Annotated in this window: 52 protein-coding genes (2 of these 52 running past the window's edge); 28 read left to right on the plus strand and 24 right to left on the minus strand. The window is 37.3% G+C overall.

Annotated elements, in window-relative coordinates; translation table 11 throughout:
• Nucleotides 1-519 carry the 5' end (the start) of a hypothetical protein gene (locus ABMA79_RS11290; RefSeq protein WP_393092621.1) on the minus strand. The gene continues 573 nt to the left of window position 1, outside the view, so the window shows 519 of its 1092 coding nt (coding positions 1-519); its start codon is at nt 517-519; the stop codon falls past the left edge of the window.
• 155 nt (nt 520-674) lie between these two features.
• Here ABMA79_RS11290 and ABMA79_RS11295 point away from each other — a divergent pair, with 155 nt between their 5' ends.
• The 7 genes from ABMA79_RS11295 (at nt 675) to ABMA79_RS11325 (ending at nt 7814) form a co-directional block, all read left to right on the plus strand.
• Nucleotides 675-1292, plus strand: a complete 618-nt coding sequence (locus tag ABMA79_RS11295) for a hypothetical protein (protein WP_393092624.1) — start codon at nt 675-677, stop codon at nt 1290-1292.
• Nucleotides 1293-1425: 133 nt separating this feature from the next.
• The gene (locus ABMA79_RS11300) at nt 1426-1941 is read left to right on the plus strand and encodes a hypothetical protein (RefSeq protein WP_392860457.1); all 516 of its coding nucleotides are present in this window, start codon (nt 1426-1428) and stop codon (nt 1939-1941) included.
• Nucleotides 1942-2026: 85 nt separating this feature from the next.
• Nucleotides 2027-2926, plus strand: coding sequence for a LysR family transcriptional regulator (locus ABMA79_RS11305; protein WP_392860459.1), 900 nt, complete (start codon nt 2027-2029; stop codon nt 2924-2926).
• 5 nt (nt 2927-2931) lie between these two features.
• Nucleotides 2932-4029, plus strand: a complete 1098-nt coding sequence (locus tag ABMA79_RS11310; RefSeq protein ID WP_393092627.1) for a hypothetical protein — start codon at nt 2932-2934, stop codon at nt 4027-4029.
• A 65-nt stretch (nt 4030-4094) separates the two neighbouring features.
• Nucleotides 4095-4514 (plus strand): hypothetical protein, encoded by a 420-nt coding sequence (locus ABMA79_RS11315; RefSeq protein ID WP_392860463.1) that lies wholly within the window; start codon nt 4095-4097, stop codon nt 4512-4514.
• 102 nt (nt 4515-4616) lie between these two features.
• Entirely contained in the window at nt 4617-6482 is a 1866-nt protein-coding gene (locus tag ABMA79_RS11320) for a hypothetical protein (protein WP_393092629.1), read from the plus strand.
• 111 nt (nt 6483-6593) lie between these two features.
• A complete protein-coding gene (locus ABMA79_RS11325) occupies nt 6594-7814 on the plus strand; it encodes a hypothetical protein (protein ID WP_393092631.1) in 1221 nt (406 codons plus the stop codon).
• A gap of 30 nt (nt 7815-7844) precedes the next feature.
• Here ABMA79_RS11325 and ABMA79_RS11330 read toward each other — a convergent pair whose 3' ends face one another.
• The 3 genes from ABMA79_RS11330 to ABMA79_RS11340 form a co-directional block, all read right to left on the minus strand.
• The gene (locus tag ABMA79_RS11330) at nt 7845-9356 is read right to left on the minus strand and encodes a cytochrome c biogenesis protein (RefSeq protein ID WP_392860468.1); all 1512 of its coding nucleotides are present in this window, start codon (nt 9354-9356) and stop codon (nt 7845-7847) included.
• A complete protein-coding gene (locus ABMA79_RS11335) occupies nt 9353-11020 on the minus strand; it encodes a cytochrome c biogenesis protein ResB (protein WP_392860470.1) in 1668 nt (555 codons plus the stop codon). Before ABMA79_RS11335 ends, ABMA79_RS11330 begins: the two co-directional genes overlap by 4 nt.
• An 84-nt stretch (nt 11021-11104) precedes the next feature.
• A complete protein-coding gene (locus ABMA79_RS11340) occupies nt 11105-11809 on the minus strand; it encodes a heparan-alpha-glucosaminide N-acetyltransferase (RefSeq protein WP_393092634.1) in 705 nt (234 codons plus the stop codon).
• 78 nt (nt 11810-11887) lie between these two features.
• On the opposite strand from ABMA79_RS11340, the gene ABMA79_RS11345 reads away from it, so the two are divergent.
• The 3 genes from ABMA79_RS11345 to ABMA79_RS11355 all read left to right on the plus strand — a co-directional run bounded on the left by ABMA79_RS11345 (nt 11888) and on the right by ABMA79_RS11355 (nt 13403).
• Entirely contained in the window at nt 11888-12505 is a 618-nt protein-coding gene (locus ABMA79_RS11345; RefSeq protein WP_392860472.1) for a hypothetical protein, read from the plus strand.
• Between the two features lie 78 nt (nt 12506-12583).
• Nucleotides 12584-12886: a cytochrome c gene (locus ABMA79_RS11350; protein ID WP_021267353.1), complete on the plus strand. Its 303-nt coding sequence runs from the start codon at nt 12584-12586 to the stop codon at nt 12884-12886.
• A gap of 49 nt (nt 12887-12935) precedes the next feature.
• Complete coding sequence (locus ABMA79_RS11355) at nt 12936-13403, plus strand: hypothetical protein (protein ID WP_392860474.1); 468 nt, start codon at nt 12936-12938, stop codon at nt 13401-13403.
• Here ABMA79_RS11355 and ABMA79_RS11360 read toward each other — a convergent pair.
• Genes ABMA79_RS11360 through ABMA79_RS11370 form a run of 3 tightly spaced genes read right to left on the minus strand, consistent with a single transcriptional unit; the run spans nt 13393 to nt 19501 of the window.
• Complete coding sequence (locus ABMA79_RS11360) at nt 13393-13902, minus strand: hypothetical protein (protein WP_393092637.1); 510 nt, start codon at nt 13900-13902, stop codon at nt 13393-13395. The genes ABMA79_RS11355 and ABMA79_RS11360 overlap by 11 nt on opposite strands.
• Before the next feature lie 22 nt (nt 13903-13924).
• The gene (locus ABMA79_RS11365) at nt 13925-16273 is read right to left on the minus strand and encodes a hypothetical protein (protein ID WP_392860478.1); all 2349 of its coding nucleotides are present in this window, start codon (nt 16271-16273) and stop codon (nt 13925-13927) included.
• 45 nt (nt 16274-16318) lie between these two features.
• A complete protein-coding gene (locus ABMA79_RS11370) occupies nt 16319-19501 on the minus strand; it encodes a hypothetical protein (protein WP_393092640.1) in 3183 nt (1060 codons plus the stop codon).
• A 235-nt stretch (nt 19502-19736) separates the two neighbouring features.
• Here ABMA79_RS11370 and ABMA79_RS11375 point away from each other — a divergent pair, with 235 nt between their 5' ends.
• Both ABMA79_RS11375 and ABMA79_RS11380 read left to right on the plus strand, forming a co-directional pair.
• Nucleotides 19737-21395, plus strand: coding sequence for a hypothetical protein (locus ABMA79_RS11375; RefSeq protein WP_393092643.1), 1659 nt, complete (start codon nt 19737-19739; stop codon nt 21393-21395).
• A 22-nt stretch (nt 21396-21417) separates the two neighbouring features.
• Nucleotides 21418-22215, plus strand: a complete 798-nt coding sequence (locus tag ABMA79_RS11380; protein WP_392911749.1) for an undecaprenyl-diphosphate phosphatase — start codon at nt 21418-21420, stop codon at nt 22213-22215.
• Here ABMA79_RS11380 and ABMA79_RS11385 read toward each other — a convergent pair.
• Genes ABMA79_RS11385 through ABMA79_RS11420 form a run of 8 tightly spaced genes read right to left on the minus strand, consistent with a single transcriptional unit; the run spans nt 22192 to nt 30342 of the window.
• A complete protein-coding gene (locus tag ABMA79_RS11385) occupies nt 22192-23178 on the minus strand; it encodes an NAD-dependent epimerase/dehydratase family protein (protein ID WP_393092646.1) in 987 nt (328 codons plus the stop codon). The genes ABMA79_RS11380 and ABMA79_RS11385 overlap by 24 nt on opposite strands.
• 4 nt (nt 23179-23182) lie before the next feature.
• Entirely contained in the window at nt 23183-24814 is a 1632-nt protein-coding gene (locus tag ABMA79_RS11390; RefSeq protein ID WP_393092649.1) for a fatty acid CoA ligase family protein, read from the minus strand.
• Complete coding sequence (locus tag ABMA79_RS11395) at nt 24798-25691, minus strand: alpha/beta fold hydrolase (RefSeq protein ID WP_393092651.1); 894 nt, start codon at nt 25689-25691, stop codon at nt 24798-24800. The genes ABMA79_RS11390 and ABMA79_RS11395 overlap by 17 nt, the downstream gene beginning before the upstream one ends.
• Nucleotides 25691-26719, minus strand: coding sequence for a 3-oxoacyl-ACP synthase III (locus ABMA79_RS11400; RefSeq protein ID WP_393092654.1), 1029 nt, complete (start codon nt 26717-26719; stop codon nt 25691-25693). Before ABMA79_RS11400 ends, ABMA79_RS11395 begins: the two co-directional genes overlap by 1 nt.
• 15 nt (nt 26720-26734) lie before the next feature.
• Nucleotides 26735-28129 carry a phytoene desaturase family protein gene (locus ABMA79_RS11405; protein ID WP_393092656.1) on the minus strand — a complete coding sequence of 465 codons (1395 nt, stop codon included), beginning with the start codon at nt 28127-28129 and terminating at the stop codon, nt 26735-26737.
• Nucleotides 28130-28175: 46 nt separating this feature from the next.
• On the minus strand, nt 28176-28421 hold the full coding sequence (locus tag ABMA79_RS11410; protein WP_103217109.1) for an acyl carrier protein: 246 nt from the start codon (nt 28419-28421) through the stop codon (nt 28176-28178).
• 20 nt (nt 28422-28441) lie between these two features.
• Nucleotides 28442-29686 (minus strand): beta-ketoacyl-[acyl-carrier-protein] synthase family protein, encoded by a 1245-nt coding sequence (locus ABMA79_RS11415; RefSeq protein ID WP_392860492.1) that lies wholly within the window; start codon nt 29684-29686, stop codon nt 28442-28444.
• Nucleotides 29683-30342, minus strand: a complete 660-nt coding sequence (locus tag ABMA79_RS11420; protein ID WP_393092659.1) for a GbsR/MarR family transcriptional regulator — start codon at nt 30340-30342, stop codon at nt 29683-29685. Before ABMA79_RS11420 ends, ABMA79_RS11415 begins: the two co-directional genes overlap by 4 nt.
• Before the next feature lie 336 nt (nt 30343-30678).
• On the opposite strand from ABMA79_RS11420, the gene ABMA79_RS11425 reads away from it, so the two are divergent.
• The 3 genes from ABMA79_RS11425 to ABMA79_RS11435 all read left to right on the plus strand — a co-directional run bounded on the left by ABMA79_RS11425 (nt 30679) and on the right by ABMA79_RS11435 (nt 37635).
• Nucleotides 30679-31524, plus strand: coding sequence for a hypothetical protein (locus tag ABMA79_RS11425; protein WP_392860496.1), 846 nt, complete (start codon nt 30679-30681; stop codon nt 31522-31524).
• Between the two features lie 145 nt (nt 31525-31669).
• Nucleotides 31670-34798: a hypothetical protein gene (locus ABMA79_RS11430; protein WP_393092661.1), complete on the plus strand. Its 3129-nt coding sequence runs from the start codon at nt 31670-31672 to the stop codon at nt 34796-34798.
• Nucleotides 34795-37635: a S8 family serine peptidase gene (locus tag ABMA79_RS11435; protein WP_393092663.1), complete on the plus strand. Its 2841-nt coding sequence runs from the start codon at nt 34795-34797 to the stop codon at nt 37633-37635. The genes ABMA79_RS11430 and ABMA79_RS11435 overlap by 4 nt, the downstream gene beginning before the upstream one ends.
• Here ABMA79_RS11435 and ABMA79_RS11440 read toward each other — a convergent pair.
• Nucleotides 37625-38431, minus strand: a complete 807-nt coding sequence (locus ABMA79_RS11440) for a TIGR02147 family protein (protein WP_392860502.1) — start codon at nt 38429-38431, stop codon at nt 37625-37627. The two genes, ABMA79_RS11435 and ABMA79_RS11440, sit on opposite strands and share 11 nt — an antisense overlap.
• A gap of 118 nt (nt 38432-38549) precedes the next feature.
• Between ABMA79_RS11440 and ABMA79_RS11445 the strand changes: the two genes are divergently transcribed.
• On the plus strand, nt 38550-39011 hold the full coding sequence (locus tag ABMA79_RS11445; RefSeq protein WP_392860503.1) for a hypothetical protein: 462 nt from the start codon (nt 38550-38552) through the stop codon (nt 39009-39011).
• Nucleotides 39012-39020: 9 nt separating this feature from the next.
• Here ABMA79_RS11445 and ABMA79_RS11450 read toward each other — a convergent pair whose 3' ends face one another.
• Nucleotides 39021-39866 carry a hypothetical protein gene (locus ABMA79_RS11450; RefSeq protein WP_393092666.1) on the minus strand — a complete coding sequence of 282 codons (846 nt, stop codon included), beginning with the start codon at nt 39864-39866 and terminating at the stop codon, nt 39021-39023.
• A gap of 53 nt (nt 39867-39919) precedes the next feature.
• On the opposite strand from ABMA79_RS11450, the gene ABMA79_RS11455 reads away from it, so the two are divergent.
• Nucleotides 39920-41218, plus strand: coding sequence for an inosine/guanosine kinase (locus ABMA79_RS11455; protein WP_392860506.1), 1299 nt, complete (start codon nt 39920-39922; stop codon nt 41216-41218).
• Between the two features lie 12 nt (nt 41219-41230).
• Here ABMA79_RS11455 and pyrF read toward each other — a convergent pair whose 3' ends face one another.
• From pyrF to ABMA79_RS11470, 3 genes are read right to left on the minus strand one after another with little or no spacing between them, the layout of a single operon-like run.
• On the minus strand, nt 41231-41905 hold the full coding sequence (gene pyrF, locus ABMA79_RS11460) for an orotidine-5'-phosphate decarboxylase (RefSeq protein WP_393092669.1): 675 nt from the start codon (nt 41903-41905) through the stop codon (nt 41231-41233).
• Nucleotides 41898-46346: a carbamoyl-phosphate synthase large subunit gene (gene carB / locus ABMA79_RS11465; RefSeq protein ID WP_393092672.1), complete on the minus strand. Its 4449-nt coding sequence runs from the start codon at nt 46344-46346 to the stop codon at nt 41898-41900. Before carB ends, pyrF begins: the two co-directional genes overlap by 8 nt.
• A complete protein-coding gene (locus tag ABMA79_RS11470) occupies nt 46324-47325 on the minus strand; it encodes an aspartate carbamoyltransferase catalytic subunit (RefSeq protein ID WP_392990111.1) in 1002 nt (333 codons plus the stop codon). Before ABMA79_RS11470 ends, carB begins: the two co-directional genes overlap by 23 nt.
• Nucleotides 47326-47438: 113 nt before the next feature.
• Between ABMA79_RS11470 and ABMA79_RS11475 the strand changes: the two genes are divergently transcribed.
• The 6 genes from ABMA79_RS11475 to ABMA79_RS11500 are packed head-to-tail and all read left to right on the plus strand — an operon-like array spanning nt 47439 to nt 51588.
• On the plus strand, nt 47439-48476 hold the full coding sequence (locus tag ABMA79_RS11475) for a hypothetical protein (RefSeq protein ID WP_392860512.1): 1038 nt from the start codon (nt 47439-47441) through the stop codon (nt 48474-48476).
• A 1-nt stretch (nt 48477) separates the two neighbouring features.
• Nucleotides 48478-49431 carry an HAD-IIIA family hydrolase gene (locus tag ABMA79_RS11480; RefSeq protein WP_393092675.1) on the plus strand — a complete coding sequence of 318 codons (954 nt, stop codon included), beginning with the start codon at nt 48478-48480 and terminating at the stop codon, nt 49429-49431.
• A gap of 33 nt (nt 49432-49464) precedes the next feature.
• A complete protein-coding gene (locus ABMA79_RS11485; RefSeq protein ID WP_393092678.1) occupies nt 49465-49881 on the plus strand; it encodes a hypothetical protein in 417 nt (138 codons plus the stop codon).
• A gap of 12 nt (nt 49882-49893) precedes the next feature.
• Nucleotides 49894-50850 (plus strand): lipoate--protein ligase, encoded by a 957-nt coding sequence (locus ABMA79_RS11490; protein WP_393092681.1) that lies wholly within the window; start codon nt 49894-49896, stop codon nt 50848-50850.
• Nucleotides 50851-50865: 15 nt separating this feature from the next.
• Nucleotides 50866-51213 (plus strand): Crp/Fnr family transcriptional regulator, encoded by a 348-nt coding sequence (locus tag ABMA79_RS11495; RefSeq protein WP_392860519.1) that lies wholly within the window; start codon nt 50866-50868, stop codon nt 51211-51213.
• Nucleotides 51214-51228: 15 nt separating this feature from the next.
• A complete protein-coding gene (locus tag ABMA79_RS11500) occupies nt 51229-51588 on the plus strand; it encodes a Crp/Fnr family transcriptional regulator (protein ID WP_392860521.1) in 360 nt (119 codons plus the stop codon).
• On the opposite strand, the gene ABMA79_RS11505 is transcribed toward ABMA79_RS11500, so the two are convergent.
• From ABMA79_RS11505 to pgsA, 4 genes are all read right to left on the minus strand, one after another.
• Nucleotides 51585-52145 carry a leucine-rich repeat domain-containing protein gene (locus ABMA79_RS11505; RefSeq protein WP_393092684.1) on the minus strand — a complete coding sequence of 187 codons (561 nt, stop codon included), beginning with the start codon at nt 52143-52145 and terminating at the stop codon, nt 51585-51587. The genes ABMA79_RS11500 and ABMA79_RS11505 overlap by 4 nt on opposite strands.
• 29 nt (nt 52146-52174) lie before the next feature.
• Complete coding sequence (gene panD, locus ABMA79_RS11510) at nt 52175-52519, minus strand: aspartate 1-decarboxylase (protein WP_021267374.1); 345 nt, start codon at nt 52517-52519, stop codon at nt 52175-52177.
• Nucleotides 52520-52612: 93 nt separating this feature from the next.
• Complete coding sequence (serB, locus tag ABMA79_RS11515; protein ID WP_393055501.1) at nt 52613-53806, minus strand: phosphoserine phosphatase SerB; 1194 nt, start codon at nt 53804-53806, stop codon at nt 52613-52615.
• A 13-nt stretch (nt 53807-53819) separates the two neighbouring features.
• Complete coding sequence (gene pgsA, locus ABMA79_RS11520) at nt 53820-54473, minus strand: CDP-diacylglycerol--glycerol-3-phosphate 3-phosphatidyltransferase (protein WP_392860525.1); 654 nt, start codon at nt 54471-54473, stop codon at nt 53820-53822.
• Between the two features lie 111 nt (nt 54474-54584).
• On the opposite strand from pgsA, the gene ABMA79_RS11525 reads away from it, so the two are divergent.
• From ABMA79_RS11525 to ABMA79_RS11545, 5 genes are all read left to right on the plus strand, one after another.
• A complete protein-coding gene (locus ABMA79_RS11525; RefSeq protein ID WP_392860526.1) occupies nt 54585-55304 on the plus strand; it encodes a PilZ domain-containing protein in 720 nt (239 codons plus the stop codon).
• A 115-nt stretch (nt 55305-55419) separates the two neighbouring features.
• Entirely contained in the window at nt 55420-56373 is a 954-nt protein-coding gene (gene glpX, locus ABMA79_RS11530) for a class II fructose-bisphosphatase (RefSeq protein ID WP_392860527.1), read from the plus strand.
• 29 nt (nt 56374-56402) lie between these two features.
• A complete protein-coding gene (locus tag ABMA79_RS11535) occupies nt 56403-56834 on the plus strand; it encodes a type II toxin-antitoxin system RatA family toxin (RefSeq protein ID WP_392860529.1) in 432 nt (143 codons plus the stop codon).
• Nucleotides 56835-56841: 7 nt separating this feature from the next.
• Complete coding sequence (locus tag ABMA79_RS11540) at nt 56842-57165, plus strand: hypothetical protein (RefSeq protein WP_021267294.1); 324 nt, start codon at nt 56842-56844, stop codon at nt 57163-57165.
• Nucleotides 57162-57671, plus strand: the 5' portion of a protein-coding gene (locus ABMA79_RS11545; protein ID WP_393092687.1) for a YggS family pyridoxal phosphate-dependent enzyme. It continues 123 nt past the right edge of the window; only the first 510 of its 633 coding nucleotides appear in the window; the start codon lies at nt 57162-57164; the stop codon falls past the right edge of the window. Before ABMA79_RS11540 ends, ABMA79_RS11545 begins: the two co-directional genes overlap by 4 nt.

Raw genomic sequence — 57671 nt, forward strand, 5'->3', positions numbered from 1 at the left:
TTCTTTTAGCGTTTTTACTTTTTCTTCTAGTGACTTATTTGAATAGAACTCGTAAACGAATGGTTCCCAGAAAGTATTTGGGTCCTTAATTCCAATTGAAGTCAGAAAGTTTTGATCACAACTAAAGCCCTGCTTTAACTGCTTAAAGAGTATATTGATTTGACCTACTCCTAGTCCAGAGCGGCCAGCGCCCCTCGATATATTGGAGAGTAAGTTGACTTTACTGCCATTTGCTCGCGTCGGAGATAGCTTTGTTTGTAGTGCTGTTGTTATTGCAGATGTAATGTGTCCCTTTGCTTTTAAATCATTTTGAATCACAGCATCGATAAATTGTGAGCCTGCAAAGGCATAGCACATTTGAGAATCTTTTTGCTTTCCATACATTTGATCATGAATAGGCAAATTCTTAAATGGCGCATTCTCGCCCTGATCGAGTCGAATATCTTGGCAGTCATTCGCATATATTGTTGTGGATAGAAGTGTCAGTGTAGTGATGAATAGTTTTTGAAGTTTGATCATTTGATAAATATACAATGGATTAGTTCTATTTCTTTATTGGATGTAGAAAATTCTTTGGTGTGTATTTTTAAGACAGCTCTAACTAATTTTCAAAATTTTAAATTGAGAAGTTATTATTTGTTATTGTGAATAAAAAAACTAACGAGGATATTTATATGAAATTAGCATCAGCTCTTGTACTTCTTACTTCATTAAACACATTTGCACTTAGTGGTGAAATTAGGAATATCAAGGCCGTCAATCAATTCGATGACAATGCAAAGAGATCTCTCGTTATTGAAGGAAGTTATGCAAATGCTAAGGTTTCTCTAGGAGTTAGTAACTTTGGCGTAAGAGATGATGAATCACTAAGTATACGTGTTATCGATATCACTGGTGTCGATGGATCAATTCCTGATGATTTCTATGTTCGAGTGGCCGTTGATGCTTATAGTGCTGAACATATTGGGAATGAGAGTATTGTCTATATGTTACCTGACTTTATTACTGAGCGTGGTGAAGTGAGTGAAGAGCTTGTAACAGGTGATGAGATCACTTTAGAAGGACGTGAGCTTAATAATATCGAAATAGATAAGGGATATGGAAATCGTGTTATTCGTCTAGAGCTTGGTAAGGAGCGTTTCACGAAAGATTCTGTCTTTGGAACTTATGCTCTAAATCCAGCACAACTTGAAATGGTTGAACGTGGAGAAACTCTTCGTCTGACTCTAGAAGATACGAGGAAACTTAAGAGAACGCTTACAACTGCGACGATTGAAATTTCTAAAAAGTAAGAGCATTCTTAATCGGCCGTCTTAAAAGTGACTAGAGTTTAAACTGATTTAAAAAAATTGTTCACTTTTTAGACGGCCTAAGTCTTTGAATCCCCTTAAAAAGATTGGCACTATCATTGCATTACATATTCATGTGAAGAAACTTATAATCGCACTATTCTTGATGGCCACAAACGCTCAGGCAATGAACCTTACATATATCTATGGAGGGATTACGCCGCATATTCAAAAGCCAACTGGCCCTAATGCAAGGCCACTTTGTAATGAGCTATCAGAGGGAAGCGGAGTTATTTATAATGAATTGCACTCAGTACGATTCAACTATGCTTATGACTGGTCCACTGGACTACTTGTAGGGGAGAATTCGTACTGTGAGCCTATTTGGGGTGTCACCCAAAGTTATAATTTTTATCGTAATAAGTATGTTGAGATTAATGGTACAGCAGGCTTCTATCATTTTGATGAGAATGGTTTTGACTTCAGTGAAGGTGCGTACTTTGCCAATATTGGTGACTTCTACTTTGTTCCAATCATTGGTGCAGAAGTAAATTTTAGCCTTTACAAAGATAAGGACTTTCAAATATCTTTCATGAATCTGCTTACTCCTGTTATTACAAACCATTCCTTTGGAGTAACGTTTTTCTTCTAATTTACAATTATTTGACAGAGTTGTTATTTACAAATGTTCATTTTTGGTATAAGGTATAACTTATACTTAAGATAAGGTTAAAATTATGTTAGAAACAAGCCAATTACAAACACTCGTGGCCGTGGCCCGTGCAGAAAGCTTCTCTCGTGCAGCTGAGGACCTAAATGTAACTCAATCTGCTATCTCTCAATCAGTTAAGAATTTAGAGACTAAAATAGGTGTTAAGGCCTTTAAGAGAACTGGTAAGAAGGTTGTTCTAACTCAAGAAGGTGAGAAGCTCTATGAGCTTGCAACGAATTTTCTTAACGATATGGATGAAACTCTTGTCCAAATTAAAGATAATAAAGATGAAATGAAGGGAAAGATACGCATCGGTACTCTTACTGGTGTTGGAAAGTCATGGCTTGCTAACGAGCTTTTAACTTTTGCTGAGAATGAAAAAGACCTATCAATTCATATCTCTCTAGGCTTTCAAGAAGATTTAATTAAAAGCTTTGAAGAGAATAAAATCGACTTTCTCGTGCTTCCTGAAGGAGCGCTACCTAAGGCCGGTGAAAAGCTTCTTCTAAGTGAAGAGGCGGTAACTCTTGTTTACCCTAAGGGCAACCCTTTTAATATTACAGAACAAACTTCTTTAGATGAGCTAACTAAGATGCCTACTGTGCTTTTTGAGCAAGGTGATCGTCTTTACTACAACTGGTGTGTGGCAAAGTATGGTAAGAAACCTAAGAAAGTAAATGTTCGCTACTCAATAAACTCTCACGGAAATATGTTACAGGCCGTAAAGAGTGGACTTGGAATCGCAGTTGTTCCAAATCACGTTCTAAAGCGCTGGTACTATAGTGATGAGATCGAAACTCTAGGAAAAGCATTTGAGGTTTCTAATGACCGTTTCTACATTGTCTACCATAAGGAATCGACAGAGTTAGTGCGTATTAGAAAAACAATTGAAATGCTTACTAAAGAGGCCAATCCATTTCTTTAACTCCCATGATGAAGAAATATGACCTTTCAAATATTCCAAACTCAATACAGCTATTCATTAGAAAGAGTTGGGAAAAAGGTTTTAGGCTTTGTCTTGTTGGAGGCAATGTTAGAGATTGGTATCTAGGAAAAAAATCAACAGACTTTGACTTTGAGATCAGACACCTTCAAGAAATTGATGGCGAGGCGTGGATTGATTATCTTGCAGAGAACTTCCCCGAGGCCAAGTATATTGGGATGGGAGTGTTTCGTATTAATCTTGGGGAGGCCGAGATTGAGTTTTCTTCAGCACGTCTTGAAGAGTTTAATGATGATATTGGCCATAAGAATTTTACACCCAAGTTTTCAAGTAGCCTATCTTACGAGCAATCATTCAAGCGAAGAGATATAAGAATTAATGCTATTGGTGCGCAGTTTAGTGTTGTCGACGATAAGATTGAAGTTGATATTATTGATCCTTTTGGTGGCCTAAAAGATATTGAAAAAAAAGAAATTAATTATATTAATGCGGACTTCTTTAACGATCCCGTAAGACTTCTTAGAACGATTCGCTTTAGTATCAATACGGGCTTTGCAATAATTGAAGACGAAAATTATGCAAAGTTTGATTTACGAAAAATTTCTCTTCATTACTTAAAGTATGAATCTTCAAAGTGTAAGGACTGTCAGTTATTTGTAGAAACCCTTGTTTCGCTAATTAAACGCCATCAAATTAAGTTACCTCAGGACTTAAGCGAAATTATACTTCTCGATGAGAATTATCTTATTAGTGATATGAATTCGATTGAAGAAGTTGTTCTCTATAATAATGCTGGCTTCAGTGAAGAACTCTATTCATTTTTTGCAATTAAGAAAAATCAATATAAGAAAATTTTAAATTTTATAAATGCTAGAAATGCTCTTCTTGAAAATGATTGTATCGATTTACGAATTGAATTAATCAATGCCATTGTCCGCTTAGAGGATGATAGTCGACTTAAAAACTATGACTTGTTCACAAAGATAAAAAATGAATTAGGTGAGCACCGTTCAAAAGGCTCTAGAAATAAGGCGATTAAGGCCTTGGCCGAAAATATGCTAGGCAAAAAACTCCTAAATAAATAACGCACTAGATTTATCCCCAAACTTTATGCCATAATGTAAGAAGGAAAATCCTTCTTGGAGGAATTATGGTTGACATACATTCAATAATTGCAACTCATAAAAAGAGAGAAGTTGATTCAAGTAAGATCGATGCGAACTCTTTTCCTGCTCCTACGTTCTCAGATATCCCTGATATATTCTTTGATGAGATTCTTGTTAATTATCGCTTAACAAGAGTTGAGATTGTTATTCTAATGTACCTTTATCGTCGTGTTTGGTCGAAGGCCAATCCATATCGTGAACATGGTATCTCTCAATTAATGTCGATGTCTGAAATTGTTGAAAAGCTTCAAATTTCACTCGAAGAAATTCACCAGTCAATTCTTAAGCTTGAAAACTTTGGATTCATTTCTACTATCAGAGTTGGCCAATATTTTGTCAGAAGATTCTTTACCAAAGAAAATGACGAGTATCATGGTCAATATTATGATGACTTTGATGTTTAGTTTTTGTGTCAAACTTAAAAGCCCTGTAAAACCAATATGTTGTATATTCCTTTTTTAAATCATGATATTATGTAGATAAGATTAATTGAATGGAGACAAATTGTGTCAAAGAAGATTGCTTATCTCGGTAAGGACCTTGGTTATTGGGATGACCTACAAAAAGTGTATATCAAAACATATCCAGCTGAAGAAAAAAGTTTTCATCAGATTTCTTATCATGCAAATAATATCAATGAATGTATTTTTGACCTCTTTGAATTGGCCCCTTCGATTATCTATATCGACATAAAAGAAGATGAGGCTCATGGCCACAACTTAGGAATGATTTTAAAAAGAATACACTTCTTTAGAAATACTCCAATAGTTGCAATTGTAAATAACCTCGATGATGTAAAAAAACTTATCTCAATTCATTTCGACTTTGTTTTTGTTAAAGGTATTGAGATTCACGATGTCGTTTATCATCCTTATAAACAACGCTTTCCTGCAGATGCTGTTTCCGCAGAGTTTGCTCTTGCAAAATTAGAGGCCGCTATTAAGCTTAAAGAAATTGCACGTGTAGGCTTCTACGGTTTGAGCACAATGCATATCGAGTGTAATAATAAGCTTGAAGAAGGTAGGCTTGTTGAAGTCGAGCATGCGCTTGATAAGAAGCAAATGGACACAAATTACTTTATCGCTCGTAAGCATGGCCTTGATAATATCTACTATGGCGCTAATGGTTGGTCAGAGTTAGAGTATCTCTTTGTTGATCCAGCAAAGCGCGAGGATGGAAGCTTTAGCCTAAATGTAGAAGACTTAAACGAGAATGAGTTAAATAGAAAGCTTAAGATTGGAAAGACCTTAAAGAGCTGGGTTAATGATAACTCTTCTTATGGATCACAAAAACTCACTAAGCTATTTATGGTTGATCCTCAAATGCATTATTTTAAAACAAATGAAAAACTCATTGATTCATATGACTTTGTTTTTAGAATTAATGAAAGATTTGAGGAAGATTACACATATATTTCACGCCTGAATCCAGACATTGTTATTTACTGCTATCCTGAATTTATTAGTGAGGAAGGCGAGCTTGATGAGGCAAAAGAGAATCAAGATGTTGATCAGATGGCCAATATCGCAAAAAGTATTGAAGAGTTTCATCAGAAGCAGGATGAAGTATTAAAGAGTGCTGTAAGTAATATAAAAAAGCTAGGGGATAATAGCCCTTATTTTATCGTTATTAATTGTGACAGATATACTTCTAAAGAGTTTCAGGAGAGGTTTAATTACCAATTCGCTCTTGTGAATCCGACAATGATTGGGATGAATGTACTTTCTCAAATGGTGCACCAATTACAAGAAAAACGTCTTACAAAAGAAGAACAAGAGTTAAATACAAAGATTGCAGCTCTAAGAAAGAAAGATCCGATGAAGTATGCAAAGCTTAATAAGAGCTATTTTAACCCTCCAAAGTACTTTGTCTCTAAGAAGTCGCCACTAAGTCATGCTTTAATTATTAGGGGTGCTAAATTAGTTGAAATTTCTGAATCGACTTGTTTCTTCTCTTTAGATGAAGAACTTGTTTTAGGGAATTACTACTTAACTCATCCTTTTAATTTTGCAGTAAAGATTATTCCTCAAGAAGGCAATATCTATAAAAAAGAAGGCAATACTTATAAGTACCAGGGCCTAATTCATGCCATTGGTGAAAAAGAGAAAATGCGTCTTCGCCAATTTGTGAATGATATTTATACTCAACATAAGAAAGAGATTCGAGATAAAGAGGCCGCGGAAATGAAAGAGGCCAATGAAAGATTCTTAGAAGAGCAAAGAGTTGCTGCTTTATCTGAAGAGGAAGCCGCTGCTGAGGCCGAAGCACAAGCACAGGCCCTTAAAGAAGAAAAGCTTAAGAATACAGCGCCTGAGAATATGGACCTTTTAAATGATCTTGATGCTGCTATAACTAAGAAATCAGGACAGTAGTCTGAGTAGTTTGTTCAACTAAGTTGCTAAACATTCTCTTCTTTTCTTACATCTTGTGATTTATTTTCCAACTGCCATTAAAATAAAAGGATATTTTCATGGAGGAAGATAATGAGAAATCTAATGCTAGCATTGATGCTATTAGTGTCGAGCAATGTTCTTGCTGCAAACTCAGATAGAATAAATGAGAAATTTAATAACAGATTTTCTTTTGAAAGAGATGATTCTGGAAAACTTATTGCTGTAAGAGATCGTACAATCCGTACAAAATTCAAGTTCAAGGACTATGTTGAGTATATTAAAAACTCAATCTTAAATGAACAGGCCTTGATGTCACAAAGTGGACTTACTGGAAATTATGAAGCTGAAGTAGAAGGACTTTTTGAAACAGGTCATAACTTTCTAGGTAATGATTTTCAAACACAAAAGAATGTTAAAAGAGTTGTGACTTCGATGCGTGCATTTGAAGGTGTTGATTTTGACGCTATTTTTGCTGATAAAGAGTTTAATAACTTAATTGAAGAGTTTGGTTCAAAGATTAAGGATACTTTCTATTATATTGACCCAACGATTATTGCAAAGCCAGATAATGCAACATTTTTCTATCGTAAGAATGTTACTTATAAGGTCGTTAACTGGGCCTTAAATCAAGCTCGTAAGCGTCTATCAACAGTTCCTGCTTTAAATACAGCTTTCTATGTTATTACAGAAACAGAGAAGCTTTTTAGAACGAGACGTTTTTATCACCAAAACCTACTACTGCACTATCTTGAGTTTGCAAGTCCTGTAGAACTTGGCCTGACAAAAGAAGAAGTGGATCTTGTTTATTCTTCAATCTATGAGTCAAGAATTGATTGGATTGCATTCTGGGAATCAAATAGTGCTAAGCTAAACTGGCCAAGATACGGTACAGCTAGCTTCTACTCAAAATTTAGAACGGCAACTAATCGTTTTAGATCATATAAGTCAAAGTATTCATCGGTTGGTGAGAGAATCAATTATGGTTTTCAAGAGGTAACTCTTGATGGTGAAAGAGTGATTGTTAACCTATTTGATGGAAATCACACTTTTGATAAGTCTCCTGCAATCGCTTACTCTTATGATCGTCCAAATCGCGTGAAGAGACTTAGAAGTGTTCTGACGTTAGCAAGTCTAGGTCTAAGCTTTGTTCCGCTTCCTGCAATTATTAAGGACAATGTTGATGGCTTTATTAAGTCTTACTACAAGCAACAACAAATTACTGAGGGAGCTCTAATTGGATTCTTCGAAATGAATGATGACGATTATATGCTTCGAGAAATACGATCACAATATATCAATCCATTTATGTAATAAAAAAGGGCCTCTAAGAGGCCCTTTTTTTTATGCAGCTTTATGATTTGATTTTATAACTGTTAAGATTAGGAAGATCGTTTGAATTGCAAAGAATGTTCCTAAGAAGTATGCTCCACCTTGAGAGAATCCGTATGAGTGAAGTCCAGTTGCAAGGATGTAGTTAACTCCAAACCATGCCATCATAACACTCATAAAGGCCCCTGCTACAAGGACAGAGAAGCTTTTGTTTGTGATCCAATTTGTATACTTTCCGTGAAGGATCGCCATATAGATACATAGAACAATTAGTGACCATGTCTCTTTAGGGTCCCAACCCCAAAATCTTCCCCAAGAGTAATCGGCCCAAACACCACCAAGGATAATCCCTGCCGCAAGCATGATGATTCCGTATTTTAGAGTCGTGTAGATTAGGTCATTGTAGTATGTCTCATCTTCTACTTTGAAGTCTGTAAATGCTCTTTTGAAAAGAATTGTATTTGCTAGAATCCAACTTAGGGCCAGGGCACCGTAAGACATAATGATTGTTGTTACGTGAGTACTTAGCCAGAAGTTATCTCTTAGTACTGGAACAAGAGGACTAATTGATGGCGAAACCATATTAGTCGCAAATGTAATCATCATAAGCGTACATAGGTTGTATGCAAGTCCCATGTAGAGATATGTCTTTTCTTTCTTAAAGTGTCCAATAATCATTGAAAGTAGAAGAGCACCGTATCCTGAGAAGATAACTGTTTCATACATATTTGTAATTGGTGCACGTCCTGAAATATAGACTCTTAAAGTGATATATACTGTTTGAACGATAATCGTTAGCGCTGAAAGACCAAGTGCGATTCCAAACTTCTTAAAAAGAACTAGAGCTGCTAGGCCAATAAGAGTTAGGGCAAAAGCAATTTTTGTCAGCTGTAATTTATCGAATAAGAACTCTGTTAAGTATTTATCACCACTTACTTCGATATAGTCTTTCTTGGCCTTAGCAAAAACATCCTTAAAAGGTGTTGATGAAACTTGTGCTAGTGCATCGACTTTTTCTTTTGTTAAAAAGCTTGTTACTGGCTCCCACGAGATTTCATTGCCCATTCTTACTGGAAGCTGCCAATTGCTTCCATTGATGATGTCTTGATAAAGAGCAATTTTATTAAGCAGCTTATTAAGCTCTTTCTTATAACCTGATTCAACCTTTTCTTTTTGATAGGCCATTCTAATTGTGACGTTCTCATCAATTAAGTCATCAAGTGCCATTGAGCTTTTTCCGCCAAGAAGAGCTTTCGTATTCTTGTGCTCAATTTTAGTTTCTAATTTAAAAGGTGCTTCTAGGCCAAATGCTTTTGAGCTTAGAAGACAAAAAGTACCTACTGATGAGTGACCTTTGGCCTTGTACTTTCCTGTCAGGTGATGAATAACTTCTTTTGAATGAACTGTAAGTGGCTTAATACGCCCATCTTGAAGAATAGGAAGTTTTCCTAACTCATCATTACAAAAGTTAACGTTAGCAAGTGTACTTGTTGCGATAAGTAGACTTAGTAGAATCTTAATCATTTCTTGTCTCCTAATTGGTCACCATCTGCTACTTCAAGACCTAAAAGGTCCTTCGTCTTTCTCTTAGGGCGATAATTTAGATAATAGTGCCATAGAGAACCTAAGACGAGTAGGAGTGAGCCTAGGTATTTAATCCAGCGTCCTTGATCTAGGTTTACTGATAGGGTTGAGCTATATTGTCCTGTTTCAGGATCTTGTGAGTATGAGGCCTGGTAGAATGTGAAGCCATCATACTTAAGAGGGTTGTTCATATAGACATGATATGGAGTTGTGTCACCATCTGTGAATAGATTCACAAAACTCTCATAACTTGCAGGACGATTCGTTCCAGGGTCTTTATCCATTTTAAAACGTGTTAGTGTGAATTCAAATGGTAGAAGAAATGATCTCTTCGTTAAGTAGACATTTGTCTTAACACCATCAATCAGTACTGAGACTGGCTTATCATCTGTTAGCCAATATTCTTTATCTCTTACATGAATTTTTGCTGCTCTTGTTATCCCTCTAACAAGTCCACCGTTTTGTTGAATTGGTAGAGTTGACTCAGGTACCATTGTTGGAACTAGGTTCTTTTCATTGCGAACTAATTTAAGTGTGAATCCCATCCAAGGAAGTGACATTAGACCTTGGTTATCAAAATTCTGGCTAACCCACTTGTCGGCATCTTTATCAAAGAAAGAAGCTGAGTCTCCAAAGAGAAATAGGTTTGGTTTTTCTTTAAAAAGATTCTTAGAAAATACTCTGATTGGAGCATTCATTGCAGGCTTTAGATTTTGGTCAAGGGCCCAAGGACTTAGGTCTGGTAGAAATGAGTAAACATTTTCTCCGTCTTTAATAACGAAGAATCGTTTATTCGTTGCTGTCTCTTCAACCTTGATATTCTTCTCTTCTGCAGTGTAACACTGTGACGTTCTCGAGTCCCAAAGGATTAGGCCACTGTCACTTGGTGTTGAAAAACATGGAGCAAGAGTTTTAGGTAGGTAAGTAATACTTAAAAGACCCATGCTTAGAGAAGCTTGAAAATCAAATGCTTCAGGATGGAGACTTAATGTGAAGTCTTGGGCCACGTTATCATTTGAAATGATATAGCTAGATGAGTGCATATTATCAGAATCATTAACACTATCTTTGGCCGGTAACCACTGCATGACCTTGTCTGCAAATGGAATATATTCTTTAATTTCAATTTCTTTGTAAGTAACGCCAATATTGCTATCAAATGCGCTATAAGGAAGAGGTAGAACAGCTCTTGTGTTTTCGTCTGGACGCGTGATCTCAATAACATCTTCGTTAAGGACAACTTGTCTTGTTGGAGTCATTGGCTGAAGGTGGATCGTTCCATCAATTCCTGCAATATATGTGACAAATGAACCAATACCAATAATGATAAGGCCTGCGTGAATTGTATAGAAACCGTAGAGTCTTTTCTTTAGTGGCAACCTTATAAGTGCTGCAAATAGAATACTTAATCCCATAAAGAATTGGATGGCCATGAACCACCACGTTTTATAGATAAGTCTTCCTACGAAGTCTGTTCCGTAATAACTTTCAACGAATGTTCCTACAATCATTGCAAGTGAGAATAGTGAAATAATAAAAACTGCGAATTTCATTGAGCCAATTGAACGCTCAAAGTACTTGTAATTGAACTTGTTACTTACCATTGCTTTTTAGCCTTTTTCCTTTGCTAAATTAAATAGCATAGTTGGTAAAGAGAGGCTATGGATTTCAAAAAGTTTTCAAAAACCTTACAAAAGTGGCGCACCTTTTATGATCTTGTACGCAATATAAACAATTGAGTAGAGAAATAGTTGGTGAGTGACATAGATAAGAAATGAATGCTTTCCTAGGAACTGCGTAAAGCGTATTAGACGCCACTGTGGGTAATCGATTTTATGCCAGCCTAGGTGAAAGAATGTTATTCCCAACATTGAAACAGCGGCCCATGGGAAGACTGCAATAAAGTCTAACGATGCGTGACTCATCTCTGGAAATGGGATGGCGTAAGGGGTCATTTCAAGTGCTAGAATGACTATGGCCAACGCCGCACTAGGCCATGGTTTCTTTCTTAGGGGAGTAATTAGTAATGTTGTAAAGAAGATACAATGTAGTGTTCCAAAGTAGATCCAATTTTTTGGAAACATAAAATATGTTGAGACACTTATGATAATGGCCGCAATCCCAATTTTTGCCTGGCGAATGAGGTATGGGCGTGGGTGAATCTTTCCAGGGTGGGCCATGCATATTGAAACACCTACTGAGAACATAAAAAGAGTTACAATAAGGCGTGGGAGGTAGTACCAAAAACCAGGCCTAAAGAATTCAACATCCACAAATCCGAAGACATCAAGATCATATGTAAAGTGAAAGATAATCATTAAAATGACTGCTATGCCTCTTGTGAGGTCGATTAGATGATATCTCTTTTTTACTGTCTGCGAATCTTGTGTCATCTCTAAATGATAGCATAATCTCTTAATTTATGGTCAAAAGTATTCAAAGCTGTTAATTTGATTCCTATAAAAAGGTGGATGATGACAATATCAAATAAAGCACAAGAGCTTCTTCGTGATCTCGATACTGCACAATATTCTCAATATATTTCAGCAAGCTTCTTTGATGCAAGTTTTATGGCAAATGAAGAAGATGCGCTAAGAAAGAAGGCCCTTATTTATAGTGCCTTGACGATCGTTAAGAAAGTTGGGCCTAGCGCCTTATTTGTAATGACTTTTAGAGAAGCGGAAAGTTTCTTAAGAGATAGTGCTGCCCAACATAGTTGGCCAGGAGTTTTAGACTTAAAAAAGTGGTTTGAAACGATCTTACAAGAAATTCAGAAAGAGTTTTTTGAAAATGCCCTTATGAATAATAAAATAGAAGTTCTCAATTGGGAAAAATTGGACCTAAAAGAACGTCTTTTGAAAATGGCCTCACTTATTGAAAATGTGAATGCGACTCTGGAGAGTTATAATTTAGGTCAAATTCAATTATTTAGCATAGAAGAAAATGAGGTCTGTGTTGATAATGGCCTAGCTTTTGGTGGACTGCGTCAGCTACAGGCCGATAGCTTAAAAGAGATGATCTATGATTGTATTGCTAAGTATATGAACTTTAGCTTTCAATCTCAGCGTATAAAATTAGTTGCGCAGTGATGTATAAGCAGTTAATATTAGATAGCTATACGGTAAAGAAAATTAACAAAAAATAGATTTTATAAAAGAGGAACTAGAATGAAGTTAACGGCCCTTGCACTTATCACACTAGGTATTTTTTCAATGAATACTGCTCACGCTCAAAGCGCGGCCAAAGGTAAGACTCTATACTCACGTTGTATTTCATGTCACGGTGATAATGGAGAAGGAAAGAAGTCGATGAACGCTCCTCGTATTGCGGGACAATACGACTGGTATATTTACTCATCACTTGTTCAGTTTAAAACTGGTGAAAGAAAGAACCCAGATATGTTACCATTTATTAAAGGTCTGAACGATTCAGACTTTAAAGATCTTGCTGCTTATATCTCTACGCTATAATTGTAGAAAGATCTCAGTTTTTTACAATATTATTTACTAGGAAGGAATCATGGTAAAGGCCATTCAATTAGGCGAACTAAGTTTTGAGTCAGTTACATCTCAAAAGAAAGTAAAAGACGTTTACGATTACAACGTTGAGGCATTCTCTGATAGTCCAGATTTTAAGTGGACATTAGATGATATTAAGAAAGAATTGTCAGATGGTTGGCAACTCTATTCAGTAAAACTATCTGAAGAAATTATCGCAGCGGCCTTCGTGAAGAAGGAAGGTGATAAGCTTCTTTGTAAGAATACATCAATCAAGATGCAACATAGTGGAAGTGGTTTTTCTCACAGAATCATGGACTTCTTTGAGCAAGCAGCTAAAGAGTTTGATGTGAAGGAAATTGTTCACTATTGTTCAATTGATAATTTCAGACAATACTCACTAAATGAGAGCCATGGTTATGAAAAGACGGCACGTCGTCTTGGAAATAACGGTCACACGACAGAGTGGATCAAGCCGGTTAGTAAGTAGTTGCAGGATAATGTCTTGTACTTAGGGGAGACTCGTAGCGAGTCTTTCCCCAGCTTTTTTCAATTCTTCCCGTTTTATTATCAATAATTGCTGTGAATGATTGCGGCATTCCATTCACGTCACGATTAACAATATAAATACTCTTATCAGTAATCTTAAGTCTTTTTACGATTTCAAATTCACTATTTGCTAGAATCGGTAGATTCTTTTTTACTTTTTTAATAACGGCGATATCCTCTTTCGTTAACTCCTGAGCAACATTGGCCAGGGAATTATTTGTGCTTGATTCATCTTTAGGAAGACCTGCTGTTGGTACAGAAGCAATCTTTCGAGAGTGGTGCTTATGTCCGTGATGATGCTTTCGTGCTTTGTAGCGCTTTTCGTTCTTACCACTTGTGGAAGAGTATTCTTTAGAATTAGATTTTCCTTCATTCTGATATGAAGAAATAATAAAAAGTGCTGCTAAAGAGATACTACAAAATAGTAAAAACTTTTTCATTAAGGCCTTCTTTTGATTAAGTTTATTGCTCAACCGTAAAGTTAATATTTAAAATGCTAAAAGGTTCTTCACCTGCAAATTCAAAGTCTTTAAAGTCATCATAATTAGTACTAGTTAGATCGTGGTAACAATCTTCACAGTTTGCAAATGTCATACGTAGACGACATGATACTTCTGTTCCTAGTGGGATATTTTTATTGATCTCAAAGAACATAATATTCGAGTCTGTAAATAGAGGAGCTCCTTGCTCTGCTTGCATTGTCTCTTGCCAATTAGACTTAGGTGCCATGAAAGGAATGTTTTGAACATTCGTACTTGGGATGGCCTTTACAAAGCAATTATTTAAATCGTCTTGTGTGCGATCTTCACCTTGTCCTAAGCAGTCTTTTTCTAGCAGTCCAATATCAGACTTCATTCTCTTTAAGAATTCATGCTGATTAAGAAGTTTCGTGCTCGTACCGTCATTATATGTAAGCATACAAACAGGCATGATTCTTCCAGTGTCGTTATAATTTGTTTCTGTTAATGGATCACAAGTCTTTCCACCTTGTGAAATCGAAGGGTAGCCATCACTTAAATTTGAACATGGTACACCGTCTTGCATATGCGCCCAGTCCGATGCTAGGACTCTTGTTCCTGCCATGATAGAGCTTGAGTTATTGTAGACGCTAACAAATAGACCGACGATCTCTCCTGGTGAAACCTTACCGTTTCCATTGTTATATCTTGCATCGACTGTTGTTACTTCACCTACATCCATTTGGTTTTGAATTGTTTGATATACTGACGAGCGGATATCAAATACACTTAATGATGAGTATGAAGAGCGTGTGTCTTTAACAAGAAGATTTTTGTTAATTAACTCTGTCTTCTTACGATTAAGTGGATTAACTGTGATATTTGTCGTTGAAATAGAATTCAAGTTATTATTATAAGTTCTAAAAAGTAGTAATCCGTATGAGTCGAATAATTGCTCTAAGTTATCCTTAGAAAAGTTTTGGTATGTACATAGGTTGTACTGGCTATTTGTAATATTGTAGACATTTCTTGCTAGTGATTGAGAAAAGCGTCTGAAGTTAATTGGGTTTACTGATTTTAGCCACTCTTTAGCAAAATCCTGATCAAGATTGATTTGTCCCGTCAGTCCATCTTTTGCTTGTGCTGATAAGTCTCCTAATTCTCCAAGTGACTCGACAAGAGCGTAGAAAACAAGTTTCTTAGCGCCGTCAATATTACCTGTACAGCGATTGCTAAGTTCTTTTGTTAGGGCAACTAGAAGGTGACTGATGATCTGTCCATCAACGTGGATATCGTCAACACGAGCTTCTGTACTATAAACATCGTATCCTAGGTATTCTGGATAACTGAGTCTTGAGTCTTCATCAGTTGAGATCCCTGCAATATGCATTGAATCGTCTTCTGAGATAGGGCGTGAAGCATTTGCGAATTTTCCTAATCCCCATTCTCCCATATGTTCTCTGTTGTTAGTGAAGTATGAGAAGTAATCGGCAATCCCTTCATTAATCGAGTATGCCTCATCGTGGCCAAAGTAACCAAGAGCTGACTCTTCAAGACAGACTGGGTTTTGAGTATTTAAACAAAATGCTGCATTAAAGGCCCTGTTTCTGTGGTTCATTAGACGATCAACAATAGCATGACCAAATTCGTGATAAATAACAGAAGGGTCTTGGGCCATCTTGATATTTTGATAACCAGGAATATAACCTAATTTGATTAGGAAGTTACTTGGATCAAAGCTGGCGTTCTTTCTAAGGCTTGCATCGGCATGAACGACAAGCTTGGCTTTGTTGGAAGCATTCCAATAGGCCTTGTGTAAATCTGTATTTGTTGGCACTGACGTGTCGTAAGAGACCTGATTAAGGCGATCAAAGACATATGTTGTAACGTCACCTAGGTATGTATCGATGACTTTTGCTGTATGATAAAAAGCATTGATTTGTAGGAACTCTGTCGTTGTAACAGGAAATGCCCACTTTCTTGATTCATTTTGAAATGCCGAAACTCCGGCATCTTCCGTTACTTCTAAGCAGTCACCAATTAGCGAGCAAGATTTTGTTAAGTACTCATTACTTGTAATATAAATAGGTGAGCGAGTGATGAGTGTTGAGAGGTCTGTATTCTCATCTGCTGCGTAATCGCTAAGAACGAGGGGATTGGCCGTTAAGACACGTCCGTAATTTGCTGATACTGTATCTTGAGTGTTACTTAAAGCTGATCCGCCAGAGCCCTCTCGTGATGAAGAGGCCTGATCGACCACACATGAAGTTGCAAGGATACTGATACACCCTAAAGTCCCTAGTGTATGAAGTAATTCTTTTTTATTTTTAACTATACGTACCGCAAATTTCAATTAGGCCTCCCATGCCCTTGAATCAATATATTCTATTCTATCGAGTTACTGAATCATTCCATCTGACGCTAAGTCACGATCGATCTTTTCAATAAGCCCTGGAATAAATCCTTTTTGGCCATATTGAGATCCATTAATGGCCGCACAAGCTGTTCCACTATATTTCTCACCAATACGGTTCCATTCACTTTGAAGTCCTGGAGAGCTAATTTGAGTAATGATTTTCGCCTCGTAAGCAACTCCTAAAGCAACTAGCTTATCTTTTTCAAAGTCTTTTCTTTCTCTTGTAATACACTCTTCTTTTGCTGTATCAGCTTTTCCATCACATAGTTTACCAACATACTTGTCACGTCCTGATGAAAGCATCTTACAAAGTCCTTTACCTTCATAATCTCCACTAATCTCAGAGGCCCTATTTTTTAGAGACTGAATTTGCTGAGCGATGATTAGGTTCTTGTCAGAGATTGCCTTAAGTGCATCATCTCCAATCTGAGTGTCATCGTTAATGAAGTTTTCAATATCTTCTTTATACTTACTTTCTTCTTCTGAAAGATTGTCCGTAAGTTTCGTCGTTAGAGAAGTGATTAGCTGATCATCATTTTGCCCACTGTTTGAACAAGCGCTTTGTAGTTGAGCAAGAGACTTACCACTATTTGTTGAATCTTTTGATTCACCATCTGATGGAATACTTCCTTCTGCCGATGCACTTGCACATAGTTTCTTATACTCAGAAATCTGTTCAAAGATTAGAGTACTTGAAGAACCACCATTCATTGCCATTTGAAGAGGTGATTGCCCTCCTGATTGTGCTTGAAGGATAGAAGCAATTTCTGTTGCATCTGAGTATAGGTCACTTGCATTATTGTCACCTGTACAACCAGGTCCTGGGCTTGAGTCTTGTAGACCTTTTAGCTTGTAGCAGAACTCAACTTGTTGTTGTGATGCTTCAGCTGCTTTTTCTGCACCTTCTTTCGCGGCCTTTTGTGCTGCTTGGTTTCTGTCATTAATAGCTGTCGCACAATTTGAAACGAATTCTTGCCATTTTCCTCTTTCTTCTTGAAGACTTTGGTTAATCTTTTCAACTTGTGAAGCTAGGTGAGTGTTCTGATTCTCAAACCACTTGTTAAGATCAGCTCTCATGCTTGCACTATTACCATTCATTCCTGCTAGTAGGTCACGCATAAAGGCTTCAGGATCTTTCTCTAGTAGGATACCTTTTGTTTCTGCTTCATCCATTGGTTGATCAAGGTCTTGAAGTTTACCAAATGTAAGACCTGAAGAAGCAGGAATACCATATGCTCTTGCCATTTCTGGAGTTAGGTTAGGGAACATATTCTTGTAAGCATGATCCGAAACCTTTTGCATATGAGCTTGCATTTGTGCCATTAGGGCCTTTGCTTTGTCTTCATATTGTTGCATTTGAGCATTATAAGTATCTGCTTTTTGCTTAAGTTCTGCTGTCTTTGCATTCACAAGTGTCTCTGTAAAAGTAGCACATGTGTTTACATTGTCAGAACAAGCTGCAGCTTGAGTTACACAAAATGATTTGCTTGATGTTTCATATACATCTGGCCCACACTTGCTAAGCTCAACTGCATTACCATTACAGTTGTAAATTAGCTCATCGATCTCGGCCATGATACTTCCGTCGCCTTCTGAGGCAAGAGTTCTCTTTGTTAGAGACTGAAGTTTCTTAGCTTCTGCTTTTAGAGCTTTTGCTTCTGCACGGTATGTTTCTAGTTTTGCCACATCACCAGCTGGCTTTAGATCTCCATTGAAGATGGCAACACATTCATTCTTAATATCGCTATAGTATTCCTTAGCTGATTTTGTCACACTATTTCCACTGCTGTTAGAAACAGTGATTCTAATATCATTATTGTTAAATGAGTTCGCAACACTATCTAGAGAAGAGAGAGATGTTGGATCAGAGAATGCATTAGATGCTGCTCTTTTAAACGATGAAAGCGTGTCACCTTGGTTTCCAAGCTTAACATTATCAAATGAGTTTACTGCCTGATTAATTGGAGTCGAGTAGGCAGCAGCATTCTTTCCAGTCATACAGTCAATAATAAATTTTTCTTTGTATGAATCTTCTGATTTTGAAGCTAGACGATCAACTTTAATTAAGAAACTTGGATCATCAAACTTTGGAAGGTCAGCATCACTAACACCTAGGCTTGAAAGCATTGTTTGTACTTTCTTAAGTTTAGCTGTTGTATTTTGAGCTGCAAAAGTTCTTGCTGATGAAAATAGGTTAGCAAATTGAGTTCCTTTAAAAAGGTCTTCTCTTAGAGCTTCATCGTAACCACCTGTCGCAAGTCTTTGAGCAACTTTTTTCTTATCAGATTCAATTTGATTTCTCATTGTGATAAGAGAGCTTCCTCTAAAACGTTTTGCCTTACGGTCATCACTACTCATTCTATCTTTTAGGCCAACAAGTCCACCTTGCTTCTTAATGATTTTATTTACATCATATGCTTCCACACATGAAGCTGGCATAATTTTATTAAAGTCAGTATTAATGAAATCCTGACTTACATTATTTCCACCACCATTAAGTAGAGCGTGAACTTCTTTGATCTTAATTCTATTTTTCTTTTGAATTTCTGCTACTTTCTTAAGTTCTGCTTCGAATTGCTCAATCATGCGATCATACTGAGAAGTCATTGAAGCAAAGTTATCTTGAATACTCTTCATTCCATCCTCAATACATTGAGAACCAACATATGGAGGAGTATTTCTTGGTTTTAGAAAGCTTGTGTATTCATTTAAAATATTTTGTCCAAACTCTAGTGCTTGCTCAGGAATCTTAAGATTCCCACCAATGCTACAGGCCCCATTTGGTGCAAGAATTGGCTCTGGTGCAAGAGGACAGTTAAAAGCAGGGTGCATTCTTCTTGACTGAAGTTTCTGTTGAGCATCGGCCTTTGATTTGTTGAAGGCCTGAAGTGCTTGGATCTCAGTGTTTGATAGACGTCCTTGGTTGTACATTTGTTGAGAGATATCCCCAATCATGTTTAGTCCACCAATAACAGTCTTCATTCCTGAACCAGATGTGAACTCTGACCAAGACTCACCATTTTTCTTAAAAGCGAATGCGCTCATCGGAATAGATGAGTGAATAAGTGTTAACGCCATTACGCTGACTTTAACTTTTTTGAAAGAGGAACCTGTTCCTTTCTTTCTTAAGTTATTTTGCTCTTTGGCCTTCGTTAATCTTTTCACTTTACTTCCCCTGTCAATTCAATGCTTTATACTTATCGACATTTTAGTAATTTTCTTTATTTTATTAATGAATTGATGCTTGACCTAATGAATTGGTTAAATAAATACTCAAGGGTGCAAATAAGTCGCTGATTTTATGTGATGGAACATGAGATTTCATGGTGTTAAAATACTTCTATAATTGAGAATATTTAAAATTTGAGTGCCAAAAATAGTGGCCGTTGGTTGATTATCTATGACGTTTTATACAAATCGCTACCTAAGAATTACTGCTACCATTATCGATTTATGCCTTTGCTTATTTATAAGTTATGGGCTTTTGGGTAGTGAGTTTATTTTATCTATTACAAATGCAATCTTTAATATTAAAAATCTTGGTGCTTCAATCCAACATCTTTATGTCTACTTGATTACATACTTTCTCTATGTATTCTATTGCTCATTATTCTTTAGTATCACACTCGGCCAATATGTTTGTGGTGTTAGACTTGCAGCGGGCTCGGCCATACAAAAAAGATTAGGTGCCATCATGCGCTTGATCTTATTACCAGTGCGACTCATTTTGGATATATTTGCAAGAGGGGTGGAGTCACCAATAAGTGTGAAGCTTACGGCCTCGAGAATTACTTATAAATCAAAAGTATTATCTTACTTAGTTGCTACAATAATTTGTGTTGTTTCGATTGGGCTCACGCCATTTAGTGCCCTCATGTATAAGCAGCAATTATTTAGTAATCAATTTGTGGATTTTGGTCTAAAGACTTTTGTGGAAGGAGAGATTACTGATTTTGAATCGTTCACCGAAATTGGTTCCACAAGTCTAGGTTTTTCAAGTTTTACCAATTTAGATAATTCAAGATTTACCATAAGGCCTAGCTTTGAAATTAGAAAGGTCGATTCAAAAACGATCTATCGTCCATTAATATCAATTTGGGATACGAAACTTAAAAATAAGGGTATCTTTAAAATTTCATCACGCTTTGATCTTTATTCACTTGTAAAGGTCGCTCGTGATAACTTATTTCTTTTTGATCTATATTATCCTGAGTTGAGTATGGTGCTAGAATTGTCAAAAAGGGGAGATGATGATCTTTATTACCTAAGTAGTAGAGCAAGTCTTGAGCTTTTTGAACTGATCTCAAATGCATTTCTCGTCAATTATAAGAGTATTCCTAGGCTCATTTTAAAAGGGCATTTTCAATTTCTTCCTTATCTACAGCTTAAAATTGAACTAGAGAAATTACTTGAAATTACCAATGATAACTATATCGACTTTATTAAAAGCGGTGAAAATATTCTCATAAGGAAGAAAGACTATTCAGGTGAAAATATTATTTACCGTGAAACTTTCTTTAGCCTCTCCCTTTTAAAGCCTGTTGTATATAAGAGCATTTGGGACCGAAATCTTGATAATGATAAGGCCCAAACAGCTTTCGCAAATACACTTTTCTTTAAAGCGAGATGGGGAGAAAAGGTAAATGAACGACTACAAACTTGGGTAAAGGATGGGATCTTTAATCCACTTGCCGGCTTTGATCTCATCTCAAATAAAACAGATATTAAGTTTACTCGCGACTATACAAGAGGACTGGAAAACTTTCTTGTTGAGTACTATAAGATGGATGCTAAGAAGGCATTGGAATCACAAAATGAAGACTATATCGCTAGTGTTCGTTCGGCCTTACAGCGCTTTAGTCTGGTTTTTCAATTGGCCATGGACAAAAATAAGAATTCTTATTCGAAGGCGACAATTAAAGGTTTTAATGACATCCTTCTTGCTCTAAAATTAAAAGATATTAAATTGCTTTCACAAGACAATGAAAAGAAGGCATTAAAGAAGTCTCCACGAAAGGGGACACGTTCTAAAAAGAGTAAGCGCAAACGCAAGCGTTAAAAGTAACAAAGGAAGTTGAGAGATGACATTATGGATGGCAGTCGTCTATGGAATAATTCAAGGGCTAACAGAGTTTTTACCGGTTTCTAGCTCAGGGCATCTCGCACTTCTACCATTTATCTACGATTTTAAAGATCCAGGTATCTTCTTTGATCTTGCCATGCACGTTGGTACGGCGTTGGCCGTAGGGATCTATTTCTTTAATGATGTGAAAAGAATTGTAAAAAATGCTGTGCTATTTCTGATTCCCGGTAAGAGCTGCGATAACTTCACTAAGAACTTTCTCATTGCAACATTCTTTACAGGATTCTTTGCACTAATTTTAAAATCAACTGCTGAAAATTATGGGCGTAACGAAGTCTTTATTGCTTTTAACTTGGCCTTTTTTGGAATTCTTCTCTTTATTTCAGATCGAATTGGAAAAACAAATAAGAATATGGAAGGTTTTAGGGCCTCTTCTTCAATTGTGATTGGCCTCTCGCAAGTTCTTGCTATTTTTCCAGGAGTTTCACGCTCAGGGATTACGATTACAGCAGCGAGGTTCTTAGGGCTATCAAAGGAAGATGCTTCTTCTTTCTCTTTCCTACTATCACTACCTTTAATTTTTGCGGCCTTTTTACTTAAAACATACAACCTTATGGGCAACCCGCAAGGAGCACAATTTGATATGCTAAGTTGTGTTGTGGGCGTTATCGTTTCATTTGTCGTAGGACTTGCCACAATTCACTTCTTTATGAAGTTAATTAAGCGTATCCAATTTGGCTATTTCTTAATCTACCGACTTGTTCTCAGTGCTTTAGTTTTTTATCTTCTCAATTGATTCTTCAATTGAAATTTTAGGAGAGTAGCCAAAGTCTTTTAGAGCATTGTCGTGCTTAAAGTAATGTGAGGTTCCCATTTGTAAGGCCACAAATCTTGTCATGGCCGGTTGTCCCTCATACTTGCCAATTAACTTGTAAATGAACTCACAAATGGCTCCAATAAGATAAACTAGCTTCAATGAAACTTTCTTCGTTAATGGTGCAACACCTTTTGCCATTAAGATTTCATTGATAAAGTGCCATAGGTTTACCGGGCGTTCTTGGCCAATGAAATAGGCCTTCCCTTGATTCTTTGCTTCTTGAATAAGTTCCTTAAAGGCCATAACGTGTGCTAGTGAAGCATTTTCAACATAGTTGATGTCCACAAGATTATTGCCTTGGCCTATAATCTTTAGGCGGCCACTCTTAGCTCTCTCGACTAATGTAGGAATGATATTCTTGTCTCTTTCACCGTAAATAAGGTGTGGACGAATTGCTGTGGTTAGTAGTTGTCTCGAGCTTGCTTCATTTGCTTCTAAGACAAGCCTTTCTGCCACTGACTTTGTTCTGGCATATTCGTTTAAATAGATCTCTGGGTATGCAAGGGATTCGTCACCATTTTTTATCTCTTCTTTTCCAAAGACAACACTAGGTGTACTTGTGTAGACCAGGTACTTAACGCCAGCTTCCTTCATTGCTCTTAGAAGGTTTTTTGTCCCGTCGATATTGATTCTTTCAAAATCTTCTTTCTTGCCCCACATACCGACTTTTCCAGCAACATGAAAAACAGCATCAATACCTGTAAGGGCATCTTTGATATCTTGAAAATTTGTTAAATCACCTTGATGTGTTCTGATTCCAAGTTCCTCGACCTCACTTGTGTGACGTCTTGAGAAATTGATAACCTCATGGCCTTCGCCTAGAAGGTCTTTCGCAATATGATGGCCAAGAAAGCCAGTTACACCAGTGACGAGAATTTTCATATTATTACCTAAGTTTTCCTTGCTGGGCCATTTGCGCTAGGGCCTTTCGATCAATTTTAATATTATGTCTAATATCGACTGGGAATTTAGAGCAAATAAAAATTTCATCGATATCTTTTGTGTGACTATACTTATTGGCCATAATTTTTAGCTCTTGCTTAAGCCTAGACTTATTCATCACTCTACCTGTTGGCTCTATCGTTAGCGCTGGACGAACACGGTTATTTCTAAGGATCCAAATAAGAGCAGATTTTTTAACTTGAGGATGCTTGTTAAAAATGGCCTCCGTTGAAATAGGGTAGTATGTCGTTGCATGGGCCTTTACTTGGTGGGCCTTTCGGCCAAAGAACCAAACACGCCCTTGAGCATCCATCTTTCCTAGATCACCCATACGATGCCAAAAAGTATCACCATCATAGATTTTGGCCTCTCGAGTTTTGTCAGGAAGCTCATGATAGGCAGCAGTTGCTGTTTTGGTGCGAACGATGATTTCACCAACCATACCCTTTGCAAGTTGCTTTGTGTCTTTAATATCTTTGATGACACCATCGACATCCTTAATAATTCTAATCTCTACACCTGGGCAAGGTTGACCAATACAAGTACCACCGCCTTGGGCCGTTTCAAATTGAGTGTTCGTTAAGACTTCACGTCCATTAAAGCAACTTACAGGTAAGCACTCTGTTGCCCCATATGGTGTATATGTGTCGGCATCTTCTCTTTCTAGGCGTGCTATTAATTTCTCATGGACTTCATTTCTAACTGGTGCACCAAACATGACAATATGCTTTACGCTCTTAAGAGTTTGGTTTGTCTTTTCTAGATAGGCACCAACACGCTCCCAGATCGCTGGAGAGCCAGCAATAAATGTTGCACCATTATCATTAATATTTTTAACAAGTGCTTCGGGGTTGCACTTTGCAGGTTTACTAGGGTTCATGTCAGGGATAACACTAGTCATACCCATGGACATTGTAAAAAATGAAAAGAGTGGAAAACCTGGTACATCAACATCTTCAGGTGTTAAGCTAAATAACTCTTGTAAGACATCTGTTTGACGATTAAAGATTTCATGAGTGTATTCAACGCCCTTTGGTCGCCCAGTTCCTCCTGAAGTAAAGAGGATGGCAGCAAGGTCGCTACTTTCTACTTTTTGCGTCTCAAAACTAAGTTGGTCTCTTTCTTTTAACGATTTGATTGTTGTTAGGTGTGGAAAGATCTTGCCTTCTGTTGTGAAGAACTTCTTAATTGTCTTAAAGCTGTCCTTTTTAAACATTCTAAGAATATGAACAATATTAACAGCAATTAAATAGTCAGGTTTTGCGTCTTTAATCGCTTTAAATAGGTTCTTTAGGCCCATCCCCGGATCAATTAAGATCGGTATTGCACCAATTTTGAAAAGGGCAAATGTCAGTGCCGGAAAATCAAATGAAGGCCTAACAAAGAGAAGAACTTTATCTCCTTTTTGAATACCTTCTAGACTTAAAGTAGCACTATAGTGTGAGCTTAAATCATTAAACTCTTTGAAGCTAAGTTCATCATAGTGGTAACCACTACCTGTTTTTCTTGGGAACTTAATACAAACCTTATCAGGTGTTTTCTGGGCCCAGTTCTCAATCCTATGCGCGATATTCATTTAAGAAACCTTTTATTTCCTTTAGGCAATTTTCTTTCTCATCTTCAATAACGTAGTGGCCAGCATCTTGATAAACGACATACTTCGTTTCTGCACTTTCTGGTGGATAGAAATCCTTCCAACGTTTTAGGAATTTCATATTGAAGCAAAAGTCTTGTGCTCCCCAAAGAAACATCTTAGGGCATGTTACATTTTTAAGATTATCCTCAATTTGAGAAAGCCTTGCATATGTAGGATGACTACTTGATAGAGGTATATCCTTAACAAAGCGAGCTGTTGCAATACGATTAGCATAATTATCATATGGGTGAAGGTAGCCTTCCTTAATATGCTTTGCTAATGGTTTTGTCGTTGTCATAAATGTAGCAGGCCATGCAAAGGCATTAAAGGCCCTTACCATTGGCTCTCCAATTACAGGAAGCTTACAAAGTGCGATACGCTTTGGAATATCAAGAGATTTAAAGGCCGCAGTATTAAGAAGGATGACTCCTGTCACATCTTGTGGCCTTGAAGTCGCTACACCCATTCCAATCGCTCCTCCCCAGTCGTGAACAAGAAGCTTAAATTTCTTAATCTCTAATTGGTCAATAAGCATTAGGACATTATTGATATGATTTTCTAATGTGTACTCATAGTCCTGAGGCTTGTCAGAAAGTCCACAACCAAAATGATCTGGAACAATACAGCGATAGTCCTCTTGTAATTCTTTTACAATATTACGGTAGTAGAATGACCACGTTGGATTACCATGAAGCATGATAATTACTTCACCTTCAGGATTTCCTTCGTCTAAGTAGTGGTACTTCTTTCCATCAATTTCAAGAAAGTTATTTCTAAAAGGGTATTCATGTTGCCATGTATTTACTGTCATATTCATTACCAAGTTACTCCTAGGACTGAGCATGAAAGCCCCGAGCCTATGCCCACTAGGGCGATTTTCTTACCTTTTTCAATCCCTTGAACATCACTCATTTTTGCCAAAGTGATTGGAAGGGCAGCGGAACCTGTGTTTCCAAGAGTGTCAAATGTATCAAAGGTTTCATGCTTATTAAGGCCTAGCTTACCAAGGACAACTTCTTTATGGGCCTTACCAACTTGGTGGCCAATAACGATATCAATATCTTTTGGATTAAGTTTTGAATCATCGAAAGTTTTCTTTGCCAGTGCCTTACCATATTTTAATAACTCTTCAGAGTCTGTTTCCATGACAAGTGACTCTGGATTACCGTCACCTTGGCATAGCTTATTTGCTTTTGAATCACTGCGATTAGTGATTGAAGTGATTTGTGGTGCATTTGGTGCTTCACTTTTGTGAGCAAGACAATAGGCGACTCCAGCAGATCCGATCGTAAGGTTTGCAAAGAATTTCTTTACCGACTTTCTCGTAATGCTTTGATCTTCATTCAATGTCTTAATTGTATTCTCTAAAAGAGGTGCACTATTTTCACCTGAAACAATAATGGCACGTTTGATGGCGCCAGTTTCAATCATATTTGCCACAATTTCCCATGCACTAACCATTCCAAGACATGCATTAGAAATATCAAAGAGCATACACTCACTTGGCATCTCAAGATTTGCATGAATAACGGATGCCGTTGAAGGTTCTAAGAAATCACGGCATACGCTTGAGCTAATCAGTAGATTTACATCTGACTTTTTAATACCTTTCTTAGAAAGCTTATCTAAGAGAATATTTCCAGCTTCGCTAGCAATGGAGCTAGGCCTAGTTGAGTTCGGCCAGAATCCGCGCGACTTTATTCCTGTCATAAGCTCAAGCCTTCCGTGAGGCAGTTTAAGTCTTGTATAAATCGGCTCAAGAAGTTCTTCTAATTTATCACTCGTTAGAACCTCTGGAGGCTCTATGTAGGCATAGTCTTCGATTACGACATTATTATATTTCATTCGAATCTTTCCTTTTTATTCCATTAGTCCGTGAAGGTTTGCCATGGAGATCCCACTTAACATAGAACCAATAATCCCTAAGAAACCTTGATCTGTTCCGCAAAGATAAAGTCCTTGAACTGGAGTTCTTCCATCTCTTAACTTATCAGTTGAGCCGTAAACGCAACCACGAAGGTGACCGGTATAGCGCTCAATAGTATGAGGAGTGAAGACATCTTTAAATTTCACATTTTCATCCAAAGAAGCATTCGGATAAAGTGTTTTTAATGTTTGAAGCGATTGTTCATAGACTTCGTTCTTCATGGCCAGGTAGGCCTTACGATCAGTGCTTATCAATTCTTTCCACTTTTCATAATTTGCCATATAGGTAAGACGGATAATACCTTCATCACTATCGTCATTGGCAAAATTATTTGGAAAGCAGATAACGGCACTTTTATTGTCGATAAAGTCACTAGGCCCGCGATACTGATAATCTTCTCTTTCGTTGTAAAAAAGAATTGTATCATTCATATCAAAGTCTTTTGGACGCTCATCAAGACAAAGAATTGTTTCACAAAAAGTCATTGGCCCAACAGCGACTTTCTGCGAAGTCTGTCCCTCTGTGATGGCCATGGTTTCAGGGTGGCCCATGCTAGAGATGACCTTGTCACACTCAAGTACTTCGCCATTTTCTAATGTAACACTTGTTACTTTCTCATTATTTGTGTTGATAGAACAAACGCCTGCGCGAAAGCGAAGCTCTCCACCAAGCTTTTCATACTTATCAAGTAAGAGGTTAATGATCTTTCTAACTCCACCATCAGGTCTAGCAAAACCTTCCAGATAGATACTCTTAAACATGATAACAAATTGAGAAAAGTCCATGTCGTCTTCCCATGCTGATCCGTAAATTAGAAGGGGAGCGAAGATCATGGAGATAAGCTTTTCATTCTTTATATATTTTCTGGCAACATCCTTTGCCATATAAGTTTCATTATTTAAGGCGACTTCATTGAAGTCTCTAATATAGGCAACAAATTGATTAAACTCATCAATTGATGCAGGAAATTTATCAGCAATTTCTTGTGTTAAAACTGCAAAGTCATTTGTAAAAGTGAGACTTGTTTCTGGAAAGATGATCTTTGATTGCTTCTGTTCAATTAGATCAAGTTCGGCCCATGGTATTCTTAATTGCTTAAGAAGTTTCGTGAGAGGCTTTCCTCGCTCACCACGAGCTGCAAAATTTGTCAGGGCGTGAAGTCCTACGTCGAAATTTCTCTTTCCACGTCTGTAATAAGAATTAAGGCCACCAGAGATTGAGTGCTTCTCTAAACAGACAACTTTCTTGCCAAACATCGCAAGTCGAATACTTGCGGCAAGTCCACTCATTCCAGCGCCAATTACAATTACGTCATATTTTTGTGTCATATTATTTCTTTTGAAATAAGGCCACGTGACGTGGCCTTTATTAAACTTACTGGAATTTTGGTGTTAGGTAAGCAACACAAGAATTCATAGAAGCAAGCTCAGGGTAATCTTCTTGAGGTACTTCGATTGAGTGTTGTTTCTTAAGTTCCATAACGATATCAAGAAAGTCCATTGAATCTAGGTCTAGTTGATCTCTTAGTGGAGTTGCATCATCAATAGATGTAACATCATCATCAACTGCGATGTCTGCAATAATATCAACTACGATTTGTCTTACTTGTTCTGGTGTCATATTTTTCTCCTGTTTCTAATTTAAGCCTTAGCTTCGTATTTCTTTATGATTAATGTTGAATTAATACCTAACATCCCAAATGAGTTGTTAAGGATATATTTCACGTCTTTCTTTAATGGTGCTTCAAGTACAAGCTGATCCATGGCACACTCTGGATCGATCTCATCAATTTTGTGGCATGGGTGAACAAGGCCATCTTCAAAACTTGGAAGATTACCTGCAAGTTCAAGTGCTCCGGCCGCTCCCATGGCATGACCGATTAAGCCTTTTGTACAATTGACAGCAACTTCTGGTGAATCTTTGAAAGCTTCTTTAATACCAGCAACTTCTTGGATATCTCCCATCTTTGTACCAGTTGCATGAAGGTTCACAATATCGATATCATTAATTGTAATTCCTGCTTTAGCGATGGCCTTATGGACACATTCCATTTGGCGCTCTGGGTTTGGAAGAACGAAGTCCGTTGCATCACTATTTGTATGGTAGCCAGCGATTTCACCGTAAATCTTTGCACCACGAGCAAGAGCGTCTTCAAGTCTTTCTAGTGTATAAACACATCCGCCTTCTGAGATAACAATTCCGTTTCTGTTATTATCTAGTGGGCGTGAAGCACGAGTTTGATCTTCAGGGTAGTCTGCTAGTGCCCCTTGTGCTTTAAATGAGACGTGGTTCCCAAATGAGTTTGATGATTCTGAAACACCACCGGCAAGAGCAAGATCGACTTCCCCAAGTTGAAGCATTTGAACAGCTTGGATAACCCCCATATTTCCTGCGGCACATGCAGCACCAATTGTATAATGCGGTCCTGTGATTCCAAGATTTAAAGAAACCTCTCCGGCAGGTGCGTTGGCAACTGTTCTAGGGTTATGATGGTGAGTCCAAAGCTCTGGCTTCTCATCATTATTTTTATAAAATTGGAATAACTCTTCTTCTGTTTCAACTGGGCCATGTTCAGTAATTCCTAGATAAATCCCAATACGAGACTTATCCATTGAATTAATATCTAATCCAGCATCTTCTAATGCTTCTTTTGAGCAGTAAACAGAGATACCACCAACACGAGTTCCGCGCTTTCTCATTTTACCTTTTTGATGCTTTCTTTCGTCAAAATCACATTTTCCTACAGGGATTTGCCCCATAAAACGTACTTCTTCATATGTGATTCCTGACTTTTGCTCTAAAAGAGCTGAGCGGAATTCTTTTAAGCTATTTCCATTTGGTGCAGTTAGGCCCACACCTGTGATAACGACTCGTGATAGGTTCATTCATTGACTCCATTATTATGTTTTTCATTTTCAATTTTTGATACGATATTTAAGAAAGAGTTCTTTAACCCTGAAGTAATCCCAGATTTGATTTGATTGATATCTGTGAGGGAGTTTTTTAAGACTTTCGTTACCATCGGAAATTTCTCAATGGCCATATAAGGGTTATCGAGTTCTTTGCTGATTGAAATGATAAATTCGCTAAGCGATCTAGCAAAGCGAGTAGTTGTTAAGATATTTGTTAAGCGCTTCTTTCTTTTTTCATCATGGACGAGTTTTAGTGATTCAGCAGTGATATTCTCAAACTCTTCAATAATCTCAAGTTCACGCTTCTTTACAATATTTGAAACAATATTGATGGCATCATCATTGGCCTCGTGAATTTTCATGCGTTTAATTTCAGGATGATCATGAGAGATGACCATCTTATATGTTGCTAGAGTCTTTAAAGCACTAGAAACTGCCGGTTGTGAAAGCCCAAGAATTTTTTCGATTTCATCTGAAGCAAGTGGCCTTGAAGAATAGACTAGTACGCCAAAGATGGCACCTTCGATGCGTTTAAAACCAACTTTAGAAAAGAAGGCCTCATAATGAGGAAGATACTCAAGTAGTCTCTTTTCAACAATTTCAATGTCCATATCCATAGCTTCTTTCATCGTGAAATAACCTTTATATTTTAAAAATAAAATATAAGTAATATTGTCTAAGTGGTCAATCTTAAAAGGATCCTAAAACATTTTTGGAACGCGGAGCATTGATTTGTCACGGTGCAAGGTGCATCTTGAACCCAATTTTTCTAACAGTTTCTTATAGCACCAGTAAAAAATCCACTTTAGGGCCAATATGGTACTAAATGCATCAAGTTTGTGAGAAAAAAGTTGGCATGGATCTTGAACTAGTTTCATTATTCTAATTTTAAAATCACGAAGATTTTATTAATGACTGGCCTTGCTGAATAGCAAAGGTTTCAATTTTTTTGAGGGAGAGTATAAATGAAAAAATTATTAGCGGTTGCAGCACTTGGTACGTTACTTGTTTCTTGCGGTGGAAGCGGAGGCTCTGGATCATCGTCGACTTATGGAAGATACACTTCTCCATACGTAACAGCACAAGGATTTGTATCGGCATTAAATAGTGTTGATCCTTATTACTATGACCTAAACACTCTTGAGAAGGATCAGTATGATTCTCTTAGAGAGGACTTCTTTGTTTACTTCGATGCTAAGTATAATGAATTCGTAGCAGTTGATATTACATACCTTAGAACTCTTGCTTATTGGGACTATTACTCAAATAACCAAGGTCTTGCAGATGAATTCCGTGACGTTCAATCAGATGATGCATGGGACTTAGGAATTATTGGTGACGGTTGGGGTGACGATTATGAAATCGTTGACTACGTTGGATCAGATGTTTTTGGTGATCCAGTATTCCAAGGTTTTGACACTGGTTACTACTATGAAGATGAAGAAGAGACAATGGATACAGGTCTAATGGCCGCCAATGATGATGAGCTTCAAATGTTTAATAAAGCATCTCTTTATTCTCAGGCCTTCAAACTTCCAGCTGATAAGGCACTTTCTCTTGTGACAATGGAAAAAGAAATCAAGAAAATGCTTGAAAACGCAAAAGATGGTGAACTTCTTGAGCAAGATCAGCAGGCAATTGCAAATAATATCAAGCACTTTACTGGAAAATCGATTGAAGAGTTTATGGCAGCTAAGAACGATCTTAGTGCACGTGAGCAAGTTCTTGATGATGTCGCTGGACACCTTGGGACAACAACTCAAAATATCGAGGACGTTATCCTTCCAGAATTACTTTCAATTGAATTATAAGCTATTGAAATTATATCCAAATACCACACATTTAAGAGGGCCTGAATGGGCCCTTTTATTTTGAACTTGTACAGCGATTAAACAGCACTTGTAGATCTTTCAAAAGATCCAATTCTAGCGCCAAATATTGTTACTTTAGAGCGTAATGAAAATTTTAAATTTAAGTATATTGATTTTAGTGATTTCGATCTTAACGGCAAAGGTCTTTGCCGCCGATGGACTTGTTGCCATAAATGGTGAGGCCCTACCGGCTTCGGATCTTTATAGTATAGAATATGGCCCAATTGATTCTGAACAGGCCTATGAGCTACAGGCCGAAGGCATTGATCTCTCAACTCTTTCTCCTGTTTTATCAAATCTATGGAATGGGGCCAATAATTTTTCTCGTTTTAAGGACGATGCTCTCTTACCAATTAGAGACGCTGACTCATTAAGCTTCTCTGGAGTTATCAGCTCTCCTGCTGGTGTCCTTAGATTTAATGCCCAAAATAGTGAAGGTAATTTTCAAGTACACCTTTCAAAAACACTTCATACTATTCTTCTTCGTAAGAATATGCTTAGAAGCTTAGGCTATGTTGTTCCAACTTCTAAATACCTTAAGAATATTAAAATCAATTTCAAAGACGAAAAACAAAAAGACTACTTTAAAGATGTAGAGCTCGTTATTAAGTTGGGAGCTTCATATAAGAATTGGCTTGTCGAAGAGGGAAGTGACTACCTTATCTTAAAGGATATCTTCGTAAGACATCCTAAAGAAGATGATTTTTATGACGTTGCCTTAACTTCAATTAATGATACTAAGGATCTTCGTACTCTTAGAAGCTTAATTGTTGTTTATTCACTTCTAAATTTAGAAGAATCAATTAATAAATTTTCATTTAATTTTTTAAAGATCAAAAATGATCATCTACTTTTTGAATATCCAAGCTCTACTGATTTCAGTGCTACCTATGATGATGTAAAATGGATTGCAAGATTGATTGGAAATCTAAATCGCTATGAAATCACACAAATCGTTAAACAGTCTCACTATCCAAAAGTTGTTGAAAGGCTTTTAATCGAAAAGATTATCGGTCGACGTAATAATCTTATCTCGACATTAAAGATTAATGCCCCTCTTATTGAATATAAGAAAGATATCGAAGATCCTCTTGTTGAAGATGGTTTTCTTATTCCACACAGCTTTGAAGGTTATGCTGGCCAATTTAGCTTTGGAGCTAGTAAGTCGCCAATGGATGATATTCCGGCCTTTCTTTTTTCAGAAGCACAAAGTAGTACTTTTAAATGGATTACTGGAAAAATTAGTGAAGGCCTAAGTGCTTTTGACTTATCAAAGGCCAAGGTGAAGTGGTTACAAGAAGACTTTCTGGCCAATAAGGACTTTGCTCTTGATTACTTCGCAGAGCATGGAGAGTTTCCACCTCTTCCTTTTTCTTCTTGGAAGTCACCTGTCGTTAGAGGAAATATTATCTTTGGCCGTGACGTTGTTGTAGGACAAAGTCTTGGAACAGATAACTTCGTTCAACTTGCTGACACAATTGGATTTACCACAAACTTAGGGCTTTTCATTGGGCTTGAAAGGTTTATTTCACAAACAACTGGTGGTTCAGTCTTTCCAAATATTGGAATAAACACAAGCTATACTCATGTAAGGCCCCTGCAAGATCTAAGGGAGGCGATTAAGACTCCTTATAAGAATATGTTAGTTGGTAAGACACTACGTAATATCGAAGAGAGATTAAAAGAATCAATCAATATTTCAGATCTTGATAATGAAACAAGAAGAGAAGATCTTCATGCAATTTATAATGAAATTTCTCAAAACTTTGGAATAGGAGAGTCGATTATTATCTCAACATCTGTTGTTCCAGATGTAACACTGTCTCTAAATGCCCCTCTTTTTGGTGTGGCCAATGGATATGGTTCGATTAGTACTAAGTACAAAGAACTTTCAAGAATTCATATTACTCGAAAATCAAAGTATAAATTTCAAGTTTACTATGATGAGGCCAATGTAAATGAAGTAAGAGCTCGTGGTGGAATTTCATATTTAATTCCAATTATTATGAGTGAAGCTGCATCAATTAAATCGAAGCTGGACTTAAAGTTCTATGAAATAAATATGGACCCAGAACAAGATGATTTAGTGTTTTCACAAAATGCAGCCAAATTTCTATCAATACTCAGAGATCGCTCTAATGAGGCCATGGGGCCAGAAGATATTCAAGTTTATAATAATTCGAAAGATAAAACGTTTAACCTAAATCTCTTATTTTTCGTCTCTCGTACCTTTAAGTCGATTACTGAACTCTTTGTTAAAATTAAGGATCAAGTCAATATCAAATTGATTTCATCAACATTTGGAGAAATGGACGGGATTGCTGTTGGAAAATTCTTAAAGAATATTGCCTCTTATAATTTAAAGAAATTTATTAATAACTTAGATGTGAGCTTTGATAAGAGCTACATTCCTATGATTGAAGAAGCAAAGCACTATTATAAAAACCCTGGAAAGGATCTTTTTGGTGCCGCAACAACATATGAGACAAAGTTTGAATCTAAGCTAAGTGATGTTGATGCTAGGCCAACTCTCGATAATATGAATGAATTGTATATGCATTATCGAAAGACTCATGAAAAGGCCATCATGAAGGAAAAGACAATTAAGAAGTATCTTAAGAAAGAAAATGAGGCCTTCAATCTTAATTTCTATACACCTTCAGATGCCAATGATGCTGGAGATATGCACTTTGTGCGACTGGAGAGTAAGATTCATTTCTTTGATAAATCGGTAAAGAAGATTCTTTCAATTACTTCAAAAGATCTAGATAAAATCTCACGTAAAATGAAGATTAGAAGATGTTTTAGACGTGGTGGACGAGACAACGATAATACAGGCCGTACGATTTCTGAAAAGCTTCGCTGTGGTGATCTCGATCCCATTAGAAGTAAGCTTTATTGGTGTAATAAGTATTTAAATAAGAATAAAACGCAAAAGGGACTTAAGTGTTTGGCCCATGTTGGACACTACTTTGCTAAGTATGTTGATGCAAAGACACTACTCGACTTTTTTGGCGAAGATAATATCTATATTGAATCGCAATTATCAGGTTACCGTGTTGGAAGTGAGCTAATGATGAAGCCAATTGTCGGTAATTCTTATGGGAAAATTAATTCGAGAAATTTTGGTGGACCAATTAATAAGCTTGTTAAGGTTCTTGGGATGATTAAGGCCGAAGTCTTAGGGCTATGGTATAGGGAGACTCTAAAATGATTTTTAATAAAGTCACAGCTCTTTCTATTCTTATGTGCTCTATTATTACTCAAAGTAGCTTTGGTATCGATTTATCTCAAAGACAATGGAATATCAGAAATACGGGCCAGTCATATATTAGAAAGACATCTGAGCTAGGATTTGAAAATATTGATGGTGTTAAGGGTGTTGATATTAATTATTTCACTAAGGCCCAGCTTGATCAATTTGGTAGCTCCAAGGTTGTTGTTGCTATTATCGATACTGGCGTGGATGTGAATCACCCTGAAATCAAAGATAATATTTGGTTCTACCCAGGTTGTGTCGGTAAAAATGAAGAAGAGAAAAAGGCCCTACCTTGTCACGGTTATAATGTCCTTGATGGAAATGGGAATGTATCTGATGAGATTGGTCACGGTACATTTGTTGCAGGAATTTTAGCTGCCAAAAAAGATCGTGTTGGTATTGATGGATTACTTCCTGAGAATATTGAAATTATGCCAGTTAAGGCCATCACAAACTTTAGAGGCTTTACTCATGATGGGAAAGTTGTCTCTAGCTACTTGGCCAAGGCCATCGCTTTTGCCGTAAATAATGGCGCACAAGTATTGAATCTATCTTTAGGGATCCCAAAAGTTATCGAGACTCCTCAGGTTGTTAGTGCAATTGATTATGCTCTAAAGAAGAATGTTATTGTTGTTGCCTCGGCCGGAAATAATAACAAACGAAGAAATATCTTTCCTTGTAATTATAACGGTGTTGTCTGTGTAGGTGGAATTGATATTCAAGGTCAAAAAGTATCTTCATCTAATTACGGCCAGACTGTTGATATCTATGCTCCAGGAGAAAAACTTGTTGGTACAATTCCATCAAGTATGGAATCAACGGTTCTGCGTGTTGGTAATTATGATATTAAAACGGGGACATCTTTTTCTATTGCGCATATTACGGCCCTTGCCGCTGCAGCTAAATTAAAAGACCTCGCTATTAATAGCTATGACTTTTTAGCAAAATTAAAATCTTATTCAAGAACTCTTTCTGAATCTGATCTCTTAATGGCCGACTATCAAAAGTTCATGGATTCATTTAGTACTGGTTCTAATAAGCCTCTGCCACCAGTCATTTTAACAAAAGGGGTGGATAGTATCACAATTGATAAAATAGTAGATGATAACTATGGCGCCAGTCTAAGTTTTGATATCTATTCTAAATATGCACTCGAAGATGCAAGAATCTGCCTCAGTTCGATGGTGATATACGATGAAAAGACATGCCGTCAAATATCACTAAAAGAAGGTTTAAACCGAGTTCAAATAAGTGCAAAAATACCAAGTCTTGATATTGATACATGGCAGAGGCTTAAGTTGAGTCTCTTAAAAGATGATGATCTTATTTCTGATAAATCTTTTGATGCTCAATTCTTTGTGCCTCTTCCTATTTCTTATAAGAAACAGGTTTCAAAAATTGCAGCTGGTGCTCTTTTGAGAATTGCACCAAATATTAAAAGTTCTCAATTGCAAAAAGTTATTGAATTTGACGCCAAGAAAAGCTCTCAAGACTACTTTGTTTTAAATAACCGCTCGCTAAAGAGTATATTCTACTTGTCTGAAGAGAGACAAAGCTTTGAACCATTTCAGATTCAATTTTCTAAGGATATAAAAGTTATTAGCGTCATGAAAGTGGATATGAATATTGATGGTCAGCTTGATATTCTTGTCTATGGTACATCATCTAACAATCGTGAGTATATTCTTGAATCATTTGATTCGCGAGGAAGGCCACTCTTTGGAGAGCACTCTCGATGGAGCTTGAATGCAACTCAATTTGGTGGGCTGGATTTTAATCGAGGACGTCCATATTTCAATTTTATAAGAACGCAAACGAATAAGCTTGGGAGTGTCTTAGTTCCACTTGTCAGTAAGGTTTTTGAGTTACCTCAAGTTGATAATAATACAGACCCAATCGACTTTTTAAATAATATACAAAAAAAGAGGCCTTATTATCTATTGCCATCTCTTGAAGATGATAAGGTGAAGTTACAAATTAGAACCTTAGAGTCATATCAATTTGATACAAAGATTAGAGAAATGCTTGATCTACCTTTCTTTAAGAAATTACAATTTGTTTCATTTCTTGAACAAGATAAAGAGTCTCAAAATAGTGGCCAAGTTAGAATCGTCTATGCTCTTGGTGAAGTTAGCTTCAATGAATATTACGAGATTATCTTTGATGATACCCAAAATTTTAAAATTATTAAAAAGGGGAGATCTCTTCAAATTCATCAGTCGAATATTTCGACAGTTCGCTCGACTGCTGATGGTGATTTTATAAGTGAGTATTTGATTACACGCCAACAAGAGCTAAATAAGCTATCTTTCAAGCTTTCTAGAGGTGGACGAACATTAAGGTTTGAGAGTGATTGGAATGATCCACTTGCTTCAATTTTGGCCGTCTATAAAGAAGAGCAAAATTATTCGATTTATATCGAAGGACGCTATCATATTCACCTTGTTGTAACTGATGGCAAAAGGATTATCAGCACTTCAAAGACTGCGATTAATCGTGAGTCAAGTTTTCCTGGTGGAAACTTCTCTCAGATTTTTCAGATGGGACAGCTTAGTTCTTCTAAAGGCGCAATCTATACTGATATGCAGAGACTCTTTGGTGACAATATTCGCTTAATTACAAGTGACGAGGATAAGCTTAGCACAAAGCTAAAATATAATTATGCCATACCTTCCCAGTGTGCTCTAATCGGCCACACGCAGATTGAAAAGCAGATGCAAGTGAGGCTACATTGTATGGGCCCTGGAAAGTTATCAAGTATAATGATTTCTAATACAATGATTAAGCAGTAAATGGAAAGAAGAGTGTCGATAGAGTAAAGATCTGATGCTCTTCACTATTTCCGCTTTCACAGTCAAATTCCTCTGTGAATTCATCAATAAACTTCATAATCTTCTTCTTTGCTTCAGGAAGATCTGATCTTTTTACATTAATGAGAAAGTGCTCTAAGACCCTTTGCTCTTTTGGCAGATAGTAACTATCGGCCGATAGATCACAAATCTCTTTATGAAGAGGGAGAAATTGTGACATATCAAGCTTGTACTGTGGAGTGTATTCTTTATTTAAGTATATTTTTGAATTCTCAATATTGATGATCTTTGCACTCTTCATTTGTTTTAAAATGTGTGAGTAGTCTTCTTGTCCCTTATAGATCATTTTCTTAGCACTTAGGTCTTTAGCAGTCTTGAAGTCGCTCCACTTAAGCATCTCTCTTAATAGTGCCATTTCCCATTTAAATTCAACTTGGCGATCGGCCCTTGTTACATCTGAAGTGCGTTTTTCAACAATGGCCTTAAACGTTTCTTCATCACCCTTAGAGTTTTTCTTAGCATCAACTAAGGTCTGAAAAAATTCTGCTTCTTTCTTATTCAACTCGAGGTTCTTAATTAACATGGCCGTAATTTGAGGCCCAGGATGCCTTTGGCCTTTGATAATCATGGTAAGTCCTGAGACACTTGAGATCCCAAGTTCTTTGGCCCAACGGCCAAATGTATACTTTTTATCGACAGATTTACGGCCTAGATAGATATCTTCTAAGTACTGACGATAATCAATATAGCTAAATAGGTCTATACCCCTAATTTCCATAGTTTACATATCGACAGATAGAGAAAATTATTTAGTAAGTACCTAAATATATTACACACTTACTTGATGAAAATGCCTTGGTATAGGATAAATACCTCATCATACATGAGGGAAAGAAATGCTTAAATCAATTTTACTATCTATTATTATCTCATTTAATACATTCGCACTAATTTCTAGCGAAAAGCCATTTTCTTATAAAGAAAACCAAATCGATATTGATTTCAAAACTGGCTGGGGTGCAAAAACTGGCTGGGGAGCAGAGCAGATAGAAGAGATCGTAATGGATACCATCAAAAGAGACTATAAGAAGGTTTGTTTAGATGGACAAAAGGCCGCTTTCTCTGTTGATGCCGACGAATTAAAATTTAATATTTATTCTCTAAATCAAGTTGAGCTAGAGAGTCCAAATGATAATACAATTTACCTATCGGTATTTGTTTCGATGAAAAGTCGATACATGTTCTCTGGAGTATTTGATAATTATCTCGTTAAAGTAGAATACGATGAGAATCTTGATCAGATTTTTGTAAGCTACAAAAACGATGATGGTGACAATAACTCTATTAAATGCTTCTAGCTCTTTGAGCTAGAGGCGAAAGCTTATCCCAGCTCCAATTGACACACCACCAATTGAAGAAACAGTTTCAGTAACTAATTTATCCATTGAGCTTGTGTAAAGGGCCGTTAGCCCTGCCTGGCCATAAAAGCCAATCCTTGAATATGGTGCAAATCGAATACGCCCACCAATATTATATCCATAGGCCATTCCAGTTGCCTTCTCGCCAAAATTTTCTTGTTCAAAATCACCCGTTAGAATCAGGCCAGCAAAACCTTCAGCAACAAAGCTGTTGCGATTGATCAAACGATACTGATATTGAAGCTCTCCTAGAACACTGTTGATGCTACTGTAAGTTGCAGAAGCAGTTAGGTAGCCAAGTGTTATTTTGAAGCCATGTCGATGTTTAGGGTCACGATATTCGATCGCTAGATTAAAACGATTAAAGGCGGGAGAAGTTTCATTGGCGTATTTTGCCTGAAAGTCGTCCCATTCCGTACCGGCCTCAAATCTTGCGTAATCGAGAGAGATGAAACTATTTTCTTTTAGTCTTTGGGCATCATTTGTGAATATTGTCTTCACATCGTGATCTGTAACTTCAGGAACATGCTCGAGTTTTGTTCCCGAAACCGAGTAACTTATATCATTAGTCCTAACATATGCAATCTTTCCTGAGACAACTAGTGGTACAATTGTCCCTTGTTTTAGGTCATTGTCTCCGACTTTAATTTTTCTCCCACTGCGAATGTAGCCAATTGGGGCCGAAAGGTTAACGTCAGCGTAGACAATTGTTTGTCGTGATTTTGTCACGGCATAACGATAGGCGAGAGTACTTAATTGAGTAAGAGAAAAAATTAACACTAAAAGTTTTTTCATATATCTATTATAATCAAAATAGAATTTTTGACTACATTAGTTTAGGATTATTTATGAGATTTCCAGGTAAGAGAAGATCAAAGCATTACTTTCCAGTAAGCGCCAAGGGTCGACTTTCTTTTGAGACAGATTTTAACCGCAAAGAAAATGTTTATATTGTTGGCATCGATCAGCTTCTTGTTGATATTGAAATTGATGCTTCATTTGAACTATTAGAAGAATTTGGCCTTAAAGCAGGCGAGTCTTATGTACTATCTGATAAGGATGTTGAAGACCTTTATCAGCGCTCGTATGAAGAAGGCCGAATACTTGGTCAGTATGCAGGGGGAGCGGTTGGTAATACTTTACATAATTACTCGGTGTTGTCAGATGATCAGTCTTTTGCACTTGGAACAATTTGCGAAACGATAAAGGTAGGTGACTACGCCTTTAAATATATCTGCAGTACTTCTTCTAAAGTTGATTTTAGCTACCTCCAGCCATGTGCCGGCCAGATGGCCAGAGCAATGTGTTTGATTACTCCAGATAAAGAGAGAACCTTTGCTATTGGAAAGGGGATCATGAATCAACTAACAGAAGAGTTTATACCTGATGACCTCATTAAAAACTCAAGCGCCTTGCTAGTGACAGCATTCCTTTTAAGAGATCGTAATGCTCCTCTTTATAAAGCAACTCTTAAGGCCGTAAGTATTGCTAAAGAAAATGACATACCAGTTGTTTTTGCTCTTGGAACAAGCTCTCTGATAGAAAGTGATACAGAATTCTTCAAAAACTTCATTAGAGAAAATGTAAATGTCTTAGCGATGAATCGTGACGAGGCCCAGGCATTACTTGGTATGGATGATCCGCTACTTATTGGAGAGGAGATTTTAGACTATACCGATTTAGCACTAATTACAGATGGGGAAAGAGGACTCTATATTGCTTCTTGGGCATGTGAAACAAGGGCCCGTGAGACAAAGGATAAGCTTCATTCTAAGTCGATTGAAAATTATAATAGATTTGAATACTCTCGCTCTCAGTTAAAAGCTGATTGTAGTGGGCCAGTTAAGATTTATTCTCATATCAATCCATTTATGGGAGGACCTGAGAATATTGAAAATACAAATGGTGCCGGAGATGCAGCACTTTCTGCAATCTTGCATGATATTGCGGCAAATGTTTATCACCAAAAACTACTACCTCATTCAATTAAGCACGATGGCAAGTATCTAACGTATTCTTCAATTCACCAATTATGTAAGTATGCAAATCGCACGAGTTATGAAGTTCTAAAGCAGAAGTCTCCTAGACTCTCACATAACCTTCCGGTTAAGGAGCAAAGTCTAGAAGAAAGTTATTGGGAAATGTAATTACATATCATGTTAAGGAAAGAGGTTTTCTCGTAAAACCTCTGGATTCTTAGTAATAGGTCTTCCGACGACGAGAAAGTTTGCGCCTGCATCCATGGCCGCTTGAGGTGTCATGACTCTCACTTGATCATCATGATCGCGACCTAACCTAATCCCAGGGCATACCTTGGTAAAATTCAGCGAAGCTTTTTCTTCAAATTCTTTTACAATCTCTAGATCCGCACCAGAACATACAATTCCTCTTACGCTAGATGCTGCAACTTCATTTAGTAAGCTCATTAGTGCTTCTTTATGAGTGCGGCCCCAAATTCCTTCAATGTCATCTTCGTTGTGGGATGTAAGAATTGTTACGGCCAAGATTTCACAATTAGCAACGGCCTTTGAAATACTCTCTTGGGCAAGTTCAAGCATTTTTGCTCCACCAGTTGCATGAACTGTAAGGAAGCGTATATTTAGGCCCTCTAGTGTTGCACATGCCTTAGCAACGGTTGTTGGAATATCATGAAGTTTAAGATCGAGAAAAATTTGAACTTGATACTTGTGTGATAATTCTTTAACAAAATCTCTACCGTAGCGAAGAAATAATTCTAGGCCAACTTTAACATTCTTGATTTGTGGATAATCTGACAAGAGGCCGAAAACCTCTTGTCTCGTCATACCGTCAAGCGCAACAAATGTTTTATCCATTTGTCATCTCCTGTAGGCTTACTGGTGTTGACTGCTTTGAATGGGCCGCAATGATGGCCTTACAAACAGCATTGATATTTTCAATTCTTGTAAAACAAGGAACCGCATATTGAATTGCCGTATTTCTGATAAATTCTCCATCTGATTGAGATCGCCCTTGGTTTAGAGGTGTGTTAAGTACCATGGCAAGATCGTCATTTTTAATGGCCTCAAGCATTCCAATATTATTTGCATCATCGGCCAACTTATCAACGAGTGTCGCCTTAATTGCACATTCCTGCTTGAGGAAATGATAGGTACCTTTTGTGGCAAAAAACTTAAAGCCTAAAGAGTTTAGCTCTTTAATATTTTGAATGAGTTGCTCATCATCTTTTCTTGCTAATGATAGGAGAACAGACTTCTTATTGAGAAGGTCTGGGTAGTTGCCAAGATATGACTTTATCATAGCAAGGTCTCGATTCTTATCGATACCAAGTGTTTCTCCAGTTGATCTCATTTTTGGGCCAAGGATAATTGAGTCTTGAACAAAACGATCAAATGGGAATGTTGATTGTTTAATGATTTTATATTCACTTTCAAAATTGTGATGATTTTCGATTTCTTTACCAAGTAAGGCCTTCGTAGCAATGGCAGCAAGATTGACATCATAGGCCTTTGATAGGAATGGAATTGTTCTCGAACCTCTTGGGTTGGCCTCGATACAGTAGATTTCGTCACTTTTAAGTGCAAATTGAAAATTAATAGGGCCTGTGATTTCCATTGTGTTGGCCATATCTGTTGCAAGCTTTCTCATTTTTTCTACGATCTCTGTGCGGGCCTTCACTGGAGGAGAGATCATTCCAGAATCCCCTGAGTGAACACCTGCATATTCAATATGCTCGCAGATGGTAAAGACAGTATTTCCAGCTTTGTCTCGAATAAGATCCACATCGTACTCAAGTGCATTTGAGATATAGTTTTCAACCTGAAATGCGATTGTATTTTCATGAAGTGACTTAAGAGTTTCTTGTGGAAGGTTTTCAATATCTGCAGGGCCTTCAAAGATAAACATACTCTCTCCACCAATGACATAACTAGGTCTTATGATAACTGGGTAGCCAATTTCAGTGATGGTATTAATAAGGTTCTTATACCCCCTAACTTCTTTTGAAGTTGTGTGGGCAAGATCAATTTCCTTCGTAAGAAGATCAAATCTTTTACGATCTTCAACAGTGTCTAATAGTTCAAGGCTTGGCCCTAAGAAGTTAAACTCTTGGTGCTTTGTTCTAAAAGGGGCCTCTAGGTGGGCGCGGATATTAATTCCAGTTTGGCCACTAAAAGATGTGATGACATGATTTGGATTCTCAAAAGCTAGAATCTCGTAAAGATCTTCTGAGAAAAGTGGTGTTAAGTACAGTCTGTCAGAGCTGTCATAATCTGTTGAAACAGTTTCTGGATTTGAGTTAAGAAGTATCGATTTAATCCCTTGCTCTTTTAATTCCATCGCGCTTTTTACACATGAGTAGTCAAATTCAATCCCTTGACCAATGCGGTTAGGGCCTGAGCCAAAGATTGCACAACTTTCTTCTTCGATTCTTTGGACATCATTAAATTGTGTATAAGTTGAGTAGAAGTATGGTGTTAGGGCATTAAACTCACCAGAGCATGTGTCTACTGCTTTAAAAACTGGCCTAATTCCGGCAGAGATTCTCTTATCTAAAATTTGTTCTTGGCTTTGACCTGATAAAAGGGCAAGGTACTTGTCTGAGAAGCCTTGCTTTTTTAATTCATAGAGTTCGTCGTTGTTTTCCAAGATTTGGGTATCTTGTTTTAGTTTTAATTCCTTATCGAGAAAACAAACCATTTGGTCGATGAACCAAGGTGTGATTGCACTTACTTCGTGAATTTTTTCTGGTGTAATACCAAATCTTAATGCTTCTAAAACAGTTAGAAGTGATAACTCTCTTTGGTTCTTTAATCTTTCAAGAAGATATTCTTCAGTAATAGGGTATGGTGTTGTCTTGAGCTGCTCTAAGCTTGGGATCTCAAGTCCTTGCTCTGTTGCTCTTAGTGCTTTCATGAAGGATTCGTTAAAGCTTCCTCCAAGGGCCAGAACTTCACCGACAGAGCGCATTTGTGGGCCTAAGATTTGAGAGCTTGAAGGGAATTTATTAAATGGAAAGATTGGAATCTTAATTGCCACATAATCGAGTGTCGGCTCAAATGCCACCGGTGAGATACGTGTGATATCATTTAGGATCTCAAAAAGAGTTAAGCCTACAGCAAGTCCTGCTGAGATTTTAGCAATAGGGTAGCCCGTGGCCTTCGAGGCAAGGGCCGAAGAGCGAGACACACGAGGGTTCATCTCAATGACAACAATATCATTTTCATCTTTCGGGTTAACGGCAAATTGAACGTTGGCCCCTCCGGCCACAACATTCATATGCTTGGCAATATTAAGAGACATTGTTCTTAGTTGTTGGTAGCAATGGTCTGAGATTGTTTGTGCTGGCGCAACTGTAATTGAGTCTCCTGTGTGGATCCCACAAGGATCAACGTTTTCGATCGAACAGATCACAACACCACAGCGATTCTTATCTACCATAACTTCGAGTTCTAGCTCTTTCCAACCTAGCAGGGACTTCTCCATTGTAATTGGAAATTTAATATCACTAGAAGAAAGGGTTTGGGCAAGCTCATCAAGATTATGAACAAGGGCCGCACCTTTTCCACCGAGTGCAAAATCTCGTCTGATAATAAGTGGGAATTTAACTTGGTCATCAGCTAGTTCTAGTGCGTGATCAAAGCTTTTGGCACTAAATCTCTTTCCTGATTTATAACCTAGTTTATCAAGCTCTTTTGCAAAGAGTTCACGATCTTCTGTTTTCTCAATTGTTTCAATATTTGCACCTAAGAGTGCAACACCATTATCTTTTAGAAAGTTTTCCTTTTCTAGATCAATACACATATTGAGTGCTGTTTGCCCTCCCATTGTGGAAAGAACGGCGTCAACTTTTTCTTTTGCGATAATCTTCTTAATCGTCTCTTTTGTGATTGGTTCAATATAAGTACGGTGACTCATATCCTTATCTGTCATGATTGTGGCAGGGTTTGAGTTTAGAAGAACAACCTCAAAACCTAATTCTCTAAGGGACTTTAGGGCCTGTGTTCCACTGTAATCAAACTCTGAAGCTTGGCCAATTTTAATTGGGCCTGAACCAATTAGAAGGATCTTCTTATATGGAGAGTTTAGTTTTCCTTCATGATATTTTGGAAGCTCTTTTATTTCTTCAGTTGTTATCTCTTTAGCACCATTTTTAAGAAATTCTTTGATCTCGCTAAAAAAGATTGCTGCGTCTTTCGGCCCAGGGTTTGATTCCGGATGAAATTGAACACTTCTGATTCTTGAGTCATAACTTCTTAGTCCCTCAAGTGAACGATCAAATAGGGAAGTATATTCACAAAATAGTTTTAGACCAAATTCGTTTTCTAGTCTCTTTTGATCAAATGAATCCTTTTCAATTGCGTAACCATGATTTTGACTCGTGATAAGTAGATCTTGGTTATAGTGTGAATAGACTGGGTGATTTGCCCCTCGTTGGCCAAAAGGTAGCTTGATTGTTTCCATTTCACAGGCCAGGCCAATTAATTGGTGGCCAAGACAAATTCCTCGAATTGGAATATCAGTTTTTAAGAGCTCTTTTACCGTTTCTATTTCACTAGTGTAGAGCTTTGGGTCACCTGGCCCATTAGATAAAAAGACCATCCTTGGTCTATAATCCTCAACTTCATGTGCTGGCGTATGATGTGGGACAACCACAAGTGGGTATCCCAAATCTTTTAAGTAATTAACAATGGCCTTCTTGATACCGTAGTCGATGACAACAATCGGATTGTCTCCACTAGTGATAATCTTCTTTTCTTGAGATGACACTTTTGAAAGATCGTTACATTCAAGATTATATTTTGAAAAGTCGGGCGCTTGTTCAGATGTTGTGATGAGGCAACGGTGATCCTTGGATTTACAAGATAGATACTTAGTAAGAGCTCTTGTGTCCACATCACTTATTAGGGGTAAATCACAATTTTCTAGGAATTTATTATATGAGAAATTTCTTGCGATTAAACTAGCTGCGTAAGGTTTGTTTGAGTTTAAGCCTTGAGAGACTTCTTCGTTAAACTCATAATTTCCGACATGGGCCGTTGTGTAGATAATATGTTGTCCAAGAAATGATGGGTCTGTGGCCGTTTCTTGATAACCAGTCATTCCTGTCGTAAAGGCCGCTTCTCCAAAAATACCATCTTGTAGACGATGATCGTTTTGCTGGAGATTTATATAGGCTTTGAAAATTGTTTGATCTGGAAAATGAAGGAAAATAGGAGTCGTTTTAAGAGATTTTTGAAAGAGTAATTCTTGAGATTGAGATAGGAATGCATGCCTATCTAAATTTGCTTTCGTCATTTTCCGTCAGTCCTTTTAGTGCAGAGATTTTATTATAACGAGCACCGATTTTAGTGTCGCCATTAGTTATCATGGCCTCGATAATTGCCATGCGAATATAAATGGAATTTTCTACTTGTTTATGGGCCATCCATAGATCTGAATTAATAATTTCACTATCAACTTCAATCCCAATATTGGCAGGTCCAGGGTGGAAGATAGGTGGAACCTTTCCAGCTTCCTTACCAACTCTTATGAGGCGCTCAACATTGATTCCCCACTGTTGGTTATATGTCGACATATCAAAACTTTCTTCATGTCGTTCATTTTGAATTCTAAGCAGATAAATTGCATCTGAGTTTTTTAAGGTTCCTTCAAGATCATCACTTACTTTGATAAGGTCACTTGAAGGTAGGTGTGATGGCATAAATTCTTTAGGCCCACAAAGAGTTATCTGCATTCCAAATAATGGTAACAGGTCCATCAGGGAGTGAGTTACTCTTGAGTGTGTGCAGTCACCAACAATACAGATCTTCTTTGCGGCCAGCTCACCTTTGAAGTATTCTTTGAGAGTAAATAGGTCCAAGAGTGCCTGTGTCGGGTGTTGGTTTGTTCCATCACCACCATTAATGATTTTAATCGGTGGGTAGTCCTTAAATTGTTCCAGTAGTCTTGTTTCTGTCGTGCGTACAATACAAATATCAATTCCTTGATAGAAGAGAGTTAGTAGTGTCTGCTCCAGAGATTCACCTTTTTTTAGTGATGATTTCTCAGCGTCAAAATTGATATGGATTCCTTCAAGCTTTTTGATGGCCATTTCAAATGATAATTTTGTTCTAGTAGAATTCTCAAGAAAAGATGTTGCGACTGAAATTTTTCTTTTAAGGGGAAGTCTGGCCGGGGAACCTAATTTAAGTTCCTGGGCGCGGTGGAGGAGTTGCTCAACTTGCTCGCGGTTTAAATCTTCTATTCCTTCTAGAATAGATGGAAATCCAATCATGACATTCCAGTAGTGTTGAGATACATTTATTGAAGAAAGAATAATAAAGAGAAACTCACTTGGCCACAAAAAAAATGATATTTTTTTACGTGGTATCGAGTTAAGGAAATTAAGTGTCGAAAAGCTCTGGCAAGAACCAATTCATTAATAATTTCAAAGAAATTCATAACCGTACCCAACTTGAAGCTTTGAAGAATGAGATCAAAGGTAACCTCTTTGAGTTTCTCGTTGCTAAAGAGATTTCTGTTTTAAATAAGATTGAAGCTAATTTTCTTAAGAATATTGATCATGAACTTTTAAAAATGATGCGTGAATATGAGAGTTGGTTGAGGCTTCATGCCCGTACTCTATTGGAAGAGTTACCAAAGCTTGCAAGAGAGATGGCCCGCTCGATTAATGAAAATATCAAGGGAAGTATCACGAATATTACAGTTGTCGGAAAATTGAGTGATCACCTTATTAAGTCCCAATTACATGAAGCAGATATTGTTGCCCAGGTTCTCTACAATGACGAAACTCGTATTATTCCTATTAGTTTAAAACTCGTTAAGAGTGGGGCCAATATTACAACAAAGTCGGCCGGGGCCAAGAGTATTTTTCAAAAGTACTTTAAGTCATATTCTGATATTGATTTTACTCAACACACTTTAAATGAATATATTGATCAAGAGTTTTCTCATTTTAATAAGAAGCTCTATGAACGTTATGATTTAGAATATTGTGGACGCTTTGATTCACAGTGGGAAATGACTCAACTTCCAGGAGAGTTGGAAGGTGCAGACCGTGAGGATTTATTTGAGCTTTATCGAAGCCTTATTAAACACTATCATAATATATTTACGGGACTGCTTGAAAAAGATAAGGATAAGTTTATTGCGTCCTTATTGCCTCTAATGGGCCTTGGTAATAAAGATGTTGTTCAAGGGATTTGTTTTTATAAGCACAACACATATAAGTTAGACTTTTGTCATGTTGTTAATTATGCCCAGGCCGCTAAGATTTCTATCTGTGAGCTTAATCCTGAGATATCATCTTTTAATATTGAAATTGAAAAGGATAAATTACAGATTCGTGTAAAGCCCATGAATAAATTTACGGCCCCATCGTATAAGATCAATTGTTCGATGAAATTTGATTACAAAAAGGATTAATATGTTTGATATCGTTCTATGCCAAAGAGACCTAGAAGAAATTAAAAAATGCTTTGGTGGCACTAGTAAATTTGAAATTCATGAGTTTCATGGAGATTCTCAATTGAGAGGATTCTTGAATGATGGAAAAACTGTTCTCTTAATTACGACCAAAAGTAGTGTTAAGCCTGACCTTTTTAATCTCTATCAGATGCCAAAGACTGGAAATTGTGAATACTACTATCTGTCTAAGTTAAATCTCAATAGTGATGAGCTTGAAGCATGTGAAAAATTCTTCCCTGAAGTGAGAGATATTTCTGTTTGTGCTGATTACTATAGTGCGGGAGGAGTTTTTTATATTGATCAAATCGATCCAGTTGGAATGCCTAATTTTACAAAAGAAGTCATGCCGGTTTTAAATCGCTACTTTAGTGAAGATGATTATAAAGAGGCCCTATTCTTGGATCGCGATGGTGTTTTAAATATCGATCATTCATATGTTCATAAGACGTCTGAGTTAGAACTCGTTGCGGGAGCCTATGAATTCCTCTTAGATGACTATAATAAGAAAAGACTTAAAATTGTTCTTACGAATCAGTCGGGTGTCTCAAAGGGGATGTTTGAGTATACTGATGTTGAAGTATTTAACGCTGCTTTAAATGAATCTCTTCACCATTTAATCGATGCTTTCTATATCGCTCCATTTGAGTTTACCAAGGGTGTTGGGCAGTATAAGTACCACTCTCTTTTAAGAAAACCTCATCCAGGTATGCTTCTTGAGGCGTGTTTTGATTTTGCTGTCGATCTTAAAAATTCGTATATGGTAGGGGATAAAGTTAGTGATCAACTAAATTTCCCACTTCTTGAAACGATTCATCTTAAGAATCGCTATCCTCTTGATGGAGTGAAGTATTTGGCAACCAATTTTGAAGAAGTGTTAAAATTTGCTAAGTCGTTGCCAAATAAGACAAATTGAGTCAAAATAGCTGGTATGTAAAAGGAATTACATATGAAAGCAATAGACTCGATGGGCCTAGTGAAATTAACTTCAATCTTTGCCCTTTTTATAACATTTTTTACTTCTCATACTTTTGCTCGTCCTCTAATGAGTTCTGAACTAGAGTTATCTCGTCAGTTAGATTCTCTTAAGGAGCAAAGTAGTGAATATATCTCTAATATAAGTTCTCGAACTAATGTGAAAGAGCTTCCTATATCAAAATACCTTTCTTTTGTTATCTTAAAAAATGGTTGTGCACCATTAGAGCAAACGATTGAAGAAATTGAACTTCAAGATGACTCCTTTCCTGATCAAAGCAAAGGACTACTTGAGAAGCTTAAGCTTTGTCGAAAATCAACGCGTGCACTTAAGGAATTTGATGTAAGTGAGCTTGACTCTAGCATTACTCAACGATTAAGTGAGGAATGATAAATTCAGCACATGAACTCTCATTCAATTAAATTCTATTATATTTACTCAACAAACCCTTATGTTAATTTGGCGTTTGAAGATTATCTCTTTCGCAAGCATCAATCAGAAAATAGTCAGGAGCAAATTCTTATTCTCTGGAAAAGCTCCCCAAGTATTGTCATGGGGAAGTTTCAAAACCCATGGCTAGAGTGTCAGGTTAAAAAGATCAGAGAGTTGGGAATTAATCTGGTTAGAAGGCAAAGTGGTGGTGGATGTGTCTATCACGATCTAGGAAATATGAATTACTCATTCATTAGTCCAAAGTCCTCTTATGATAAATCCACAAATGCATCCATTGTCGTTAGTGGGCTTAAGTCTTTAGGGATAAATGCTTTTGAGAATGAACGCCATGACCTTAGGCTCCTTCATAACGATGTGGATTACAAGATTTCAGGTTGTGCCTTTAAAGAAACAAAGCATAGTGCCCTTCACCATGGCACACTTCTTATTGACGCTAATTTGAATCAGTTAAATGATCTCCTGCGCTCTAAGCTTACGGCCGAAGCAGCTATGGGTGTCAAGTCTGTTCCTTCAAAGGTGATAAACTTAAAAGAAGTTAAAAGTGATATCAGCGAGTCTGAAATTGTTGACTCTATCATGAGCTCTTTTGAAGCGAATTATGATTCAAAATGTGACTCATTTGAATTAACTGAACAAGATATTTGCGTAACCGACTCTCTGATGGAGAAGATTCAGGCCAATATGAGTTGGGAGTGGGTATATGGGGCAACACCTAAATTCTCTTTCAAGTGCGGGGATTACTTGGTTACGGCAAAATACGCCAAAGTCATTGCTTGTGTGCCAGAAAATCCTTCTTTGATTGATCTAATTGTCGACAAGGATTATTATTTAACTAGAGATGATCTTAAGTTAACTGAACAGCAGAGTGAATTTGTCGAGGAATGTCATCGTATTCTCTTTGTTTAAATACTCGGAGTTGAAATGAGAGAAACAATTCATATTATTCCTGGTGAGGCCATCATCAATGAAGGCGAAGAAAGTAATTGTATGTATCTGCTTAAAGAGGGAACTCTTGCGGTTTTTAAGAAAGTCGAGGGGAAAGATAAGCAAATTGGAACGATCTACAGTGGCGAATTCGTTGGTGAAGTAAGCTTTCTTGATAAGAGAGAGCGTTGTGCTACGGTGAAGGCCATTACGGATTGTGAACTTGAGATTTTTGATGCGCAGAAATTTAATGAGTTTATTGAATCAAGGCCTAAGTGGTTACAGAGTATGATGAAGACCCTGGCCGATAGGCTGCGATCAACTAACGAAAAAATAAAGGTGTAGGTTGAGGTTTTAACGATGAGCAGTCCAACAAATTTATTCATAAATGCTGACCAGTATCTAATTCGTGAAGGTGATGAGAGCACTGAAGTTTATATTCTTGAAGAAGGTACTCTAGGTGTCTTTAAGGTCAGAAACGATCAGGAAGTTAAGATTGGAACGATCTTTCCTGGTGAGTTAGTTGGTGAGATGAGCTTCTTTGATGGCGGACCTCGTTGTGCTACGATTAAGGCCCTGACAAACTCTAAGCTTATTGTTATTCCTTCGGTAAAGTTTGAAACCTACCTCAGTAAGCAGCCTAAGTGGTTTCGAAATCTTTTAGAAACTCTAATCGATCGTATTCGTAAGGCCTCAAGTCGAATAAGGCCAGAAGTTTAGCTATTTTTTAATTTCTTAAAATGATAGAGATTCTCATCTGTAATCTTATTGTGATCACATGACAGATGGTGAAGATTTTCTAAGTTTGCTAGGACTCTTGGGACTTCTTGAAATTGATTATTGTCGATATTAAGTCGCCTAAGCCCCGTAAGCCATTCAAATTCATTTGGAAGAGCTTCTAATTGATTATTTTGTAACTCAAGAGACTCAAGAGCTCTTTGTTCACAACACCAATTTGGAATTGTTTTAAGATTACAATTTGCTAGTTGAAGAATCTTTAAGATTTGAAGATGACTTGCACTTAATTCATGGGAGTCACTAATGCCTTTAAGTTTTAGAACTTCAAGATCTTGAGCGTTTTTAAGAGTTAGCCGGCACTGTCCATGTGCTCCATCTGCATAGATATAGAGCTTCTTTAAAGCAGTAAGTTCACCGCAGTCGATGATAATATGGCATGTATGTTTAGCAGAGAATTCAAGTGTCTCTAGTGTCGAATATTGAGCAATATCCTTGCTGGCCTCGAAAGTATCCTGCTTCTTACTTAGCTTGATCAACATGCCACTATTGTAGCATAAGCTTTTAAAATTTAGAGATATTGAATAAACTTATTATTCTTATCGACTAAGATTTGTTTTGGTCTGATATCTTTTTGATCAGTCATTTGAAAGCCGATGATGATGACTTCGTGGCCTACATTAATAAGGTGGGCCGCTGCTCCATTTAAGCAGATTTCTCCCGAACCACGCTCGCCTTTGATGACATAAGTTTCAAGACGTGCTCCATTTGTATTAGAGACGATAAGAACTTTTTGTCCTGGCCATAAATCAACTAACTCAAGTAACTCTTCATCAATAGTGATTGAGCCAATATAGTTTAGGTCGGCCTGTGTAACCACGGCCTTGTGAATTTTTGATTGTAACATTTCACGCATAAGAGCTTTTTATCAAATTAGTCTTGGCCCGCCAATGAAAAATTAAGCTTTTGTTAACTTGTTCACCAAGAATTTACTTAATGACGACAATACTTATTGTTTTGACTCAGCTCCAGGGATACCTAAAAAGTATAGAATTGACGTCATTGGGCCATGGCTCATATGGTTTTGAGCATTTTTGCGCACGATGTCTTTGGCGTGGAAGGCTATTCCCAGTCCGGCCTGTGCTAGCATAGGCAGATCATTAGCACCGTCTCCAATAGCAACAACCTGTTCAAGTGAGATATTTTCTTGCTGTGCAATTAGGTTCACAAGAACGGCCTTCTGGTCGGCATTGATGATTGTACCCTTTACACGTCCTGTTAGTTCTCCGCCTTCAATTTCTAATTCGTTGGCAAAGGCGTAGTCTAGGTCTAGTTTTTCTTTTAGGTGGTTAGCAAAGTAAGTGAAGCCACCCGAGATGACAGCAACTTTGTAACCATATTTCTTCACTGTTCGAATAAAGTCTTCAACACCATCAGTGAGGGGAAGATTTAGTGAGATGTCTTGGAGAGTTTTCTCACTTAGGCCTTTAAGGTGTGAGACTCTTTCTATTAGTGATTGATTAAAATCGATTTCACCGTTCATGGCCCTTTCAGTGATCTCTGAAACCTTGGCCCCTATTCCGTGAACCTTGGCAAGTTCATCAATAACTTCGGCCTGAATAAGAGTTGAGTCCATATCAAAGACGATGAGTCTCTTTGATCTTCTATAGACGTCATCACGGATAAAGGCAATATCCGTATGATGATCATTACTTATATTAAGTAGATCAGATTTTACTTTATTTAAGGCCACTTTCTCTGGAACATCTGTTAGGACTTCAAGAGAGTTAAAACCTTCTTTCGATACATTATCAATGCGATAAATATTGATCCCGTTGATGGCCAAGCATTGAGCAACATCTGAGATGAAGTCTGCTGAAATTTTCTTAGGTGCGACACAGTTAAGAATAAAGCTATTGTATGGTGTTTTATAAGTTGTCTCTTTTCCGACAATTGAGTACTCAAGCTTGAGTCCCATCTCGTGGGCCGTAAAGAGTAGTTCCTTTAAAACATTTTGATTTTCACTTTTTTCTTTTCCTACTTTGATAACAAAAGAAAGCGAAAGTAAATTATGGGTGATGGCCTGGTTGATATCTGTTATATCAGTTTTATTTTCGCTGATTACCTTCATCAGGCTTGCAGTAATACCAGGGCGGTCTTGTCCTGAAACAGTGATAATAATTTCTTTTAAGCTATCTTCCATGATAATTAATCCTTCACTTTTGTTTTCGCTCTTTTCTGACTTCTGAAATTTTCTTAAAAAGGCCAAAGGTATAGACGAGGGCCGAGAAGACTGAAAAGACGAATGAAAGGTAAATGAGTATTGTTCCCACTAGAGGAAAAGAAAAGCCAAATGGTTTATCCCAGGCCATTAGCATTGGAATGGCCATCATTTGAAATGTTGTCTTCCATTTACCAAGTTGGTTAACACTTACTTTAAGACCTTTTTCCATCGCTAGTAAACGAAGGGCCGTCATATACATTTCACGCAGAACTAGAACAATGACAACAATCACGTTGACGCGATCAAGGGCCTGTAAAAGAATAAGAGATGAAACAACGAGGAATTTATCAGCAATTGGGTCAAGAAACGAACCAAAGACAGTAACGATATTTCTTTTTCGGGCAATATAGCCATCAAAGAAGTCCGTTACCGAGGCCAAGACAAATGTCCAAGCTGCGATATAGCCAAGTGTTTTTACTGTGGCCTTAAAAATATTTTCTTCGAATAAACAGAGGTAAAGAGTCAGGCATATAACTGGAATAAGTGCGACACGAAAGATTGTGAGGCGATTTGGTAGATTATCGATTTCCCATTCGCTGAGGATTTCTTTTTGTGAGACTGTATTTTGCGTATTTTTTTCTGACATATTTACTCAATGAAGATTTTTCCTATTTATTAAACTTTAAACCTTCGGCCCATAAACGTCTATAATAATTAACATAAATTACTTAAATCGAATAAAAGGATAACTCGAGTTATGAAAAAGCATCTCAATCTTATTAAGACAGGTCACCAATCTATTGAAAAGCGTGTGTTTCCACGTTTTCCGTTCAGTTACTTAGTTTTTAAAAGAGAAGATAATTCAAAAAATTATCAAGTTCGAGATATTTCATATGGTGGAATGAGTCTAACGCTAAGTGATGGTGATATGGGTGCTCAGATGGATGAAAAGTTCTCTGGTGAGATCCATTGGTATGACCAAAAAGTAAAAGTAAAATGCCAAGTAAAAAGAGTTGAAAAAGACAATCTTGGGATTGAGTTCATTAAAGATGATATCTTCGATAAAACCTTATTAAATTTTCTTTCAATAGCAAATGTGTCGAAAAATCTTAGACCGATTCACGAATATGACGAGCAGCTTGAGCTACCTGGTGGGCTTAAGACATGGCTGCGTTGTGATGGGCCATTTGAAATCTTTATTTGGCATCATAGAGACGGCGAAATCTCTAAGATCCAAATTCTTATGATGGATTCTATTCTTGAGTGGACTGATGGTGAAGGGATTCAAACTGGGAAAGTTCTCAATGTAAGAAGTTCTGATAAGCCGTTGACTCATGAAGAAGAATTCGAGTTCTTAATTGATACTCCAGTTGATCAAGACCGTTTAGACTTTGCTCGTGAGCTTGTTGCACATGTTCCAAAGAATCTTATTTCTGAAGGAGATCTTGAGTTTCTAACGCGAAAGGTTATTGGTTAATTTCCACTAAACTGCTTATTAGTTAGATTAAATTATTTATTTCAAAACGATGCTTTTCAATTGAAGTTTAACTCCTTAAAATAAAGCTAAATGTTTTGAATTAAAAGGATTGATAATGAATAGAAACCTCGCTTTGGAATTTGTAAGAGTAACTGAAATGGCCGCTATTAGCTCAGCTAGGCTAATGGGACGTGGTGACGAAAAGGCTGCAGATCAGGCGGCCGTCGATGCGATGAGAACGATGCTTGACTCTGTTGATTGCGACGCTACAGTTGTTATCGGTGAAGGTGAGCGCGATGAAGCTCCAATGCTCTACATCGGTGAAAAAGTTGGTTCTGGTAATGGGCCTGAGCTTGATATCGCCCTTGATCCACTTGAGGGAACAACAGTTTGTGCAAACGGTGGTTGGAACTCAATTGCTGTAATGGCCATTGCTGAAAAAGGTAACTTTCTAAACGCTCCTGATACATATATGGAAAAAATCGCAGTAGGTCCTGAAGGAAAGGGACTTATTAATATTGACGATACTCCTGCTGAAAATTTGAAGAGATTAGCAGAAGCAAAAAAATGTCGCATTCAAGACTTAACGGCCGTGATTCTCGATCGTCCACGCCACGAAGAATTGATTAGACAAGTAAGAGATGCTGGTGCTCGTATTCAGCTTATTGGTGATGGTGATGTTTCAGCTGCTATTGCTTGTTCAGAGCCAGATAGCGGTATTGATATTCTTTTTGGTACAGGTGGTGCCCCTGAAGGTGTTATTGCTGCCGCAGCACTTCGTTGTATTGGTGGAGACTTCCAAGGAAGACTTAAGCCAAGAAATGATGAGGAAATTGCACGTGCTAAAACAATGGGAATTGACGATATTAATAAGATCTACACAATTGATGAGCTAGCTTCTGGTAATGTTATGTTCTGTGCAACTGGTGTAACAGATGGAAGTTTCCTAAATGGTGTTAAGTTCAAGTCATGGGGTGCTGTGACTGAATCAATCGTTATGAGAAGTCAGTCGGGAACTATTAGAAGGATTACTGCTGAACATCGTTTTGATACAAAACCACGCTACTAATTATTTGATTACATACAAGGAAGTTGATTATGGCCAAGGCAAGCCGCACTGAAGTTTTTGATATTGATATTAATAAACTATATGACGTTATTGTTGACTTTGAATCATACCCTGAATTCGTTCTAGGTGTTAATGATATCAAGGTTCATGATATGACTGATGAAAGTGGTGTTGTTGAATATTCAATTGATATGATCAAAAAATTAAATTATCACCTCGATATGGAAATGAGTAGGCCAAGCAAGGTTGCTTGGAGATTCAAGAAAGGTGATCTTTTTAAGATAAATGATGGTGGCTGGGATCTAAAGGATCTTGGTGATGGAAAGACAGAGGTAACTTATAGCTTAGAGATAGAAGTGAAGGGCTTTATTCCTGGATCTAAGATGATTGTAAATAAGTTAACTGAAACTTCTCTACCATCAATGATGAAAAGCTTCTACGAGCGTGCAAAAGGTCTGTGAGTCAATCATGAGCGAGTCTAAGAAAACAGATAAATCAGATGGAATTTTAGGTGATACGATAAAGAAAGTTGTCTCAATTGGTATTGGGGCAGCTTTTATGACTGAGGAATCAGTTAAGAAAGTCTTAGAAGATCTACCACTTCCTAAAGATATTGTTTCTGGGCTTGTAACTAATGCCAAGAAAACCAAAGAAGACTTTGTTGTTTCTGTTCGTGAAGAGCTTCGTAGTTACTTAAAGAACGTCGATCCGAAAACCATCGTTGAATCAATTCTTGAAGACTATGAAGTGACTGTAAGTTTTAAGAAAAAAGAAAATAAATCTGAAGAATGATCTCTGAAAATTATCAAAAAATTCTCGCGCAAGTAGGGGACAAGAATAAGCTCTTGGCCGTAACCAAGTATAGTGAATTTGAAGATATAAAAACAGTCTATGACCTAGGCCATCGAGACTTTGGCGAGAATCGTGTTGAGTCTCTTATGCCCAAGGCCCAAAGAGCGCTTGAGCTTGGCCTTAGTGATATTAGATGGCACTTTATTGGGCATATTCAATCAAATAAGATTGCTAAGATTTGCCAAGTTCCAAATCTTAAAAGTGTTCAGTCCCTTGATAACTTAAAGCATATGCGTCTTTTTAATGAAAAGCTTAATTCCCCTTGTGACTTCTATATTCAAGTCAACACAAGTGGTGAAGAGCAAAAAGGTGGACTCTGGGAGCTTGAATCTGTTAGAGACTTCATTAACCAGGCCAAGGATATGGCCAATATTCGAATCGTGGGCCTAATGACCATGGCCGCAGCTGATGGCCTAGCTCCTCGTTTAAGCTTTCAAAAACTAGTG

The organism is Halobacteriovorax sp. HFRX-2_2 (assembly GCF_043196705.1).
In the GTDB taxonomy this organism is placed as follows: domain Bacteria; phylum Bdellovibrionota; class Bacteriovoracia; order Bacteriovoracales; family Bacteriovoracaceae; genus Halobacteriovorax_A.

What these genes read in the sequence shown, in the direction of transcription:
- ABMA79_RS11295 (WP_393092624.1), top strand. Translation starts at nt 675, where the DNA reads ATGAAATTAGCATCAGCTCTTGTACTTCTTACTTCATTAAACACATTT.
- ABMA79_RS11305 (WP_392860459.1), top strand. Translation starts at nt 2,027, where the DNA reads ATGTTAGAAACAAGCCAATTACAAACACTCGTGGCCGTGGCCCGTGCA.
- ABMA79_RS11310 (WP_393092627.1), top strand. Translation starts at nt 2,932, where the DNA reads ATGATGAAGAAATATGACCTTTCAAATATTCCAAACTCAATACAGCTA.
- ABMA79_RS11315 (WP_392860463.1), top strand. Translation starts at nt 4,095, where the DNA reads ATGGTTGACATACATTCAATAATTGCAACTCATAAAAAGAGAGAAGTT.
- ABMA79_RS11325 (WP_393092631.1), top strand. Translation starts at nt 6,594, where the DNA reads ATGAGAAATCTAATGCTAGCATTGATGCTATTAGTGTCGAGCAATGTT.
- ABMA79_RS11330 (WP_392860468.1), bottom strand. Translation starts at nt 9,356, where the DNA reads ATGATTAAGATTCTACTAAGTCTACTTATCGCAACAAGTACACTTGCT.
- ABMA79_RS11335 (WP_392860470.1), bottom strand. Translation starts at nt 11,020, where the DNA reads ATGGTAAGTAACAAGTTCAATTACAAGTACTTTGAGCGTTCAATTGGC.
- ABMA79_RS11340 (WP_393092634.1), bottom strand. Translation starts at nt 11,809, where the DNA reads ATGACACAAGATTCGCAGACAGTAAAAAAGAGATATCATCTAATCGAC.
- ABMA79_RS11345 (WP_392860472.1), top strand. Translation starts at nt 11,888, where the DNA reads ATGATGACAATATCAAATAAAGCACAAGAGCTTCTTCGTGATCTCGAT.
- ABMA79_RS11350 (WP_021267353.1), top strand. Translation starts at nt 12,584, where the DNA reads ATGAAGTTAACGGCCCTTGCACTTATCACACTAGGTATTTTTTCAATG.
- ABMA79_RS11355 (WP_392860474.1), top strand. Translation starts at nt 12,936, where the DNA reads ATGGTAAAGGCCATTCAATTAGGCGAACTAAGTTTTGAGTCAGTTACA.
- ABMA79_RS11360 (WP_393092637.1), bottom strand. Translation starts at nt 13,902, where the DNA reads ATGAAAAAGTTTTTACTATTTTGTAGTATCTCTTTAGCAGCACTTTTT.
- ABMA79_RS11375 (WP_393092643.1), top strand. Translation starts at nt 19,737, where the DNA reads ATGACGTTTTATACAAATCGCTACCTAAGAATTACTGCTACCATTATC.
- ABMA79_RS11380 (WP_392911749.1), top strand. Translation starts at nt 21,418, where the DNA reads ATGACATTATGGATGGCAGTCGTCTATGGAATAATTCAAGGGCTAACA.
- ABMA79_RS11385 (WP_393092646.1), bottom strand. Translation starts at nt 23,178, where the DNA reads ATGAAAATTCTCGTCACTGGTGTAACTGGCTTTCTTGGCCATCATATT.
- ABMA79_RS11390 (WP_393092649.1), bottom strand. Translation starts at nt 24,814, where the DNA reads ATGAATATCGCGCATAGGATTGAGAACTGGGCCCAGAAAACACCTGAT.
- ABMA79_RS11395 (WP_393092651.1), bottom strand. Translation starts at nt 25,691, where the DNA reads ATGAATATGACAGTAAATACATGGCAACATGAATACCCTTTTAGAAAT.
- ABMA79_RS11400 (WP_393092654.1), bottom strand. Translation starts at nt 26,719, where the DNA reads ATGAAATATAATAATGTCGTAATCGAAGACTATGCCTACATAGAGCCT.
- ABMA79_RS11405 (WP_393092656.1), bottom strand. Translation starts at nt 28,129, where the DNA reads ATGACACAAAAATATGACGTAATTGTAATTGGCGCTGGAATGAGTGGA.
- ABMA79_RS11410 (WP_103217109.1), bottom strand. Translation starts at nt 28,421, where the DNA reads ATGACACCAGAACAAGTAAGACAAATCGTAGTTGATATTATTGCAGAC.
- ABMA79_RS11415 (WP_392860492.1), bottom strand. Translation starts at nt 29,686, where the DNA reads ATGAACCTATCACGAGTCGTTATCACAGGTGTGGGCCTAACTGCACCA.
- ABMA79_RS11420 (WP_393092659.1), bottom strand. Translation starts at nt 30,342, where the DNA reads ATGAAAGAAGCTATGGATATGGACATTGAAATTGTTGAAAAGAGACTA.
- ABMA79_RS11425 (WP_392860496.1), top strand. Translation starts at nt 30,679, where the DNA reads ATGAAAAAATTATTAGCGGTTGCAGCACTTGGTACGTTACTTGTTTCT.
- ABMA79_RS11430 (WP_393092661.1), top strand. Translation starts at nt 31,670, where the DNA reads ATGAAAATTTTAAATTTAAGTATATTGATTTTAGTGATTTCGATCTTA.
- ABMA79_RS11435 (WP_393092663.1), top strand. Translation starts at nt 34,795, where the DNA reads ATGATTTTTAATAAAGTCACAGCTCTTTCTATTCTTATGTGCTCTATT.
- ABMA79_RS11440 (WP_392860502.1), bottom strand. Translation starts at nt 38,431, where the DNA reads ATGGAAATTAGGGGTATAGACCTATTTAGCTATATTGATTATCGTCAG.
- ABMA79_RS11445 (WP_392860503.1), top strand. Translation starts at nt 38,550, where the DNA reads ATGCTTAAATCAATTTTACTATCTATTATTATCTCATTTAATACATTC.
- ABMA79_RS11450 (WP_393092666.1), bottom strand. Translation starts at nt 39,866, where the DNA reads ATGAAAAAACTTTTAGTGTTAATTTTTTCTCTTACTCAATTAAGTACT.
- ABMA79_RS11455 (WP_392860506.1), top strand. Translation starts at nt 39,920, where the DNA reads ATGAGATTTCCAGGTAAGAGAAGATCAAAGCATTACTTTCCAGTAAGC.
- pyrF (WP_393092669.1), bottom strand. Translation starts at nt 41,905, where the DNA reads ATGGATAAAACATTTGTTGCGCTTGACGGTATGACGAGACAAGAGGTT.
- carB (WP_393092672.1), bottom strand. Translation starts at nt 46,346, where the DNA reads ATGACGAAAGCAAATTTAGATAGGCATGCATTCCTATCTCAATCTCAA.
- ABMA79_RS11470 (WP_392990111.1), bottom strand. Translation starts at nt 47,325, where the DNA reads ATGATTGGATTTCCATCTATTCTAGAAGGAATAGAAGATTTAAACCGC.
- ABMA79_RS11480 (WP_393092675.1), top strand. Translation starts at nt 48,478, where the DNA reads ATGTTTGATATCGTTCTATGCCAAAGAGACCTAGAAGAAATTAAAAAA.
- ABMA79_RS11485 (WP_393092678.1), top strand. Translation starts at nt 49,465, where the DNA reads ATGAAAGCAATAGACTCGATGGGCCTAGTGAAATTAACTTCAATCTTT.
- ABMA79_RS11490 (WP_393092681.1), top strand. Translation starts at nt 49,894, where the DNA reads ATGAACTCTCATTCAATTAAATTCTATTATATTTACTCAACAAACCCT.
- ABMA79_RS11495 (WP_392860519.1), top strand. Translation starts at nt 50,866, where the DNA reads ATGAGAGAAACAATTCATATTATTCCTGGTGAGGCCATCATCAATGAA.
- ABMA79_RS11500 (WP_392860521.1), top strand. Translation starts at nt 51,229, where the DNA reads ATGAGCAGTCCAACAAATTTATTCATAAATGCTGACCAGTATCTAATT.
- ABMA79_RS11505 (WP_393092684.1), bottom strand. Translation starts at nt 52,145, where the DNA reads ATGTTGATCAAGCTAAGTAAGAAGCAGGATACTTTCGAGGCCAGCAAG.
- panD (WP_021267374.1), bottom strand. Translation starts at nt 52,519, where the DNA reads ATGCGTGAAATGTTACAATCAAAAATTCACAAGGCCGTGGTTACACAG.
- serB (WP_393055501.1), bottom strand. Translation starts at nt 53,806, where the DNA reads ATGGAAGATAGCTTAAAAGAAATTATTATCACTGTTTCAGGACAAGAC.
- pgsA (WP_392860525.1), bottom strand. Translation starts at nt 54,473, where the DNA reads ATGTCAGAAAAAAATACGCAAAATACAGTCTCACAAAAAGAAATCCTC.
- ABMA79_RS11525 (WP_392860526.1), top strand. Translation starts at nt 54,585, where the DNA reads ATGAAAAAGCATCTCAATCTTATTAAGACAGGTCACCAATCTATTGAA.
- glpX (WP_392860527.1), top strand. Translation starts at nt 55,420, where the DNA reads ATGAATAGAAACCTCGCTTTGGAATTTGTAAGAGTAACTGAAATGGCC.
- ABMA79_RS11535 (WP_392860529.1), top strand. Translation starts at nt 56,403, where the DNA reads ATGGCCAAGGCAAGCCGCACTGAAGTTTTTGATATTGATATTAATAAA.
- ABMA79_RS11540 (WP_021267294.1), top strand. Translation starts at nt 56,842, where the DNA reads ATGAGCGAGTCTAAGAAAACAGATAAATCAGATGGAATTTTAGGTGAT.